Below are 56,214 nucleotides of genomic sequence, written 5' to 3' on the forward strand. Positions count from 1 at the left end.
TTTTCATCATGCGTCAGCTCGGCGAAATGATCGTCGACGAGCCGGTCGCCGGCTCCTTCAGCCATTTCGCCGACAAGTACTGGGGCCACGCCGCCGGCTTCATTTCCGGCTGGAACTACTGGGCCATTTACATCCTGGTGAGCATGGCGGAGCTATCGGCCATCGGCATCTACATGCAGTACTGGTGGCCGGGATTGCCGACGTGGATATCGGCGCTCGGATGCTTCGTCATCGTCAATGCGATCAACCTGACGAGCGTGAAGTCCTACGGCGAGACGGAGTTCTGGTTCGCGATCGTGAAGGTGGCGGCGATCGTCGGGATGATCCTGTTCGGCGGCTATCTGCTCGCGTCGGGCAAGGCCGGGCCGGAGGCGAGCGTCACCAACCTGTGGCGGCTCGGCGGCTTCTTTCCGAACGGCGTGCACGGGCTGGTGATGTCGATGGCCGTGATCATGTTCTCGTTCGGCGGGCTGGAACTCGTCGGCATCACGGCGGCGGAGGCGGAAGATCCGTCGCGCAGCATTCCCCGCGCGACCAATCAGGTCATCTATCGCATTCTGATTTTCTATGTCGGCGCGCTCGGCGTGCTGCTGGCGCTCTATCCGTGGGACAAGGTCGCGACCGGCGGCAGCCCGTTCGTGCTGATCTTCCGCGAGATGAACAGCACGCTCGTCGCCAACGTACTCAACGTGATCGTTCTGACGGCCGCGCTGTCCGTGTACAACAGCGGCGTGTATGCGAACAGCCGCATGCTCTACGGTCTCGCACAACAGGGAAACGCGCCGCGCGCGCTCCTGCGTGTCAGCGGGCGCGGCATTCCGCTCGCGGCGCTGGCCGTGTCGGCGACCGTCACGGCGGCCTGCGTCGTCATCAACTACGTGATTCCGGGACGCGCGTTCGGCCTTCTGATGGGCCTCGCGGTGTCGGCGCTCGTCATCAACTGGGCGATGATCAGCATCATCCACGTGATGTTCCGCCGGCAGAAGCGCGCGAGCAATGAAACGACATCGTTTCCGAGCTTCGGCCATCCGTTCACGAACTACATCGTGCTCGCGTTTCTCGCGGGCATCGTGTGGGTCATGTACGAGATTCCGGACCTGCGCCTGTCCGTCTACCTGATTCCCGTCTGGCTGGCCGTTCTCGGAATCGGCTACTATCTCAAAAAAAGGGGCGCTGACGCGAAGCGCGCCAACCGCCTGCAATCCCGCTGATCTCTCGTCCTGACTCTCGTCCTGATACCGACACCATGTTCGAACATATCGATGCCTACCCCGGCGATCCCATCCTGTCGCTGAACGAAAATTTCCAGAAGGACCCGCGCACCAACAAGGTCAACCTGAGCATCGGCATTTACTTCGACGACGAAGGCCGCTTGCCCGTGATGCAGGCGGTGCGCGAAGCGGAACTGTCGATTCTGAAGGAGCTCGGCCCGAAACCGTATTTGCCGATGGCCGGTTTCGCGCATTATCGCGACGCCGTGCAGTCGCTCGTGTTCGGCAACGACAGCCCGTCGCGCGCGGACGGACGCATCGCGAGCGTGCAGACGCTCGGCGGCTCGGGGGCGCTCAAGGTCGGCGCGGACTTCATCAAGCGCTATTTCCCGCAATCGAAAGTGTGGGTGAGCGACCCGACGTGGGAGAACCATCGCTTCATCTTCGAGCGCGCCGGCTTCGAGGTGAACACGTACCCTTATTACGACGAAGCCACCGGCGGCCTTCGCTTCGACGCGATGCTCGAAGCCATCGACAAATTGCCCGCGAAAAGCGTCGTTCTGCTGCACGCGTGCTGCCATAACCCGACTGGCGTCGATCTCGATCAGTCGCAATGGCTGAAGATCATCGATGTGCTGCAAAAGCGCGATCTGCTGCCATTCGTCGATATGGCATACCAGGGCTTCGGCGCAGGTCTGGACGACGACGCGTTCGCCGTGCGCGAACTCGCGCGCCGTGGCGTGCCGGCGTTCATCGCGAATTCGTTCTCGAAGAATTTCTCGCTGTACGGCGAGCGTTGCGGCGGTCTGCACGTGATCAGCGACGATGCCGCCGAAGCCGACCGCGTGCTCGGCCAGTTGACGAGCGCGGTGCGCGCGAACTACAGCAATCCGCCGACGCACGGCGCGAAGATCGTCACGCATGTGCTGAATACGCCTGAGCTTAAGCGCTCGTGGGAACAGGAACTCGCGTCGATGTGCCAGCGCATCGCGCGCATGCGCCAGGCGATCCACGACGGCCTGAAGGATCACGTACGCGGCGAAATGCTCACGCGCTACATCAAGCAGCGCGGCATGTTCACGTACACGGGTCTCGTCGCGGATCAGGCGGATCGGCTCAAGGAGGAATTCGGCGTGTATATCCTGCGCTCGGGCCGCATGTGCGTCGCGGGTCTGAACGACAGCAACGTGCAGACCGTCGCCGATGCGATCGGCAAGGTGCTCGCCGCAAAATAATCGTTACAGCGCGGGACAGGACAGCACTTTCTGCGGCGGCAGGCTGCCCGGTCCCGTATCGACCTTCGTGCCGCGCGGCGGCGTCAGGATGAGCCGCGCGCTCGTCGCGCTTTCATTCGCAAGCACGTACAGGTCGCCGCTTCCCTCGGGCTGCCAGTACACGCGATACACCTCGCCGTCCTTGTAGACATGCAGCGCGCCGTGCCGCACGGCGCCGCCCCGCCAGAAATTCACGCTTTCTCCTTCCCGCAGCGCAATCATGCCGTCCTGCCCGTTCGTCGCGCTTTCGAGCGTGCCGCAGACGGCATCGTCGGCGTGCGCGTGCGTGCACGCGACGAGCGCCGCGAGCGCGCTCGCGCGAATCGTGTTGGATGCGCGTTTCATCATCGATCGACTCCTCGTCTGGAAATGGCGCGTGCGCCGTCCCGCGCTCGTCGCAAGATATGCGCCGACGTTCCTCCGCGCGTGTGCTACTTTGAATGAAGACAGGCTTCGATCATGGAGGGTCTCATGACTGTGATCGCACCGGACGAAAGAACGGAATTCCTCTCGATTCTCGCGCGCCATCGGCTCGATGAAAGCGATTTTCTCGTGCAGGAAGGCGGCGCGTCCGACATCGTGGACGATGTTTATCCGTTGCAGGGCGTCGTCACCATCACTCGACGTTCCACGCTCAAGGAACGCGAATATCGCATCGGACACGGCACGGAATGGACCGCCGCGTTCGAAAAGGATTTGAACAAAGGCGTGTTCGGCTGAACGGGCACGCCGCAGGCAGTTTTTTCACGCACTTTTTTGAAGCGGAGCACGCGATGAGACCGACTGAATTCAAATCGTTCAAAGCGCATGTCGCGATGCTGCTGCGCGATCTGCCGCGCGGCATGACCGCCGATCTCACGGACGTCGCCGTCGCGTACTGGAACGGCACGCAAGTGGTCGGCGCGTATCTGCGCGACAACGGCCGCATCGACGAGGATTTCGATTTCGACGAAAACGCGTGGGGAAACTGGGGCGACGAATTCCTGATGTGGATGGATGCGCCGCGTTTCTCCGAACGCGCCGATCTGAAGGCCGCGTTCGTCTCCGGCGTGATGCCCGCGAATGCGTGCGGCGGACTCTGGCCGCGGTCGCGCTGATCCGCAGGCGCGCACGCGCCTTTTCCAAGGCAAGTCTTCTGTAAGCACGCGTCGCACGCGTCATCTCCCGCCGAACGGCACAGCGTTTGCTCCTACCCACGACGCGACAGCGTCCGAACCACGACCTCGCATCGGCCGTGTTCCGCCATTCATCGTCACGGAGGGTTTCAGCATGGCTGGCAACGGAAGACTTCATCCGCTCACGTTCTTCACGGCCGTCGTGTTCATCGTCATCGGCGCGTTGCTGGCGGCGGGCGGTGCGTATCTCGTCACGCTGAAAGGATCGTGGTACTACGCGATCGCGGGCGGGGCCATCGTTCTGACCGGGCTTTTGCTGCTGATACGGCGGCGCTCCGCGCTGCTGCTCTTCGCGCTCGTGCTGTTCGGATCGACGGTCTGGGCCGTGTTCGAAGTGCATTTCGACTTCTGGCAACTGATGCCGCGTCTTTGGATCTGGCTGCTGCTCGGGATCTGGCTGCTGATTCCGTTCGTGCATCGCGGCGCGCTCTTCGGTCCGCCTTCGACCGCGCGCGCGGCGCGTACGCCACTCGCCGCCGCGATCGTGCTCGCGCTTTTGCTCGGCATCGGCACGTATTTCATCGATCCGCACGACCGGCCGGGACGCATCGACGTGAATGTCGCCGCCGACGCGAACCAGGCCGATGCCAACGCCGCGACCGGCCGCGCGCCGGGTGACTGGATCGACTACGGCGGCTCGCCGCTCGCGCAGCGTTACGCGCCGCTCGCGCAGATCACGCCGGAAAACGCGCATCAGTTGAAAGTGGCGTGGACGTATCGCACCGGCGACATGCCCGGCCCCGACGATCCGACCGAAACCACCGACGAGAACACGCCGCTCAAGGTCGGCGACACGATCTTCCTGTGTACGCCGCACAGCAAGGTGATCGCGCTCGACGCGGCGAGCGGCAAGGAAAAGTGGCGCTTCGATCCGCAGATTCAGAGTCCGATCGGCTTCAAGCATTGGGAGCATATGACTTGCCGCGGCGTCGCCTATTACGATACGGCGATGCATCCGATGCCCGCCGAAGCCGCGACGGCTTCCGCGCCGGCCGAGGCGAGCGCGCCGGCCGCGTCATCGGACACCGAGGCGCAGGCCGCTTCCGGGCCCGTGGCCGCATCGGAGCCCGCCGCGCCGGTGCAGACGCCCGCGCAAACCACGGCGCTCGCCGAATGCCCGCGCCGTCTCTTCCTTCCGACCGCCGACGCCCGCCTGATCGCGCTCGACGCGGAAACCGGCAAACCGTGCGCGAGTTTCGGCAAGGGCGGAGCGATCGATCTGCGCGCCAACATCGGCCCGTTCACGCCGGGCGGCTATTACTCGACGTCGCCGCCGGCCGTGTTCCGCAACCTCGTGATCGTCGGTGGCCACGTGACCGACAACGAATCGAACAACGAGCCGTCCGGCGTGATCCGCGCGTTCGACGTCAACGACGGTCATCTCGTCTGGAACTGGGATCCGGGCAATCCGGACGCCACCGAGCCGATCGCGGCGGGCGGCACCTACGTGCGCAACTCGCCGAACATGTGGTCGATGTTCAGCGTCGATGAGAAGCGCGGCATGATCTATCTGCCGATGGGCAATCAGACGCCCGATCAGTGGGGCGGCGAGCGCACGCCGCAGGCCGAGAAGTACGCGGCGGGCCTCGTCGCGCTCGATGCCGCGACGGGCAAGGCGCGCTGGAACTACCAGTTCACGCATCACGATCTTTGGGACATGGATGTCGGCGGGCAACCGACGCTCGTCGACCTGCAAACGGCGCAGGGCATGCAGCCGGCGGTGATCGCATCGACGAAGCAGGGCAGCATCTACGTGCTGAATCGCGAAACCGGGCAGCCGATCGTGCCGATCAGCGAAGTCGCGGTGCCGCAGGGCGCGGCGAAGGGCGACCACAGCGCACCGACGCAGGCGGTCTCCGCGCTCAACTTCAATCCGCCGCACGTGAAGGAAGCGGACATGTGGGGCACGACGCCGTTCGATCAGCTCTGGTGCCGCATCAAGTTCAGGAGTCTGCGCTACGACGGGCCGTTCACGCCGCCATCGGAGCAGGGAACGCTCGTGTTTCCGGGCAATTTCGGCGTGTTCGACTGGGGCGGAATTTCGGTCGATCCGGTGCGGCAGATTCTCATCGCGAATCCGGATTACATGGCGTTCACGTCGAAACTGATTCCGCGCGAGAAGCTCCAGGAAGGCGCGACAAGCACGAGCGAGACGAGCGGCATCAAGCAGGCGCGCGGCACGCCGTTTGCCTATGAGATCAGTGCGTTTCTATCGCCGCTCGGGATTCCGTGTCAGGCGCCGCCGTGGGGCTATATGGCGGGCGTCGATCTGCGCACGAACAAGATCGCGTGGATGCACAAGAACGGCACGATCATCGACAGCGCGCCGCTGCCGATTCCGATGCCGCTCGGTGTGCCGAGCCTCGGCGGGACGATCGTGACGGCGGGCGGTGTCGCGTTCCTGACGGGCACGCTCGACCGGTACGTCCGCGCGTACGACGTGCGCGACGGGAAGAAGCTGTGGGAAGCGCGTCTGCCGGCAGGCGGTCAGGCGACGCCGATGAGCTATGCCGATGCGAGCGGCAAGCAGTATCTGCTCGTGACGGCGGGCGGTCACGGTTCGCTCGGCACAAAGGCAGGCGACTACGTGATCGCCTACACGCTGCAATGAGCGATGAAGAAGGCGCGGGAATATTCTCCCGCGCCTGCGCGTTACGAACGACGGTAGGCTTCGGCCATCAGCGCGCTGACCTTGGCGCGTGCGACGAGCGCATCGCGCGTGGCGGCGCGGAGCTTGGCGGCGATGAAGGAAACGAGGGCGATCGGGGTAGCGGCGATGATTCCCATGGTGGACTCCGTACTAGGGGTAACTATCTAGGTAATAACCCTAGGTTAGCACATTGTGACTCATTGCAACAAATTCTTTGCGTGTGAAGTGGATCGCCGTGGCGTTGTGTCTCACCGTAGAGGAGCATGCAGATGAATACGCGGTTCCTGACTTTGGCCGCCGCAGTCGGCGTCGCGCTCGCTGTAGCGATCGTCGGCGCGTGCAGCGGCAGCGGTTCCAGCGGCGATACCACGGCTGCGGCAACCGGCGGCAGCGCGCCTGCTGCGGCGTCGAGTCCGTCGGGCGCGTCCAGTCCGTCGGGCGCGTCGGCGCCTGCTGCCGCGTCTCCGATGGACGTCGCCACCTGGCACAACGACATCGCCCGCACTGGACAACAACTCGCGGAAACCGTCCTCACGCCCGCGAACGTCAATTCGGCCAGCTTCGGCAAGCTCGCGACCTTCCCCGTCGACGGCGCCGTCGATGCCCAGCCGCTCTTTCTCGCGGGCGTCCCGATTGCGGGCGGTACGCACAACGTCGTGTATGTCGCGACGGAGAACGGGAGCGTCTACGCGTTCGATCCCGATAGCGGCGCGACGCTATGGAAAGTCTCGACGCTCGGCAACGGCGAGTCGCCCAGCGACGACCACAAGTGCACGCAGATCACGCCGACCATCGGCGTCACGGCGACGCCGGTCATCGACCGTTCGCGCGGACCGAATGGCGCAATGTATGTCGTGGGCATGTCGAAGGACGGGTCGGGCGGCTATCACCAGCGCATCCACGCGCTCGACGTCACGACAGGCGCCGAACTCTTCAACGGCCCGACCGAAATTCGCGCGACCTATCCGGGCAACGGCGCGGGCAGCCAGAACGGCACGCTCACGTTCGATCCGGGCCAGTACGCCGAGCGCGCGTCGTTGCTCCTGCTCAACGGCGTCGTGTACACCTCGTGGACCTCGCACTGCGATTTCATGCCGTACACCGGCTGGGTCATGGGCTACGATGCGAACACGCTGCAACAGGCGAGCGTGCTGAACGTCACGCCGAACGGCCAGATGGGCTCGATCTGGATGAGCGGCGCGGGCCTGGCATCGGACGGCGAAGCGATTTTTTTCCTCGACGCGAACGGCACCTTCGACCCGACGCAAAACGCACAGGAAATGCCGATCAACGGCAATTTCGGCAATGGCTTTTTGAGGCTGAACACGTCGCCGCTCAGGGTGCAGGACTATTTCGAGCCCTCGAACACGGTGCAGGAATCGAATCAGGACGAGGACCTAGGCTCGGGCGGCGCGATGGTTCTGCCCGATTTCGCCGATGCGAGCGGCACGGTCCGCCATCTCGCGATCGGCGCGGGCAAGAACGCGACCATATACGTCGTGAACCGTCTTTCGATGGGCAAATTCGATTCGAACGCGGATCACATCTATCAGGAACTCGTCGGCCAGATTCGCGGGCCGATGTTCGGCGCACCCGCGTATTTCAACAACTCGGTCTATTTCGGCGCGGTCGGCGACAGCATCAGGGCTTTCTCGGTGACGAACGCCGTGCTTTCGGGAACGCCGACGAGCCAGACATCGAATGCGTTCGCCTTTCCGGGCGCGACGCCGAGCATTTCCGCGAACGGCACGGCCAACGGCATCCTGTGGGCTGCGCAGAACGGCACGACGGGCGCCCTGCGCGCGTACGACGCGACCAATCTCGGCCGACAGCTCTACAGCAGCAACGATGCGGGCGCGCGTGACCAGTTCGGTCAGGGCAACAAGTTCATCACGCCGATGATCGCGAACGGCAAGGTGTATGTCGGCACGAGAAACGCTGTCGCCGTGTTCGGGTTATTGCCGAAATAAGGAGAGATCGCGCGCCGGAATCACGATGCGTTATATTCTTGTCGATATAACGAATTGCATCGGGTTACAGGGCATCATGGCGACTCCATCTATCGACGCACCGGGCCGCGAACTGGCCGACGGCGGCTACGGCGCGACCATCATCACCGTGAAGGCGGCGCGCGACCACGAGCGCGCCGAATCGATACGCGATCTCGTCGATGCGCATCGCCGTTTGCAGGGCAGCGTGCTGCGTTTTCTTTCGCTTTTCGACGACGCACGCACGAACGCTGTCCTTGACGCGCGTGAGCCGCTCGAAGTGCTCGTCGGCTTGCTGGAGAAAAAGGCGCGCGCGGCAGGATTCTCGCGCATGCGCGAGTTGTGCGCGGCGGCGCAAGAGGCGCGGATCGCGGCGCGGCAGCGTGAATGGCTCTTCTTCGATTCGTTCGGCACGGATGTGCCCGCACTGCGCGCCGCGGCGAGCGCGCTGGAGCGGCTCGACGCGACGCTCGTCGGATTGTGCGTGGAGCATGTCCTGCGCGCGAACGCGTTGCCGGGCGCGAAGACGCGAATCCGGCGCGGCTAGACCGGGGGATTCACTCTCTGCGGCACGGCGTCGAGTTGCCGGAACACGCTGAGCCAGTCTTCGAGATGCCAGGTTTTCGACACGAGTCCGTCGCGCAGTTCGTGAAACGAATGAATCGCGAAGCGGATCGGCTTCTCGGTCGCGGCGATGCCCAGCAACGGCCCGGATTGCGTGCCGCTCACTTCGGCGCGCACGCCGACGCGATCGTCCTGCACCAGCATGTCGAGAATCTCGATGTGCATGTCGGGCAGCGCGTTGGCGAGATCTTCGAAGATGGGGATCATCTGATCCGGACCGGGCTTCTGTCCGGGCGGCTCGGGAATGTATTGCCAGTCGGGCGTGACGGCTTGCCGCAAGAGCGCGACATCCTTCGTGGAAAACGCGCGATAGAGACGCTCGACCGTTTCGCGCGCGGCCGATTGAGTCAGGTGAGCTGCCGGCATGGTGCCTCCTTCACGGTGCTGTCTGCACGAGGTGGGAACGGCGGCATTGCCCGCTCACTGTACCTCAACGCATCTCATAAACGCAGGAACGGTCGTTAAGCCGTGTTAAGCTTTCGTTTCTTCGCTGGGGAGTAGCCGGCCTTTCCGCAATGGAAAGGCGCTCATGTCAACACGCTCGGTCGTTCGGACCGTGGCATGAGCAACCATCACAGGTTGGCAAGACCATCGACAGAATTCGCGACCGGTCGGGCGCGCGTTCTGTCGTTCCATCTTGCCCGACCAGAGCGCTACCCGATGAATCTCGCTTCCACAATATTCCTTGCCTTCGCCATGTCCACCGACGCATTCGCCGCCGCGGTCGGCAAGGGCGCAACCCTGCACAAGCCGCGCATCGCGGAAGCGTTGAAGACCGGCGTGATCTTCGGCGTGATCGAGGCGCTGACGCCGCTCGTCGGCTGGGCGCTCGGCAAGGCGGCCGCGCAATACGTGACGGCCTGGGATCACTGGATCGCGTTCGGCCTGCTGTTCGTGCTCGGCGCGCGCATGATCCGCGAAGGCTTCAGCGAAGCGCCCCACGACGAGGAAAAGCCCAACTCGCATTCGTTCTGGGTGCTCGCGCTCACCGGTTTTGCGACGAGCATCGACGCGATGGCGGTCGGCGCGGGCCTCGCGTTCATCGATGTCGATATCTTCTCGACCGCCGCGACCATCGGCTTCGCGACCATGCTGATGGTGACGATCGGCGTGATGGTCGGGCGGCTCGTCGGCGCGACGATCGGCAAGCGGGCGGAAATCGTCGGCGGGCTGATTCTGATCGGCGTCGGCAGCGTCATTCTGGCCGAGCATCTCGGCTACTTGAGCTGAGCCTGCGCGCCTTGTCGCCGCGCGGCGTGAAGACGGCAAGCGCGGCGGCGACGATGAAAAGCGCGGGCACATCGCCCGCCAGATGACCGAGATGTCCCGCGCCGCCGAACGATTGCACGGCCATGATCGCGCCATGCACGACGCTCGACCAGACCGTGAACCAGATGAGGCTCAGATGCCGCATCGGCGCGCGCGACGCGATCAGCAGGAACACGCCGAGCGTCGCATAGATGCCGACGATCATCAGCGCGTATTCGGAGCGGTCTACGTGGCCACTTTCCCACGCCCATCCTGAAGGCCAGAGCAGCATCAGCGGAAAGACGCCGAACAACGCGATCAGCCCGACGATGACGAGCACGATGCGCAGACAGGCGAGACGGCGGGCGTCGTTCATGGCGAAATCCTCGGCGGCGCGAACATGAGCGCACGATACCGCGAAGCGCGCCCGGACGGCGTTGCGGTCGGCAGGCGTATCCACCAAAAAACGGCGTAAATAAAATAACAACGACTGCCATTTGGCCGATACGATTTATCTATTCACTGCCTTCGAACTTTTGTCCAGCACGTCATGCCACGTCCGATTTCCGCGCGCATTCATCTCGACGCCGTTCGTCAGAACCTCCAACTCGTCAAACGCCTGGCGCCGTCGTCGCGCGTGTGGTCCGTGATCAAGGCGAATGCCTACGGTCACGGCATCGAGCGCATCTATCCGGCGCTCGCGGAAGCGGACGGCATCGCGCTGCTCGACCTCGACGAAGCCGTGCGTGTGCGCGAACTCGGCTGGGGAAAGCCGATCCTGCTGCTCGAAGGCATTTTCGAGCCTGCGGACGTCGAGACGGCGGATCGTCATCGCCTCACGGTGACAGTGCATTGCGACGAGCAACTCGCGTTGCTGAAAACGTCGCGGCCGTGCGAGCGCTTCGACATCCAGTTGAAGATGAACTCGGGCATGAACCGGCTCGGCTTTCGGCCCGGCGAGTTCGAGGCTGCGTGGGAACGTGCGTCGGGCATCGCGGCGGTCGGCTCGATCGGCCTGATGAGCCACTTCGCTAACGCCGACGATGGCGCGATCGACTGGCAAACCGACGAATTCGATGCCGCCACGCGCAATCTTCCCGGCACGCGCTCGCTGTCGAATTCGGCGGCGGTGCTGTGGCATCCGCGCGCGCATCGCGATTGGGTGCGGCCCGGCACGATCCTCTACGGCGCATCGCCGACGGGCCGCGCGCGCGACATTGAAAGCTTTCCGTTGCACGCGGCGATGACGCTCGAAAGCCGCATCATCGGCGTGCAGACGCTCGCGCCGAACGAGACGATCGGCTATGGCCGCACTTTCACGGCCGACCGCGCGATGCGAATCGGCGTGGTGGCATGCGGCTACGCGGACGGCTATCCGCGTCACGCGCCGACCGGTACGCCCGTGATGATCGACGGCGTGCGCACGCGCATCGTCGGACGCGTGTCGATGGACATGCTCACCGTCGATCTGACGCCGTGCCCGGCGGCGGGCATCGGATCGTCGGTGGAGCTGTGGGGCGAACACGTCAGGGTGGACGAAGTGGCCGAGCCGTCCGGCACGATCGGCTACGAGCTGATATGCGCGCTCGCGCGGCGCGTGCCGGTAAGCATCGACGCCGGCGTGACGAACGAGCCTGAAGCACATTCCGCTTGACCCTCACGTAGCGTAAGGTTTTAGCCTCTTTCGTGCGCACTGAACGGAGGCTCGCATGCTGTTGAAAACAGGAGAACTGGCGAAGAAGAGCGGACTGACCGTCCGCACGCTGCATCACTACGACGCCATTGGCCTGCTCACGCCTTCAGCGCGCGCCGATAACGGCTACCGCCTGTACAACCGCGACGACATCGCCCGGCTTCACCGGATCCAGGCGTTGCGCGGTTTCGGCCTTTCGCTTGCCGACATCGGCGCTTATCTCTCCCAGCCCGATACGCCTCTTGCCGAACTCATCGCGCGGCAGATCGTCATGCTCGATCATCAGATCGAGAAGGCGGCGCGTTTGCGCGACCGCCTGGGAAATCTGCGCGGCATGCTGATCGACGGCAAGGAGCCCGAGCTGGCCGACTGGCTCAATACGCTGGAGTTGATGACGATGTTCGACCGCTACTTTTCGCCCGAAGAGCTCGATCGCCTGCCTATGTACCGCAACACGCACACGCAGTCATCCGAATGGACGGCGCTCATCGCCGATGCGCGCGCGCTGATGGACGCGGGCGTGCCGGCCGACGACACGCGTGCCCGCTCGCTCGCCGACCGCTGGATGACGCTGCTAGCGCGCGATACGAACGACGATCCGCGCCTGCTTTCGAAGCTCAACCGCATGCACGACAACGAACCGTCGATGCAGGCGAGCATCGGCATATCGCCCGAATTGCGGGACTATGTGATCCGCGCTTTCTCGGCGACGAAGATCGCGATCTACGAGCGCTATCTGTCCTCGGCGGAGTTCCGCTTCCTGCGCGAGAACTACGGCAGGCACGCGATGGCGTGGCCGGAGTTGATGGCCGATGTCCGCGATGCGATCGATGAGGGCACGACGCCCGATTCGCCGCGTGCGCAGGATCTGGCGCGACGCTGGATGGCGCTCTTTCGCAGCTACGCGGGCGACGATCGCGCGACGCACGCGAAGATCCGGCATGCGTTGCAAAACGAGCCGGAGCTGACCAGGGGATCGTGGACGAACGAGGCGTTGCTCGACTTCATGCGCGACGCAATGAGGCGTCTCGAAAGCACCGAGTAATGCCTCAATACCGCGCCCAGACGATGCCGAGTATCGTCGCTTCGTCGTCGAACACTTCGAGCGTGTCGGTCAGCGCCTGAACCGGTCCGGCGTGGTTGACGAAGAGCGCATAGGCGAGGCGCCGCCCGCTCTTCGCGTCCATGTAACCCGCCATGTTCATCGCGACCATCTGGCCGTTGGTCACGGTCGCGCCGCTTTTCACCCTGATGTGCTCCTTGCCGACGACATCCCGGCCGATGGCCGCGAGCGAGCCGTCGATGCCCAGAATCGACAACGCGTCGCGATACACCGGATAGATCGGCAGGCGGCTCATCACAGTGAGCAGCGTCGCCGTCGTGCGCGCGCTCGCGCGGCTGTCGGGCGAGCCGCTGCCGTTCGTCGGAAAGTCGAAGCCCGCGCCGTCGATCCCGAGCGTGCCCGTCAGATACCGGCGCTCGGTGACGAGCGCGGCATCGACCGTGCGCGCGCCTTGCGCGAGACCTTGATACATCAGGCTCAGATTGGCGCCGGTGTTCAGGCTTACCTTGAGGATCAGCTTGGCGATTTCGGAGTAGGGCAGCGAGGTGAAGCTCGCCACCTGCGTCGCGCTCGAATAGCTTTGCGCCGATGGCAGCCTGCTTCTGTCGTTCGGCTGAACGGCGGGTGCCGAGACGCTGACGCCCGCGCGCGTCAATGCGTCGATGAAGGCGGTGCGCGCGAACGACGGCGGATCTTCCACACGCAGGTTGCTCACATACAGATTGTTGCCGACGAGCGGCGACGTGTAGCCCATCGGGATCGTCGCGGGCGTGGCGAGGCTCGCCGCGCCCGAGATCGTGCCGTGACAGCCGGGCGCGGCGAGACAACTGAGCGGTCCATCGTCGAGCGCATCGCCCGAGGTGACGATGTCCGCCGCGCTATTGGCCGCCGTCGTGAGCGTCGCGCCCTGCATGGTCATCGCGCTCGTGCGCGGGCGCCAGTCGAGCTGGCCGGGCTGCCCGGCCGATGTCGGCGCGAGCGTCACGTCGATCACGTTTTCGTTCACGAGAATCGGCGAGATGAGCACATTGCCGTTGGGCACGCGAAACGCATCGAAGAGCCTGTCATCGACGATGACATCGCCGCTGACCGACGTGATGCCCGCCGCCATGACCTGTTGCGCAAGCTGGTTGATGGCCGTCAGCGGATCTTCCGGCGTCAGGATCGCGCCGTCGAAGGCGCGCGCCTCGTTGTGATCGAAGTCGGTGAAATCGATGGTGCCGTCCGGTTTCTGCCGTCCGCCGAAGGTCAGATCGCCGGACGCCTTCAGGATGAGATCGCCCGTGAGCTTGCCCGATGCGTCGAGCGTGCCGTTGCGATAGACCGGCGTTTCGAAGCGATGATCCGCGCCGATGATATTGAGCGCGCTGCCCACCGAGTAGAGCTTGCGCACGGAGCCGGTGAACGAGAGCGTGTCGGGTTGCAGCGCGGCGAGCGTTTCGCCGGTGGTGGCGTCCATCACGACCATCGACCATTGCGAGTTCGCGCTGGTGTAGCGCGGCTTCTTCATCACCTGATCGATGGGATCGTCCGACGAACCGCCGCCGCAACTCGCGGCGAGAAGGCTGGATGCGATCAACAACGGGACAGCCAGGATTCGCGCGCGCATGGTCTTGTTCCCTTCGTTATTTACCGAGAATCAGCATAGGACGCGCGCATTGGGAATACAAAGCGAAAGCGTCGGCTCAACGCCTCGACTGGCCGATCACGCCGGCGAGAATCTGAATTCCCTCGCGGATCTTATCGACCGGCACGCTCGCATAACCGAGAATCAGACCGGCGGGCCGGGTCCGCGCATCGACGGTCGGCGCGGCATAAAGCTGCGATACCGGATAGACGCCCACGCCCTTCGCATGCGCGGCGGCGACGAGCGCGGCCTCATCCTTCGAATCGAGAAACGGCAGCCACAGCGTGACATGCAGCCCGGCGGCGGTGCCGGTCACCTGCGCGCTTGGCGGCAGAAGATGCGCGATGGCATCGAGCAACGCCGCGCGACGCCGTTCGTATTCGCGTCGAACGCGCCGCACGTGACGTTCATACGCGCCGCCCTCGATCAGCGATGCGAGCACGCGCTGATCGATGACTGCCGAATGCCGGTCGCTCAGCCTCTTGGCCTGACGAAACACGGGCACGAGATCGTGCGGCAGGATCATGTAGCCGAGCCGGAGATGCGGCGAAAGCGCCTTGGAGAATGTGCCGATGTAGATCACGCGGCCATTCGAATCGATCGATTGCAACGCATCGATCGGGCGCTGGCCGTAACGGAACTCGCCGTCGTAATCGTCCTCGATGATCCAGGCATCGTGCCGTTGCGCCCATTCGAGCAATTCGAGCCGGCGTCCGACCGGCAACACGCCGCCCAGCGGAAACTGATGCGAGGGCGTCACGTAAGCGAGCCGCGCGCGGCCATCGGCGGGAAGACGGCGCGTGTCGAGACCATGTTCGTCGACGGCAACGGGCAGCGGCACGCCGCCCGACGCTTCGAAGCAATGGCGCGCGATCAGATAGCCGGGCTCTTCGAACGCGAACGTATCGCCGGGATCGAGCAGGACGCGCGCGCATAGATCGAGCGCCTGCTGCGTGCCGTTCACCACGACGATCTGCTCGCTGTCGCAGACGAGTCCGCGCGCCCGGCCCAGATACGCCTGCAACGCGCGCCGCAGCGAAGCATCGCCTTCGGGCGCGACGTAGTAAAGGCTCTCCGGCTGATGCAGCAGTTCGGCCTGATACGCCCGCTTCCAGATCAGCGAAGGAAAGTCGCGCGAGGACACCGCGCCGTAGAGGAAGTTGACGCTGCCCTGCTTCGTCTGATGAAGGACGGGCAGGGGCAGTGTCGAAACGCGCTGACCGTATGCGGACAACGCGGGCGCGCTGCGGGCAACGCGCGCCGGACCGGGCGGCGCGAGCGGCACCGGCGGCGCGGCGACACGCGCGACGCGCCCCGCCGATGTGACGAGGAAGCCTTCGGCGGCGAGCTGTTCGTAGGCAGCGGTGACGGTTGTGCGCGAGACGCCCAGATCGGCGGCCAGCGCGCGCGTCGATGGCGCGGATGCGCCCGCGGGCAGCGTGCCGTCGGCGATCTGGGCGCGCAGCAGATCGTAGATGCGTTGCCCCGTGCCGGCTCTGTTCAACTGGACCATGAAAAACAACCGAAACTGGATCTTCTTATTGTGCCTGTTTCGAGCGATAGTGACGAAGTTCCATCACCTTTGCCGAGCATTCACGATGTATATCCCGCCGCACTTCGCAGAGACTCGTCCCGAAGAACTTCATCGGATCATTCGCGCGCATGCGCTCGGAATACTCGTCACGCATGACGACGCCGGTCTGGACGCCAATCACATTCCGTTCGAATTCGATCCCGACCGAGGCACGCACGGACTGCTCACGGCGCACGTCGCGCGCGCCAACGATATCTGGCAGCGGTGCCCGACCGGCACGCCGGTCATGGTGATTTTTCGCGGCGCCGAGGGTTATATCTCGCCGAACTGGTATCCGAGCAAACATGAGGCGCATCGGCAGGTGCCGACCTGGAACTACGAAGTCGTGCACGCGCATGGCGTGCTCACCGTGCGCGACGACGAGCCGTTCGTGCGCGGACTGGTCGCGCGTCTGACGCGCAGGCATGAGGCGAACGAGCCGAAGCCGTGGAAGATGGGCGACTCCGAGCCCGAGTTCATCGACGGCATGCTGCGCAACATCGTGGGCATCGAGATTGCCGTGACATCGATCGTGGGCAAATCGAAGCTGAGCCAGAACAAGGAGACGCGCGATCGCATCAACGCCGCCGATACTTTGCAGGCGCGCGGAAATGAAGAACTGGCTCAGGCGATGTCGCGGGCCGGGTGACGATCGCGCTTTAGCAAACGCTCGTCACCACCGCGCCGCCGACGTTCCCGGTTGCTCCGAATCGCGCGCATAGCCCGCAGGCGTGCGCGTCAGTTGCGCGCTCGGCCGCACGGCCATCAATTCGCCGAAGCCGGATTCATACCGCCCGACATACGGCGCGAAATCCGGCTTCGCCGTCTTCAGTCCATCCTCGACGCGCCCCAGTCCGCGCAGCCAATGCCCCGTCTGCGCGAGCGATATCTGAACATGCCAGCTTCCGCCTTCGCGCTGCTGTTTCCATAGCGCGGCGGCCGCGCCGAACGCCATCAGAAAGCCGCTCGCCATGTCGAGCATCTGCATCGGCAACGGACGAGGCTTGCTTTCGCCCGCCGCTTCGCCCTCGGCTGCGTTGAATCCCATCGCGGTCTGGACGAGCGAATCGAAGCCGCGCCGTTCGGCCCACGGACCGTCGGTGCCATAAGCTGTCAGCGACGTATAAACGATCCCCGGCCTGCGCTCCGCCACCTCTTGCGGCCCGAAACCCAGCGACGCGATCCCGCCCGGCCGATACCCCTGCGCGAACACATGCGCATCGTCGATCAGACGCCAGAGCGTGTCGCGATCCGAAGGCGAGCGAAGATCGAGCAACGCCGAGCGTTTGCCCCGGCTCGTATCCGCGATAGCAGGAATATTCGGCAGATGCGGTCCATTCACGAGCATCACGTCCGCGCCGAACGCGGCTAGCGCCCGACCGCCGACCGGCCCGGCGAGAATGCGCGTGAAATCGAGCACGCGAAGGCCGTCGAGCGGACGCGCATCGGCGGACAAGGGCGGCAATGCGAGCGGCGGCGCATCGCCGATGCGTGTGATCGTCATCAACGGCTGCGCGGCGATGGCTTGCGCTTGCGGCGTCGCATCCCATTCATCGAACGTGCGCAGCATCGTGACAACGAGTCCGCGCTCCGCCGCCGCGTTTTCGAAATCGCGACCGCGCCACGCGAGCAACGCGCGCTCGGCATCCTCGCGCGTCGCCGTTTGCGGATCGAGCCCGAGCAGACGCAGCGCGCCATCCTGATGATGCTCGAAGTTCGCATGGATGCGCACGTAGCCATCGGCGCATCGATAGAGCCCGGAGAAGCGTCCCCACGTCTCCGGCTCCTTGCCATCGACGGTGAACGCTCCGGTGCATTCGACAGCCGCATGCGTCATGTCGACCGACACGCGCTGCCGCTCAACGCCACGCAGCGCGCCGAGCTCGCAAGCCGCGAGCGCCGCCGCGCCGATGGTCGCCTGCGCCGCCGTGCCGATCGCAAAGCTGGAAGGAAAAACCGGATCGCGACCCGGAAGGTCGATGAAAGAAAGCGCATCGTCGGGCAAGCCGGCGATGCGCCATAGGTCGTGCAGCGTATCGAGGGAGGAAGTCATGGTCGGTCGGCGCCCGTGCTTCGTGTGGAGCACCCATTATCGCGCCAACCGCATTCAATGGCGCCGCGTCGCCAGCTCCGCGCCCTGACGCAGCGCTTCGAGCATGCTGCCTTCATCGGCGATGCCCTTGCCCGCGATATCGAACGCCGTACCGTGATCGACCGAGGTGCGGATCACGTCGAGCCCGACCGTCACGTTCACGCCGGCTTCGAGGCCGAGCACCTTCACGGGACCGTGCCCCTGATCGTGATACATCGCGACGACGAGATCGAAGTCGCCACGTCCCGCGCGATAGAAGAGCGTATCGGCGGGCAGCGGGCCGGTCACATCGAGCCCGCGTTCCTGCAGGATTTTCACGGCCGGAATGATCTTTTCCTCTTCCTCGCCATAACCGAACAGCCCGTTCTCGCCCGCATGCGGATTGATCCCGCACACGCCGATGCGCGGCTTTTCGATGCCCGCTCTCACGAGCGTCGCGTTGCCGCGTTCGATCGTGCGCTGCACGAGACCCGGCTCGATCTTGCGGATCGCATCGATGATGCCGATGTGCGTCGTCACGTGGATCACGCGCAGTTGCGGCGCGACGAGCATCATCGACACTTCGTCGACGCCCGTCAGATGCGCGAGCATCTCCGTGTGGCCGGGAAACTTGTGCCCGCCCGCGTGCAGCGCTTCCTTGTTGAGCGGCGCGGTGCAGATCGCGTCGATCTGATGCGCCTGCGCGAGTTCGACCGCGCGCGCGATGTACTGATACGCCGCATCGCCCGCGACGGCGGACAATTCGCCGAAGGGCAGATCGTCGGGAATCAGGCCAAGATCGATGCAATCGATCACGCCCGGCTCATAACGCGCTTCGGTCGCATCCGCGATGCGCCGCACTTTCGCCTTGCCGCCGACGAGTTCGTTGGCGCGCTCGAGACGGCGCGCATCGCCGATCACGAGCGGACGGCACTGCTGATAAACGGCATCGTGCGCGAGGCTCTTGACGACGACTTCCGGGCCTACGCCGCTCGCGTCGCCCATCGTGATGCCGATAACGGGGAGAGTGTTGTTCATGATCTTTCGTCTGGTGATGTCGTGTGCTGGCGCGCGATGGGAATATCCGCGCCGCGCAAATGAAGGTAAGCGCCGAGCAATGCGTGCTCGCTGCCGAACGCGCCCGCTTTCGTGACGATCGATGGGCCTTTGCCGCCCGATGGCCGGCCGAGCGCGACACCCGCTTCGATTTCGCGCACGAGTTCGAGGCTGCCGACGTTCGCGGCGGCGAGGATCGCGCGGGCGGTTTCGCCGCCGGTCGCGATCAGTCCGCCGAGCGCGTCGAAGTGAGGCGCGACGAGCGCCGCGAGCGCGTTCGACAGCAGCGCGCCTTCCGCGGGATCGAAAGCGTCGTCGCGGCCGATGCGCACGATCGCGTCTTGCCTGTCGCGCACCGAATCGCCGATCCGTTCATGCCACGCGAGCCATTGCGGATGACGCGCGCCGTCGCGCAACACGGCGGGCGGCACGATCATTTCGCGCACGCCGGCTTCGGCGCGCAGCAGCGCGCATTGACGCTCGGAAATCGCGGAGAGGCTGCCGACGAGCGCGAGGATCGGGCCTTGCGCCGGGTCGATCAAGCTTGCCGGCTGCGGCGAAGTATCGGCATCGAAGAGATCGGGCAACGCGGCCAGTTCGCGCGCGAGTCCGCCCGAACCGACCCAGAAAAACGGTGCGTCGATCGATGCGGTCACGCGTGCGAGCGCGGCGAGATCGTCGCCGGTTTCGGCATCGACGATGATCGCGTCGATGCCATGCGCCGATGCCGCCGCCGACGCGACCATCGCGGCGACATCCTGCGGCGCGGCGCGAAACGCATCGAGCGACACGTGCGCAACGCGCAGGCCCACCATGTCGAGCATCCCGCGCAGTCCCGCGTTCTGCCCGGCGTTTTCCAGTTGCCACGTTTCGGTGTCTTCGAGCGGCACGCCGCGCACGAACACGCGGCCATCGCGCACCGTGCGGCCCGTCGCGGGGAACGCGGGCGTGACGATCGCCGGTCCGGCGATGCGCGTCAGCGCCGCGACTTCGGCGGTCCAGTTGCCGCGCAAGGTCGAATCGATCTTCTTGTAGAGACGCCGGCCCGGCGCGCGCAGCGTCTGCCATGCGCTCGCCGTGCGCTTCGCGGCGTCGGCGGGCGTGAGGCGGCGCGTGTCGGTGTCGGCGGCGATGACCGTCGCGTTCGCGTGCGATGCATCCGCGTCGAGCGAGACGACGGTTTGCAGGCCGGCCGCCGCGAAGGGGATCGCGCAATCGGCCGCGCCCGACAGATCGTCGGCGACGATCAGCAAGCTCTTCATTGCGTGGCCTCGCGTGTCTTCGACGACGAACGCGCATCGAGCCGCGCGTTCACGCGTTTTGCGATCGAGGCGGTAAGGATCGGCGACACGATCGCCGTCACGACCACGCATGCCGCGACGAGCAGCGTCGCGGACTTGGCCGCGTCGGCATAAACCGGATTGGCCGCCGCGATCAGCGCCGGAACGGCGGCCGCGTTACCCGCCGTGTTCGCCGCCGCCGCGCCCGCCACGCCCGTGCCGCCCGTCAGACGATCCGCGAAGTACAGCGGAATGCCCGTCACGACGACGACCGCGAAGCCCAGACCGATGCCGAGCAGACCGGCTTGCCAGACCTTGTGCAGATCGAGGCTCGCGCCGAGCGCCAGCGCGAAGAACGGAATCATCACCGGCACGGCGCGGCCGAGAAACTCGCGCATCTCGCGATCGAGATTGCCGAGCAGCATGCCGACCGCGAGCGGCAGAATGCTGCCGACGAGCGTCGGCCACGGAAACGCCGAGAGGCCCGCGACGCCGAGCGTGACCATCGTCAGGAACGGGCCGGATTCGAGCGACATGATCGTGTATGCGCCGACGTCTTCCGAGCGGCCGTACTGGCCCATCAGCGCCATGTAGAGGCCGCCGTTGGTGTCGTTCATCGCGGCGACGACAGCCAGCGTCGAGATGCCCGCGAACAGGCCCGACGTGACCGGCTGCTCGCCGAGGAAATGCCCGAGCACGATGCCCGCGACGATCGCCGTGCCGACCTTCGTCGCGAACAGCGCGCCGCCTTTCTTGAGCAGATAGGGCGTCGCCTTCACGTCGATGCTTGCGCCCATGCAGACATAGAACACCGCGAGAATCGGCAGCGATCCGGTGAAGAGCGCGTTCGTGAACGAACCGAAGAACTTCGGCATGTTCGGCGCGAACGTCGCGATCAGCGAGCCGATAAGAAGCGGAACGATCATCATGCCGCCGGGCACGCGCTCGACGGCGCGCTTGATATGAATCTGAGCCATACATGCCTCCAGAGTGGTTTCTGCCCGGTTCGATCATAAAGTGATTGAACCGGGCAATTCGGAGTGTAGCCCTCCGGTCCGTTTTGCGCAAACCGGTCGTCGTGCGTGTTTATCCTGATCGAATCGATCAAATCGATCGCGATACGCTCGAGTACCCGCAAGCATCGGACGGACCCGGCCGGTTCGCTACACTGTGCGTCGCCGTCAGAACCGAAAAGAACTCAGGAAACAGGATGAAAGTCGAGAAACGCCGCGAAGCCATGCTCAGGGCCGTGCTCTCCGGCATGAACGATGTCGCCGCGCTGTGCGATCACTTCGGCATGTCGGAGGCGACGGTGCGCCGCGACCTGCGCGCGCTCGCCGACGAGCGGCGCATCGTGCGCACGTATGGCGGCGCGGCATCGGTGGGCATGCACGAGCCGGAAGAATCGCTCGATACGCGGCGCGAGAGTTTTCGCGAGCAAAAGGAAGCGATCGCGCGCGCGGCGGCGCGTCATGTGCAGGACGGCGACACGATCTTCCTCGACGGCGGCACGACCAACGCGGCGCTCGCTCGCGCGCTCGCCGGCCGCTCGGAAGTGCATGTCGTGACGAACAATCTGCTCGCGGTCAATGTGCTCGCGTCGGCGGACGTGCGCGTGACGCTGATCGGCGGCGACGTGCGGCCATCGAGCATGAGCACGCTCGGGCCCATCGCGCAGGTGGCGCTCACGCGCGTGACGTTCGACAAGGCGTTTCTCGGCGCGGACGGCGTCGTCGCAGGACGCGGACTGTGCGAAGCGACGGCGGAGCAGGCGTTCCTGAAGGAGTGCATCGCGGGCCAGGCGGCGAGCGTGTTCGTGCTGGTCACGTCGAACAAGCTCGAACGCGCGAACCAGCAGCACTGGACGCCGCTGGAGCGCGACTGGACGCTCGTCACCGATGCATTGGCCGAAGCGCCGGTGCTCGCGCGCTTCGAGGAGCGGGGGAATGTGACGGTGGAATGCGCCGAGCTTACGTCGAAAGAATCGTGACCAGCGCGACGGCGGAATCACCCGCGAGCTGACCGCCGTTGTTCTCCGCGAGCGCGACCTTCGCGCCCGGACGTTGCCGCGAGCCGGCGCGGCCGCGCAATTGCTCCGTGAGTTCGACGATCTGCGCGACGCCCGTTGCGCCGACCGGATGCCCGCGCGACAGCAAGCCGCCGCTCGGATTCACCGAAATCCTTCCGCCGATGCCCGTATCGCCGGAACGGATCAGCTTCGGCGCATCGCCGGGTGCGCACAGACCGAGGTTCTCGTAATGGATGAGTTCGGCGGGCGCGGAGGCATCGTGCAATTCGACGACGTTCACGTCTTCCGGTCCGATGCCCGCTTCCTCATACGCTGCGCGTGCCGCGCGCACCGCGACGAGTTCGCCGGAGCCATCCGCTTTCGCCGACACGATCGAGCTCGCGCGAATGTACACCGGGCGAATGTCGTGCTTCGCCGCGAATTCCTCGGAGCAGATGAACACGGCCGCGCCGCCATCGCCGATCGACGAGCACATGAAGAGCGTCAGCGGATCGCTGACCATGCGGCTCGTCAGCACTTCCTCGACGCTCGTTTCCTTGCGGAACTGCGCATGCGGATTCAGCGAGCCCGCATGACGGCTCTTCACGACGACGCGCGCGAAGTCGCTCGCCTCGGCGCCGGTCTTTTCCATCCACTTGCGCGCTTTCGCGGCGTACAGGTCCATGAAGAGCGAGCCGGTTCCGGTCGTCACGCCTTCGGGCAGCGGCTCTTCGAGATCGACGGCCTTTGCGAACGCGCCGAACGAAACCGCCTTGTCTTCGTGCGACAGCTTTTCGACGCCGACGACGAGCGCCGTCTCCGCCTGCCCCGACGCCACCGACAGCCACGCGAGATTCAGCGCCGAGCTGCCCGACGCGCAGGCGTTCTCGACGTTGAACATCGGTTTGCCGTCGAGCCCGGTGTTACGCAGCGACGACTGCGCGCGAATCATTTCCTGTCCCGTGACGACGCCCGCCGCCGCGTTGCCGAAGAACACGCGGTCGACATCGTTCACGCCGATGTGCGCGTCCTTCAACGCGAGCGACACTGCTTCTTCCGCGAGCGACTTCAGATTGCGTTCGAGAAACTTGCCGAAGGGCGTCATGCCGACGCCGCCGATCACTACTTTGCGCATGGTTGTCTCCATTGCATTAGATAAAAGAAAGCCTTAATCCAGCGTTTTGCCGCGCGTTTCCGGCATGCGCGCATAGACGATGCAGCTCGCCGCGCACACGGCGGCCACGTAGATCCAGAGGTATTGCGAGAGACCGGCGCTGTTCATCGCGGTGACGATGGTGGGCAGCGTGCCGCCGAAGAGCGCGGCGGAGACCGCGTAAGGCAGCGCGACGCCCGTTGCCCGGACATGCGCGGGGAACTGCTCGGCCATCACGGTCGCGCAGGTCGCGGCGAATCCGGACGACAGCAACATGCCGATGGTGACGATGACCGTCGCGCTCCAGTAGTCATTGGTGAGAAAGTGCAGCGCGGGATACGCGAAGAGCGAGGAGCCTGCGGCGAACGCGATCAGCACCGGCTTGCGGCCGATGCGGTCCGACAACATGCCGAGCAGCGGAATCGCGACGAGCGACACGACGATCGAGACGACGCTCGCGCTGAACGCATCGCGCAGCGGCAGGCCGCGCATGTGGGCGAGCGTCGGGAACATCACGAGCCAGAGATAGACGCAGAGATTGCCCGCCATCGCGATGCCGATCACGCGCAACGCGGCGCGCCGATGCTCGCGCAGGATCGTCGCGACCGGATGACGCGTGTGCTGACGCGACGAGACGTTCTTCTTGAACGCATCGGTTTCGGAAACGGCCAGGCGAAACCACAGCGCGACGAAGCCCATCAGTCCGGCGATCGTGAACGCGATGCGCCAGCCCCACGCGGCCATCGCGGGCGCATCGATCATCGATGTGAGCAGCGCACCGATCGACGCTGCCACGAGCACGCCGCCGTTCACCGCGAAGTGTTGCCACGATCCCGCGAAACCGCGCCGCGCCGGCGATGCGGATTCCATCAGGAAGGTCGATGCGGAGCCGAACTCGCCGCCGGCCGCGAAACCCTGCACGAGCCGCGCGGCGACGAGCACGAGCGGCGCCGCGATGCCGATGGACGCATAGCCGGGACACGCCGCGATGACGAGCGAGCTGCCCGCCATCAGCGCAACCGACAGCGCGAGGCCGTTCTTGCGGCCGTGACGGTCGGCATACGCGCCGAGCAGCGCGCCGCCGATGGGCCGCATCACGAAGCCGACCGCGAACACGGCGAAGGCCGCGAGCAGCGCGATGCTCGCGTTGTTCGCCGGAAAGAACTGCCGCGAGAACAGCGACGCGAACGTCGCGTAGATGATCCAGTCCGTGAACTCGACGATGGTGCCGAGCGTCGCCGCGACGATCGCTTTTCGCTGTGCGCCGGTGAGCGGCGTTGCGGCCGGCTCGGCTACGTTGGGAAGCGTGGTGTCCATGATGCGTCTCCGTGTGTGTTTGTGATGGACGCATCGTAGGTTTGGCTTTTCGCGCGCTCAAACGACATTTTTTGCGTGCTCGATTGACTTCTTATCAATCGAAAACGCGCGCACGAAAACTCAATCGACGGCGCAAAAAATGTCGTTTGAGGCGCGGCGTGGAGCGGCCTAGCATCGGGGCATTCGTTCAAGGAGACAGCAATGAATGCTTCATCACAGGAAGTCGCGATCGTCACGGGCGGCGCGAAGGGCATCGGCTTCGGTATCGCTCAGACGCTGGCACGCGACGGCAAGCGCATCGCGCTCTTCGATCTCGATCGCGCCGCGCTCGACGAAGCCGCGACGACGCTCGCCGCATCCGGCGCGGAGGTGATCGCGCTGCCCGTCGATGTGACGAAGAGCGAGTCGGTGAATCGTTCGGTCGATGCGGTGATCGAGCGTTACGGGCGCATCGACGTGCTCGTGAACAATGCGGGCATCGTGCGCGACAAGCGCATCACGCGCATGAGCGACGACGACTGGGACGCGGTCATCGACGTGAATCTCAAGTCGCAATTCCTGTGCTGCCGCGCGGTGTTGGCGCACATGAGCGCGGCGAAGCACGGGCGCATCGTGAACATCTCGTCGCGTGCGTGGCTCGGCGGCGTGGGGCAGGCGAACTATTCGGCGGCGAAGGGCGGCGTGGTGAGTCTCACGCGCAGTCTCGCGCTCGAATGGGCGAAGGACGGCATCACGGTGAATGCGGTCGCGCCGGGCATCGTCGATACGCCGCTCTTTCAGGCTTTCGACGCGGCGTTGCAAGAGAAGCTGAAGAAGTCGGTGCCGGTGCAGCGTATTGGCACGCCGGAGGATATCGCGGAGGCGGTGCGCTTTTTCGCGCGGCGCGAGGCGTCGTACATCACCGGGCAGACGCTCTATGTGTGCGGCGGGCGCTCGCTGTCGTCGCCGAGCGTCTGAGCGAAGGGAGGACATCATGACCATTCGCTACACCGTCTCCGATCACGTCGCCGTCGTGACGCTTGACCGGCCCGAAGCGCTCAACGCGCTCGATATCGACACGCTCGCCGAACTGCGCGCGCGTCTTGCCGATGCCCGCGACGACGATGATGTTCGCGTGATCGTCATCACCGGCGCGGGCGCGAAGTCGTTCTGCGTGGGCGCGGATTTGAAGCGCACGCTGCCGCCGTCGACATCGTTCGGATCGTCGTTCGTGAAGTCGATCGATCGCGCGGGCGCCGAGGGCATCTATGTGCGGCTGATGGAGCTTGGCTCGTTGCGTATCTTCAAGCCGATCATCGGCGCGATCAACGGTTATTGCCTGGGCGGCGGGCTGGAGCTCGCGTTGCAGTGCGATTTGCGGATCGCGTCGCGGAGTGCGGTGTTCGGATTACCCGAGGCGGTCGTCGCGAGCATTCCTGCCGTGTGCGGCATTCAGGCGTTGCAGCGCGCGGTGCCGTCGGCTATCGCGATGAAGATGCTTTTTACCGGGGGCAAGGTTGATGCGGAGTATGCGTATCGCGTTGGATTGATATCGGATATCTGTGAGCCTGAGGCCTTGATGGACGATGCGCTGGAACTCGCGCGCACGATCGCTTCGAATGGACCGCTCGCTGTGCAGATGATCAAGAAGGTCATCGAGACTAGTGCGAATGTGCCTTTAGCGCAGGCGCTTGAGTTTACTGAACTCGCCTGGGGCGCGATGAGGGAGTCGGAAGATCGTGTGGAAGGGCGCAAGGCGTTTGCCGAGAAGCGTAAGCCTCGGTATAGGGGGCGGTAGTTTGTCTTTTTGCGGGGGCTTTCGTGGAATCCCGATTTCGCGGTGGTCTATTAGCACTGCCCCTCCCCGGGGCGGGGGTCACTTTCTTTGCTGCTGCAAAGAAAGTAACCAAAGAAAGCAGCTCGTTTAAGCCCGCGGTCACACGCAGTTTGGCCATGCTTGCCAGCCGTCGGTGGCACTCGCCTAAGTGTCGCCCTCACAGGCCCAATCGGGCTTGGCTCGCGCACGGTCTGCCGCCCGAGACGTTTCAGGGCGCTGGTTCAGCACGAAAGAGTTTCGGCACAGCGCTACGCGCTGCCGTTGGGTATACAAGGGAAACCATCGAATCACGTGTGCGGTGAGATGGCGGCGTTAGCAAGAAGGTCCGCGCCAACCCGATTGACCGGTCGGCCGCGAAGAGGGCCGGAGCCATTTGGTGCTGAACCAGTGACGCAAGTGGCGCGATGTGACGGACCGTGCGCGGTCCAAGCTCTTGTCTGCTTGTGAGGGCACTCGCTATAGCCGGGCCATTAGGCCAATCGCCTGTGCCGCGGCCGGTGTGAAGTGCTTAGGCTGGGGATAGCTGTTTCTTTGGTTACTTTCTTTGCAGCAGCAAAGAAAGTGACCCCCGCCCCGGGGAGGGGCAGAGCCAATAGACCGACATGAAATCAGGATTCCATAGAAGCCCGACCGAACGACCGACCTAATCCGTCAGGAAGAAGCTTCCCCCGTAGAAAGCAACCAAGTACGAAACGCCGCAAACTCAGGACTAGAAAGATGCGCAGGCGGATAGATGAGGTAGTAAGTAAAAGCCCCAAGATCAAGCACGAAAGAAAAAGGCATAACGAGCGAGCCCGCGCTCAACTGATCCGCAACGAGCACACGTTGCGCCATCGCGATGCCATGCCCTTGCGTCGCCGCGAAATACGCGAGGATCGAGCTTTCGTAACTGAGCCCGCCGAGCGGATTCACGCCATGAACGCCAGCGGCATCGAGCCACTTCGCCCAGTCTTCGCGGCGCGCGAGCGAATGCAGCAACGGAACGTGGCGAAGAGAACCAGGCGTCGCATCGTTGAGATCGGGATGCGCGCTCAGAAACGAAGGGCTGCACACCGGCACGAGTTCATTCGGCACAAGCCGGTCGAACCCGAGATCGGACGAAGGCGCGTGCGACAGACGAATCGCGGCATCGACGTCCTCGGTGTTGAAGTCGACCGGTTGCAGCGATGTGGTCAGGCTCACTTCGATATCCGGATGGTCGCGATGGAACGTCGAGAGACGCGGCAGCAGCCAGTTCATCGAGAAGGTCGTGTAAGCGCGGATCTTCAGCGTACGCCGCTTCCTCGCCTCGGTGAGATTGACGGTCGCCGTGCGCAAGGTGTCGAAGCTGCGGATCACGTCGGCGAGATAGCGCGAGCCCATCGGCGTCAACGTGATCGCGCGATGTCCGCGCTCGAAGAGCAGCACGCCGAGCTGGTCTTCCAGAAGCTTGATCTGGCGGCTGACGGCGGCAGGCGTGACGTTCAGCTCGTCGGCGGCGAGCTGGATGCTGAGCAGCCGCCCGCAGACTTCGAAGGCGCGCAGTGCATTGAGTGACGGAAGGGTTCGCATCGAACGATGTTAGCAACGCGGGCGCAGACGCGCCAGCCGTGGAGATACGGAGAAGGAGACGATGATGCTGGAAGATTTGCGGGTACTGGCTTGCGGCGGGCGCGATGCGGTGAAGCTGTGCGCGACGCTGCTCGAACGGGCAGGCGCTTCGGTCGATTTCGAAGCGGCGAATTCGGTGGATTACGACGTGATCGTCGTATCGTCGGATGTCGATCGTGCGGCTGACTGGAAAGCATCGGACATGCATATCGTGTGCGATATCACCGCGACAGGCCCGCAAGACTCGCGCGCCGGCACGCCGTGGACCGACGCGCAAATCCAGGCGATGAGCGGCCTCATGGACACGACAGGTTTCGCGCACGGCGCGCCCGCGCGCATCGGCATCGCGCTGGCGGAGATATCGGCGGCGCTTTATGCGGCGGCGGCCATCGCGTCGGCGGTGCGCGTGAAGCGCCTGCGCGGCATCGTGCAGAACATCGATGTCACGCTGATGGGCTGCGCCGCGAGCGCGCTCACGACCTTCCTTCCCGCCGCGTTCGCTGGGCGCAGCGCGGCACGCGTGGGCAATCGTCATCCGGCGTGCGCGCCGTGGAACGCATATCGCACGCGAGACGGCTGGATTCTCATCTGCACGAGCACCGAGGAGCAATGGCGCAAGCTGCGGCAGGAAGCACGCGTGCCCGCGCTCGACGATGCGCGCTTCACGACACTCGCCGATCGCGTCAATCATGTCGATGAACTCGACGCGCTCATCGAAACCTGGACGACGACGCTCGCCACGGAAGACTGCACGCGCATTTGCGAGCGCATCGGCGTGGCGGCGGGTCCGATCGTCGGCATCGCGGATCTGCACGACGAGGCGAATTTCCGCATGCGTCATGCGCAGGCCGCGCGCTCGATCGAAGCGAACGGCATCGATGGAGAAACCTATCGGCAGGTCTCGATCTTCGAAACGTCTGCGTTGAGCGACACGCCCGCCGTCGCGAAGCCGGACACACGCACGCGCGACGGCAACACCGCGCCGCTCGCGGGCGTCAGGGTGATCGAGATCGGCCAGTACACGACGGCGCCGCTCGTCGGCAAGCATCTCGCGGCGCTCGGCGCCGAGGTCGTGAAAATCGAGCCGCCCGACGGCGAGGTCGCGCGTTCGTGGACGCCGGGGCAGGGCGGCACCAGCTATTTCTTCGCGCTCAACAACACCGACAAGCAGACGACCGCGCTCGATCTCAAGCACGAAGCCGATCGCGCCCATCTGCGCACGCTGCTCGAAGACGCCGACGTGCTCGTCGAGAACCTGCGTCCCGGCGCGCTCGCGAAGCTCGGCTTCACGCGCGAGACGCTCGGCGCAATCAATCCACGCCTCGTCTATTGCTCGATATCGGGCTTCGGCATCGCGTCGGCGTATCCGTCGCGGCCGGCATTCGACACCGTCATTCAGGCGATGGGCGGCCTCATGGACCTCACGAAGAGCGATGGCGCGCCGGTGAAAATCGGCGCATCGGCCGCGGACATTCTCGGCGGACAGGCCGCGCTTTTCGCGATCGTCGCGCGGCTGGCCATGCCGTCGGAGGACGCGGGCACCTTCATCGAAATTTCGATGCAGGACGTCGCCGCGTGGTGCGCGTTGTTCGCGGCGGGCAAGGGCGCGTCGCGCGGACAGACGCTCGCCTGTCTCGACGGCCATATCTGGACCGAAGCCGACATCACCGACGCCGAGCGCGCGCGCTGCATCACGCAGCCGAAAATCGCGGCGGCTCGCAGCATCGCGCAAGCCGTGCCGGTGATGCGCGTGGACGAGCTGCTCGAAGACAGCGACTTCCTCGCCGATGTCCTCTCCGCCGCCCGCGACGCGAACGGCGCGTTCTGGCCGGTGCTGAAGGTGCCTTATCGACTCGCGAAGACGCCCGCGCGGGTGCGTGCGGTTCCCGGCGCGCCCGAAATCGTCAGACGCGCGCCGCCAGCGCCAGCACGCGCTCCAGTTCCGGAAGATCGACCGGTTTGACGAGATGCGCGTCGAAACCGGCGGCGCGCGTGCGGGCGATGTCTTCGTCGGAACCGAGGCCGGTCATCGCCGCGACGATCACGCGATTTCCGTCGTCACGCATACGGCGGATCACGTCGAAGCCCGTCATGCCGGGCATCGACAGATCGAGCAGAACGACCTGCGGGCGATGCGCTTCGAATGAATCGAGCGCGCCCGGTCCGTCGTAGGCGGCGCGCGCGTGGTGGCCGAGCATATCGACGAGCAGCGTCATGCTGTCGGCGGAATCGCGGTTGTCATCGACGACGAGCACGTCGAGCTGACGGCTCGCCACGGCGGTCGGTGTTCCGCCGGCCGGCGCGCCGTTCGCGGGCGGCTCGGCGAGCGGCAGCCAGAGCGAAAACGCGCTGCCTCGTCCCGCGCCGCCGCTCTTCGCCTCGACATGCCCGCCGTGCAGTTCCGCGATCGCGCGCACGAGCGTGAGGCCGATGCCGAGCCCGCCTTCGTCCGGATGCGCGCCCGGCGGATGCTCCTGCACGAAGAGATCGAACACGGTGCCGAGCGCTTCGGAGGAAATGCCGCGGCCCTCGTCGGTCACGCGCACCAGCACCGAGCCGCCGCGCGGGCCGACTTCGAGCGTGATCGTCGAGTTCGGCGGGCTGAACTTCGACGCGTTGTTGAGCAGGTTGTTGAGCGCCTGCACGAGCCGCGTCGGATCGCCGTTGACGAACAGCCGCTGGCCGTTTGACTTCACGTCGATGCGTTGCCCGCGCTCGTCGCAGAGCGGCTGGCTCGCCTCGACGCTCAGATGCACGACATCGGCGATATCGACGGTCGCGGTCGTCAGCCGAATCTTGCCCGAGCTGACGCGCCCGGCTTCGAGCAGATCGTCGACGAGCCTCGTCAGATGCGCGAGCTGACGATCGACGATCTGGCGGCTGCGCGTCACCTCGGCATCGTCGCACGCCTTGAGTTTGAGAATGCTCACCGCGTTGCGGATGGGCGCGAGCGGATTGCGCAGTTCGTGGCCGAGCAGCGCGAGAAACTCGTTCATGCGCCGGCTCGATGCTTCCAGTTCTTCGAGCCGCCGCCGCGCGGTCATGTCGCGCGTGATCTTGACGAAGCTCTGCTCGCCGCCGTTGCCGCCGGGCAGCGCGCTCAGCATGACGTGCGCCCAGAACTCGGAGCCGTCCTTGCGCACGTGCCAGTCTTCGTGTTCGACGCGGCCGCGTCGGGCGGCGAGCGCGAGGTCGTCGCCGGGACGGTCGCGGCCGTGTTCGTCGGACGTGTAGAAGAGCGCGAAGTGCCGGCCGATCGCTTCGGCCGCCGTGAAGCCGTAGATCGCGCGCGCGCCGTCGTTCCACGAGCGCACGTAGCCGTTCTGGTCGACCATGCAGATCGCATAGTCGCTCACCGAGTCGATCAGCAGGCGCAGGCGCTCGTTCGCCTCGGTCGCGACGTGCCGGTCGGTGACGTCGTGCACGAAGCACGCGAACTGGCGCTGGCCTTCGTACCAGACTTCGCTGATCGTCAGCTCGGCGGCGAACTCGCTGCCGTCGCGGCGCAGCGCGGGCAGCTCGAAACGCCGGTTGATCATGCGCGCCTCGCCCGTCGCGAGATAGCGCGTGAGACCAGCGCGATGCGCGTCGCGAAAGCGCTCGGGCATGATATGCGACGCGAGTTCGCGGCCCGCCACTTCTTCGCGCTTCCAGCCGAAGAGCAGCACGGCGGCCTCGTTCCAGTCGACGACCATGCCCGCCTCGTCCATCGACACGAACGCGACATGCGCGTTGTCGAGCACGGTCTGACGGCGGCGCATGGCGTCGGCGAGCTTTTTCTCGTACTCGATGCGCAGCGACGACTCGACGGAGAGATCCGCCGACACGCTGGCGTTTTCCTTCAAGAGCTTGCGGTTTTCCTGCGCGATGTCCTCGCGCGCGATGGTCTCCGCGATGCACGCGCAAAACGCGTCGAGAATGCTGATATCGGCTTGCCCGAAATGATCGACTTCGCCGGAAATGAGCTTCAGCACCGCGACCGAGCGGCCTTCGTAGACGACGGGCGCGACGACCATCGACACGGCGCCGACCGCCTCGCACGCGGCGCGGTCGACGCGATGGTCGGTCGCCGAATTGCGGCAGATGAGCGCCTGCTGGCGCGTGATGCAAAGTCCCGACAGGCTGCCGGCAGTAGGCAGCCGCACGCCGATGTGCGCCGCCGCCGCGCCGCTCGCCGCGCGATAGACGAGCGCTTCGCCCTCGATCCACTCCACCACGGCGGACCCGACGCCCGCGACTTCTCTCAGCGTGTCGGTGACTTTTTGCAGATAGGCGGGCAGCGGAAGCCGCGCATGGGCGAGGCTCGCAAATGTGGCGAACCATCGCTGGAAATGCGCCAGACGCTCATGTTCCGCCTTGATAATATTTTCCGGGCTCGACGCCTCGTGTTGAGTCCGCATAGGCCATTTCCAATCGATGGATCGCGACGATGAATCGCGGAGGCATCGGGGTTTGCAAGACGGATAATCGCGTCAATTGAAGCATAAATATAGCGGCAATCGTTTGCCATTTCGGGGATTTTTGAAGGTGGATTTTGCCGGATGCGCGGACAGGGCCGCCGCTGTTGGTTGTGCGGCGTGTGCGGTCAATATCGCCGATCGCGTACGGATTAATATCGTGAGTATGAATTTCGCGTATCGCGCCGGGCTTCGGTAACTTCGGCTTCGTTTTATCGAGCCCGGCATTTTCAATTCGCTTTAACGTCGAGTCATTGCGTGATCCATTCGCGCGCGGCATCGGCGGCAAAATCGCGATATGCGCGCGGCGGTCGGCCGAGCAGCGAAGTCAGGCGTGCGATTTCCTGCGACGAAGCCACAGCGCCGTCCTGCTGATAGCGCTGCATCATGAGACGCATGTCGTAGGCGAGCCATTCCGGGCCCGCGCCTTTCATGCGCGCTTCGAGCGCATCGAGATCGTCGCCGCCGTAGCGGATCTCGCGTTGCAGCGCGTCGCGCCAGATTGCCGTGATGCTGTCGGCCGTCAGCGCATCGGGGCCGGCGAGTTCGTAGGTTTCGCGCGGCAAGGGCGCGTCGCTGCGTTCACGGCGCAGCAGTTCGCGCGCGGCGGCATCGCCGATATCGCGCACATCCACCATCGAAATGCCTTTGGCGCCGATCGGCATGCCATACACGCCGTGATGCAGCAGCGCATCCTTCAGGCGGATGTCGTTCTGCATGAAGTACGCGGGGCGCAGGATCGTCGCGGGCAGATCGCAATCCTCGATCATGCGCTCGACCGTGTGCTTGCTGGTGAAGTGCGGCACGTCCGTGTAGACATCCCCCTTGAACACCGACAGATACACGATGCCCTTCACGCCCGCCTCGCGCGCGATGCTCATCGCTTGCAGCGCCTGAGTCAGTTCGTCGGCGGCGTTGGGCGCGAGCAGAAAAAGCGTGTCGATGTCCTTCATCGCTTCGCGCAATGTGCCGATTTCGCTCAGATCGCCCTTGACCGGCGTCACGCCCGCCGCAAAGTTCGCGCGCTCCGGCGAGCGCGTCAGCGCGCGCACGTTCGCGCCGCTGTCCTTCAGATGGTCGAGAACCTGTGTGCCGATCACGCCGGTGCTGCCCGTCACGAGAATAGTCATGTCGATCTCCTTGGATACGTTGAGTACAGCACCTACGATAGACGTTCCGCCTCCGAGCCGAAAGACCATGATTCGAGACGCTTCGTCTCGCTGATGGAACGAAAAATGGACCTCACCGCACTCGCCGATTTCAACGCCGTCGCGCTCCACGGCGGTTTCGGGCCCGCCGCGCGCAACACGGGCCGCCCGAAAGCCACGCTCTCGCGGCGCGTCGCGGAGCTGGAGCAAAGTCTCGGCGTGCGGCTCATCGAGCGCGGCTCGCGCATGCTGCGGGTGACCGAGGAAGGCCGCGCGCTGCACGAACGCACGCGCGGCCTGCTCGCCGACATCGACGACGCTGCCGAAGCGATCCGCTCGCGCGCGCCCGTGCCGCGCGGACGCCTGCGCGTGAGTGCGCCGATCGTGTTCGCGCACGTCGTGTTGCCGCGCATCGCGTCGCGTTTCGCGTCGGCGTATCCGCAGGTCGAGCTGGAGATCGTCTCCGAAGATCGTGTCGCGGATCCGGTGCAGGACGGCTACGACCTCGTCATCCGCATCAATCCCGATGCCGACGAGCTTCTTGTGGGACGCCGCATCGCGAGCGACCGGCGCGTGCTGGTCGCGGCGCGCGGCTTCACGATCGATGAAAGCGCATCTTCCTTGCCTGCCGTCGTGCTCGCGCGTGCGGACAGCGCGGCATGGCGGATTCAGGGCGACCACGGCCGCGAGCGCACGTTCACGCCCGAACCGGTGCTGCGTCTGTCGTCGTTGCTGATGGCACGCGAGGCGGTGCTCGAAGGCGCGGGCGCGGCGTTGTTGCCGGGCTTGCTGGTCGAGCCGGAGATCGCCTCGGGACGGCTCGTCGCGCTCGGTCTGGATGCGGGACCGCCCGTCGAAATCTGGGCGCTCTACAGTTCGCGGCGTTTGCTGAGCGCGAAAGTGCGCGCCTTTCTCGACATGCTGCAAAGCGCGGCGTGAGTGGTCATATGTCGATGTGCGCTTCGACGATCTCTCTGACCTGCTCCAGCGCGTGCCTCAACGTTTCCGCATCCACCGATCCCAGCGCCAGCCGCAACGCGTGCGGCACCTGTATCGCCGTACAGAACGGCTCGGCCAGCGACACCGAAATGCGCTCTTCCATCAACACCGCCGCGATGCGGTCCGCGCGTACTTCCCCGGGCATCGGCAGCCACACGAAATACGACGCAGGATGCGCGACGCGCTTCAAACGTCCCAACGCGCTCGCCGCGATGACCTGTCGCGCCGACGCATCCGCACGCTTTTCCGCTTCGAGCCTGTCGACCGTGCCATCTTCGAGCCAGCCGCACGCGATCGCCGTCATCACGCCGGGCGTGTTCCACGTCGTCACTCTGATCGCGCGCTCGATCTTCGGCACCCATTCGAGCGGCGCGACCACATAGCCGACACGCAGACCCGTCGCCACGTTCTTCGAAAATCCCGAGACGTACACCGTGAGTTCGGGCGCGATCGCAGCAAGCGGCGGCGGAGCGTCGTCGGCGAGAAAGGCGTAGGCGGCATCTTCGATGATGAAGAAGCCGTGCCTGCGCGCAAGCGATGCCAGTTGCCTGCGCCGCGTCGCCGTCATCACCCAGCCGAGCGGATTGTGCAGCGTCGGCATCGTGTAGATGGCGCGCACGCGTCGCCGTTTGCATAGCGCATCGAGCGCGTCGGGGTCGGGGCCCGCGCCCGACGCCGGCAGCGGCGCGAGTTCGAGCCGATGCGCCTCGGCCAGCAGCTTGAATCCGGGATAGGTAAGGCTATCGACGGCGACCACATCGCCGGGCTTGAGCAGCGCCATCACGGTCGTGGCGAGACCGTGTTGCGCGCCATCGACGAGCATGACGCGATCCGCGTCCACATCGAGGTCACGGCGCGCGAGATGACGCGAGACCGTCGCCCGGTCGCGCGCGCGTCCGCCGTGCGGCTGGTAACGCAACAGCGCTTCGAGATCGCCCGCCGATGACAACTGCCGCAACGCATTGCGCAGCAGCTCTGCCTGACCGGCCAGCGCGGGATAGTTGAAGTTCAGATCGACCGTGTCCGCGGCGATGGCGACCTGATCGATGCCGAGCTCACGCGAGAGCGTCGTCTCCTTCACGAAGGTGCCGCGTCCCGTTTCGCCGCTGACGAGACCCATCGCGTTCAACTCGGCATAGACGCGCGTCGCGGTGACGATGCCGAGTCCCTCGCGCGCGGCAAGCTCGCGATGCGTCGGCAGGCGTGTGCCTGCTTTCAGACGACCGGACCGAATGTCCTCGACGAATCGGTCGACGATCTGTTTGTAGCGCGGCGGTTTCGGCATGTATTCATGACAATTTTTTGATTGTATTCATTCTGGGCCGTAGCATGGGCACATGCAACCCATGCACTGAAGGAGCACAACATGCATATCGCCATTCTCACCTTCGAGGGCTTCAACGAACTGGATTCGCTGATCGCGCTCGGCATTCTCAATCGCGTGAAAAAGCCGGACTGGAAGGTGTCGATCGCGTCGCCATCGGAGGAAGTGCGTTCGATGAACGGCGTCGTGCTGAAGGCGCAAGCCACGCTCGACGATGCCGCGAACGCCGATGCCGTGATCGTCGGCAGTGGCAGGCTGACGCGCCAGGTTGTCGCCGATGCGTCGCTGATGGCGCGCATCAGGCTCGATCCCTCGCGCCAGTTGCTCGGCGCGCAGTGCTCGGGCACGCTGATTCTCGCGAAGCTCGGCCTGCTTCAGGACGTTCCCGCCTGCACGGACGTGACGACGAAGCCCTGGGTCGAGGAAGCGGGCGTGCGCACGCTCGATCAACCCTTCGTCGCGAATGGCAACGTTGCGACGGCGGGCGGATGCCTCGCATCCCAGTATCTGGCGGCGTGGGTGATCGCGCGGCTCGAAGGCATCGAGGCGGCGCGCAGTGCGATGCATTACGTCGCGCCTGTCGGCGAAAAAGATGTCTACGTCGAGCGCGCGATGAAAAACATCACGCCTTTTATCGACGCCGCCACGCTCGCTTGATGACCATAAAATCGTGCACTGCAAAGCGCGTCGCGATGCGCGCGACGGGCGCATTCGTGCTGCACCCGCATAAAGAAAAGCCCTCGTATAAAGCATTAAACGCTTCGGGAAAGTCCTTACAGAAACATCAGACGTCTGATGTATATTTCAGGGACTGCCATCCCAGAGACCTTCATGCGCCTGAGCGTCGAGCGATCGATGAGCGACAAGATTCAGGAGTCGCTTCTCACCATGATCCGCGAGCGCAAGCTCAAGCCCGGCGATCAGATTCCCACTGAAATAGAGCTTTGCGAGCTGCTCGGCGTCGGCCGTTCCAGCCTGCGCGAAGCCGTCGCGCAGATGATCTCGCATGGCTTGTTGTCGCGTCAGCAAGGCAAGGGCACCTTCATCAGACAAATTTCGCTGAAGCTGCACGGCGGGCTCGATGATCTGATGTCGGTGACGGACATGATTCGCAGCGTGGGCGCGGTGCCGTCGACGAGCCGTATTCAGCTGGAGACCGTCGCGGCTTCGGAGAGTCTCGCGGAAAAGCTCGCCATCGCGCGTGGCGATCCGTGCGTGAGAATCGAGCGCGTGCGGCGCGCGGACGACGCCATCGCTGCGTATTGCATCGACACGATTCCGAAGCACGTGTTCGATGCCGCCGAGGGCGAGCTTGGCGAGTCGCTCTTCGGCATGTTCGCGCGCACGGGGCGGCGGCTGTCGCATACGCATACGTCGATACAGCCGACCATTCTCACGCCGCGCGATCTGCCGGAACTGGGCGACGGCTTTGGCCTCTTTCTGCTGCTGGACGAAGTGGATTTCGATCAGAGCGGCGAGCCGCTTTGCTATAGCAACGACTACTACAACACGAGCATCTTCAAGTTCGATCTGGTGCGCAAGCGTCGCTGAACATCGGAGGAGACATACCGATGGAGTTTGAAGCTTTCACCGCGCAGGAGCTCGCCGCCTATCTCGGCGACGTGCCCGATGTGCGCGCGCTGCTGGGCGATCCCGACGATCTCGACGTCGTCGAAGTCGGGGACGGCAATCTGAACTACGTGTACTTCGTGACGAATGCGAAGGCGCCCGGGCGCAGCGTCGTCGTCAAGCAGGCGCCGCCGTTTCTGCGGCTCGTCGGCAAGACGTGGCCGCTTTCGTGTCAGCGCATGGAGCACGAAGTCGCTGCGTTGCGGCGTTTCGGCGCGTTGTGTCCGCGGCATGTGCCGAAGGTTTATCACGCGGACAGCAAGCGCTTTCTCGTGGTGATGCAGCACCTCGCGTCGCATCGCATCCTGCGGCAAGGTCTGATGGATGGCGCGATGTATCCGCGTCTCGCGGATCATCTTTCGACCTATCTCGCGCACACGCTTTTCTACGGCTCCGATCTCTTTCTCGCGCCCGATATCAAGAAGCACGCGGCCAGCGCGGGGGTCAACTGGGAGCTGTGCAAGATCACCGAGGACCTCGTGTTCACGTTTCCGTTCGAGGATCATCCGTCGAACGTCTATAGTCCCGCGTTGCCCAAAGCCGCGATCGAAAGGCTGAGAACGCACGAGCCATTGCGCATCGCGGCGGCTGACATGAAGTGGGCCTTCATGAACCACGCCGAGACACTGCTGCACGGCGACCTGCATACCGGCTCGATCATGGTCAACGAAGACGAGACCTTCGTGATCGATCCCGAGTTCGCGTTCTATGGACCGATGGGCTTCGATGTCGGCGCGGTGATCGCGAATCTGCTGCTCGCGTTCTTCTCGCGCGACTGGCACGGACGTATCGACGGGCGCGATCCCGTCGCGTATCAGGAATGGCTGCTCGAACAGATGGTGCGCATCTGGAACGGCTTCAGCGCGCAATTCGTCGAGCTATGGCGCGACAACGAGAGCCGCAGCAAGCGGCGTTTCATCGGCGCGGACGCGGAAAGCCGCGCGCTCACGGCGTATCGCGCGCACTTCATGCGGCATCTCTTGGCCGATACGCTCGGCTTCGCGGGCTGCAAGATGATTCGACGCATAGTCGGCATGGCGAAGGTCGCGGAGATCACGCGCATTCCGGATGCGCAAGTGCGGGCGAATATCGAAGTGCGCTGTCTGGGTTGCGCGGAAACGCTGCTCGTCGAGCGCGCCACGCTCAGCGATATCGAACAGGTGGCGAAGCTCGCGCGCGAGATTCAGCGCGACATCGCGACGATGTGACAGGAGACCTCATGGCTTCGCAGCCCTTGTTCACGACGCTTCCGCCGACGATCGAATGGCGCGACGGCGATCTGTTGCTGCTCGATCAGACGCGCTTGCCGCATGAGATCGTGGTGGAGAACGTCGCCGATGAGAAAGCGGTATGGCGCGCCATTCGCGAGTTGCGCGTGCGTGGCGCGCCGGCGATCGGCGTCGCGGCGGCGTATGGGCTTTGCATCGCGATGCGCGGATCGACCGCGCTGCCCGTCGCGCTGTTTCGCGCGGAGCTGGAACGTCACGCGAACTGGCTCGAAACGGCGCGGCCTACGGCGGTCAACCTGAGCTGGGGCGTGCGGCGCATGCTGCGTCATTCACGCGATGTCGATACGAACGATGCCGCAACGCTCTACCAAGCGCTCGTCGAAGAAGCGAAGCGGATACACAAAGAAGATCGGGCGCTGTGCGAAGGCATCGGCGAGCATGGCATGCCGCTCATCCGCGAAGGATGCGGCGTGCTCACGCATTGCAATGCGGGCGCGCTCGCGACGACCGGCATCGGCACCGCCACCGCGCCGATCTATGCGGCGCATCGCGCGGGCATCGCGTTCAAGGTCTATGCCGATGAAACGCGTCCGCTTCTGCAGGGCGCGCGTCTCACGGCGTTCGAATTGCAGCAGGCGGGCGTCGATGTCACGCTCATCATGGACAGCGCCGCCGCGTCGATCATGTCGCAAGGGCTCGTGGATTTGGTCATCGTCGGGACGGACCGCGTCGCCGCGAATGGCGACTTCGCCAACAAGATCGGCACGCTGGGGCTCGCCATCGCCGCGCATCATTACGGCATTCCGTTCTATGTCGCCTGTCCTTCATCGACGCTCGATCCAGAGACGCCGAGCGGTTCGCGCATCGAAATCGAGGAGCGCGATGCCGAGGAAGTCACGCATCTGGCAGGCCAACGCATCGCGCCCGATGCAATCAAGGCGCGCAACCCCGCGTTCGATGTCACGCCGCATGCGCTCGTCAGCGGCTTCGTCACGGAGCGCGGCATCGTGCATGCGCCGTTCGAACGCTCGCTCAGAACGCTGTTTGCGGCAGAGGGGAACGCCGCATGATCGCGGCCGATGAAAGCGCGCTGCGCCGCGCGATCGTCGCGACGTCGCTGGAGATGGAGCGGCTCGGCATCAATCAGGGCACGTCGGGCAACGTGAGCGCGCGATATCGCGAAGGCTTGCTGATCACGCCGAGCGGCGTGAGCGCGCGCGAACTCGACGAGAAGCAGATCGTGTGGCTGCCGCTCGACATCGCCGACGATGCCGAGCTTCTGCGCATGGAACGGCCGTCGTCGGAATGGCGCATTCATCGCGACATCCTGCGCGCACGCGACGATATCAACGCCGTCGTGCATACGCATTCGATCGCGGCGACCGCGCTCGCCATTCATGGACGCGATATTCCCGCGCTGCATTACATGGTCGCGGCGGCGGGCGGCAAGTCGATACGCTGCGCGCCGTATGCGGTCTTCGGCAGCCAGCAGTTGTCCGATCATGCGCTCGACGCGCTCGACGATCGCCGCGCGTGTCTGCTCGCGCATCACGGCGTGATCGCGCTCGGCGCTAACCTCGCGCGCGCCGTGTGGCTCGCGCATGAAGTGGAGGTGCTGGCGAAGCAGTATTTGCTGGCGTTGCAGATCGGCGCGCCGCCTCTGCTTTCCGATGAACAGATGGATGAAGTGCTGGAGAAGTTCAAGACTTACGGCAGGCGCAACACGGAGGATCGCTGAAACGCGTGGGCGGGAAGCGAAGCCTCATCGAAGCGAAAAATCGCATTGAACAACTCGTACAACGGAGACAGCCATGGCCTGGAGTTCGGCAAGATTCGACAGTTGGGGAACGTTCGGCAAATCGAGCGGCGCCGTATTGCTATGCGCGGCGGCCGCGTTGAGCGGATGCTCGAAGAGCGACAACTCGTCGTCGACGAGCAGCACGAGTTCGGCGGCGAGCGCGAGCGCACCGGCAAGCGCGCCGGCGAGCGCGCCGGCCGCAACTGCCGCGGGCGGCAAGCCCAAGATCGGCTTCTCGATCGCGACATTGAACAACGCGTTCTTCGTCGGACTGAAGGCGGGCGTCGAGCGCGGCTCGAAGGATCAGGGCTTCGATCTCGTGCAGACCAACGCGAACGGCGATGCGCAACAGCAAGTCAACGATGCGATCAACCTGCTGAGCCAGGGCGTCACCGCGCTCGTGCTCAATCCGATCGATTCGAAGGCAATCATTCCCGCAGTCGAAAAAGCCAACTCGATGAACATTCCGGTCTTCACGCTGGATCGCGGATCGGATGGCGGCAAGGTCACGTCGTTCGTCGCGTCGGATAACGTCGCGCTCGGGCAGACGGGCGCGAAGTGGATCGCCGAGCAACTGAAGAAGCGCTATGGCGAGGAGAAGGGCAACGTCGTCGATCTGATCGGTCTTGTCGGCACGACGGCCGCGACGGACCGCGAAAAGGGCTTCAGCGAAGAGATCGCGAAGTACCCGAACATCAAGGTGGTCGCGCGTCAGGAAGGCGCGTTCGATCAGGAGAAGTCGCTCAACGCGATGACGAGCATCCTGCAGAAATATCCGCAGATCGATGCGGTCTTCGGCGCGAACGACGACAACACCGTGGGCGCGGAAAAGGCCATCGACAACGCGGGCCGTTACAAGCCGCTCGGCGACAAGGAGCATATTCTCGTGATCGGCGCCGACGGTACCGCGCAGGCGCTCTCCGCGATCCGCGCGGGCAAGCAGGACGCGACGATCTCGCAGAACCCGATCCAGATGGCGGCGAAGTCGCTGCAGTTCATCGCGGACTACAACGCGAAGAAGGACGTGCCCGCGAACTACGCATGGCCGACGATGCTCATCGACAAATCGAACATCGATTCGGATGAGGTGAAGAAGTACGGCCTGTGGTCCGAGGAAGTGAAGCAGTAAGGGCAACCGGCGGCCGCGCGTTCCAGCGACGCGCGGCCCGCATACGGAATGCACACGGAATGCACGACATGAACGTGGAAACCGAAGCGCCGTTGTTGCGCATGCAGGGCATCGTGAAGAGCTTTCCCGGCGTGAAGGCGCTGCGCGGCGTGAGTCTCGACCTGCACGCGGGACATGTGGTGGCGATCGTCGGCGAGAACGGCGCGGGCAAGTCGTCGCTCGTGAAGGTGCTGTCGGGCGCGTATGAACCCGACGAAGGCACGATCGACATCGACGGCATGCCGCTCGCGCGCGGCACCCATGCGGCGATCGATGCGGGCGTGGCCGTCATCTATCAGGAGCTTTCGCTCATCAACGACATGACGGTCGCGGAGAACCTGTTCCTCGGCCGCATGCCTTCGCGCAACGGCTTCGTGAGAATGCGCGACGCCAACACGATGGCGCGCGAGGCACTGGCGCGCGTCGGCCTCGACAACGTGCCGCCGTGGATGCGGCTCGGCGATCTGCCGTTGAACAAGCGGCAACTCGTGGAAGTGGCGAAGGCGATCGCGCGCGATGCGCGCATTCTCGTGATGGACGAACCGACCGCCGCGCTGCAAAGCCATGACATCGCCAATCTGTACGCGGTGGTGCGGCGGCTGCGCGCGGAAGGCATGGGCATCATCTTCATCTCGCATCATCTGGAAGAAGTGTTCGAGCTGGCGGATTCCGCTGTCGTGATGCGCGATGGCGCGACCGTCGGCGCGCGCCCGATGTCGGAATGGACCGAGGCGGATCTCGTGCAGGCGATGGTCGCGCGCAATCTCGAATCGTTCTATCCGTGGGAGCCGCGCGACTATGGTCCGGTCGTGCTCGAAGTGCGCAACCTCGCGAGCGCGCCGCTCTTGCGCAATGCGAGCTTTTCGGTGCGCGCGGGCGAGATAGTGGGCATTGCGGGCATCGCGGGCGCGGGGCGCACGGAATTGCTGAAGACGATCTTCGGCGCGCTGCCGGTGACGAATGGCGAGCTTCTCGTGAAGGGCCGGAAGATCGCCAATCATTCGCCGACGCAGGGCGTGCGTCACGGGCTCGTTTATACGTCCGAAGATCGCAAGCTCGAAGGGCTCGTGCTGGAAGCGAACATCGAAGAGAACATTGCGTTGTCGAGCCTGAAGGCGCTGGCGAGCGGCGGCTTCGTGAGCCGCGCGAAAAAGCGCAAGCTGGCGCAGGATGCGAGTGCGCGCTTCGGCGTGCGTGCGTCGTCGGTGTTGCAGATCACGGGGACGCTTTCGGGCGGCAATCAACAGAAGGTCATCTTAGGCCGCGCGACCGCGACGAGTCCGGTCGTCATCATGCTCGATGAACCGACGCGCGGCATCGATGTGGGCGCGAAGTCGGAAATCTACGCGCACATGGTGACGATGGCCCGTGCGGGCGCGGCCGTCGTGATGGTGAGTTCGGAGCTGCCGGAGTTGCTCGGCATGTCGGATCGCGTGCTGGTGATGTATCGCGGCAGCATCGTGACCGAGATCGCGCGCGACAAGGCGGATTCGGAAACGGTCATTCAGTGGGCAACGACAGGAGCAGGCGCATGACCTCCACGGCAGCCGATCGTTCGGATACGGAGGCGCTGTCGCGCCGCGTGATCCGTCAATTGAGGAGCGGCATCGGGCCTTTGTTCGCGGCGCTCGTCATCATCTGTATTGCGTTGTCGATCGCATCGCCCGAGTTTCTCACCACGAGCACGCTCACGAACATCATGGTGCAGGTGTCCGTGGTGGGCATTGCGGCGGTGGGCGGCACGTTCGTCATCATCACATCGGGCATCGACTTGTCGGTCGGCTCGCTCGTCGCGCTCACCGGCATGGTGGCGGCGACCGTGATGGCAGGGTCGAGTCCGGGCGCGGTCGGGTTGGGCGTGGCGGGGCTAGGCGTCGCGCTCGCGGTGGGCGCGTTCGCGGGCGCGCTCAACGGGCTCGTGATTTCGTGGCTCAGGCTCGTGCCCTTCATCGTCACGCTGGCTGCGATGGCGATGGCGCGCGGCCTCACGCTCGCCATTTCCGATGGCCGCACGAAGTTCGATTTTCCCAACGCGTTCACGATGTTCGGTGCGAAGACCGTCGCGGGTCTGCCGATGCCGATGATCGTCATGTTGGTCGTGTTCGTCGCCGGGCATGTGTTGTTGCGCAAGACGACGTTCGGGCATCAGGTGTTTGCCGTCGGCGGGAATCAGGAAGCGGCGCGGCTTGCTGGCATTCCTGTGAGGCGTGTGGTGTTTTTTACTTACATGCTTGCGGGCGTTACGGCGGCGATCGCCGGGATCGTGCTCGCCGGGCGGCTGAATTCTGCTTTGCCTTCGGCGGCTAATGGGCTCGAGTTGCAGGTTATCGCGGCTATTGTTATTGGGGGGACTTCGCTGGCGGGGGGGCGTGGGTCGATTGTCGGTACGTTCATTGGCGTGGTGCTGATTGGCGTCATCAACGTCGGTCTTTCGCTGCTCGGCGTGAACCCCTTCTGGACTCAGTTTATTCAAGGTGGCGTCATCTTCGCCGCAGTGTTGCTCGATGCGCTTAGTCAGCGGAGGAAGGTTTGAACTCTTTCTTCGCCGGATCCCGGTTTCGTGTTGGTTTATTAGCACTGCCCCTCCCCGGGGCGGGGGTCACTTTCTTTGCTGCTGCAAAGAAAGTAACCAAAGAAAGCAGCTCGTTCAGGCCCGCGGTCACACGCACGTTGGCCATGCTTGCCAGCCCGCGGTGGCACTCGCCTAAGTGTCGCCCTCATAGGCCCAATCGGGCTTGGCTCGCGCACGGTCTGCCGCCCGAGAAGTTTCAGCGCGCTGGTGCAGCACGAAAGAGCATCGGCACAGCGCTGCGCGCTGCCGTTGGGTATGCGAGGGAAGCCATCGAAAAAGATGGAAGCATCAGCAAGGAAGCACATGCAAACCCGATTGACCCATCGGCCGCGAAGCGGGCCGGAGCTATTTGGTGCTGAACCAGTGAAGCGAGTGGTGCGATGTGACGGACCGTGCGCGGTCCAAGTCCTTGTCTGCTTGTGGGGGCACTCGCTACTGCCGGGCCATTAGGCCAATTGTCTGTGCCGCGGCCGGTGTGAAGTGCTTAGGCTGGGGAGAGCTGTTTCTTTGGTTACTTTCTTTGCAGCAGCAAAGAAAGTGACCCCCGCCCCGGGGAGGGGCAGAGCGAATAGACCGACACGAAAGCAGGATTCCACGCAAACGCAAGCGAACCGCCAACCCCAAAAGGAGCCGCAAGAACACCATGAAGAAAATCATCAACCACCCAGAATCCTTCGTCGATGAGATCATCGAATCGCTCCTCCTCGCGCATCCGCAATGGATCAAACCCGCGACTGAGGACCACCGAGCGCTGGTCCGCGCCGACGCTCCAAAACCGGGCCGCGTAGGCATCATCACCGGTGGTGGTTCGGGCCACATGCCCGGCTTCCTCGGCTACGTAGGCGAGGGCCTATGCGGCGGCGTAGCGGTCGGCAACGTATTCTCGTCGCCATCGTCGGAGCAGATCTACGAAGCGACGAAAGCCGTAAACGGCGGCTCCGGCGTGCTCTACGTCTATGGCAACTACGGCGGCGACGTGCTCAACTTCGACCTCGCAGCGGACCTCGCGGAAGCCGAGGGTATCGACATAAAAACGGTAGTGCTCACCGACGATGTCGCCTCCGCACCGAAAGACCGCGCGGACGACCGGCGCGGCGTCGCAGGCATGGTGTTCGCCTTCAAATGCGCGGGCGCAGCCGCCGAACGCGGCGATTCGCTCGACGATGTCGCGCGCATCTGCGCCAAGGCCAACGCGAACTGCCGCACGATGGGCGTCGGCCTCTCGCCCACGATCCTGCCCGCCGCCGGCAAGCCCACGTTCACGCTGCCCGAAGGCGAGATGGAGATCGGGATCGGCATTCACGGCGAGCCGGGCACGCATCGCGGCAAGCTCGAATCCGCCGATGCCATCGCGGAACGTCTCACCGGACAAATCATCGGCGATCTCGCCGCGCCTAAAGGTTCGCGCGTCGCGCTGCTCGTCAACGGCCTGGGCGCGACGCCGCTCGAAGAGCTCTATCTGCTGTATCGACGTTCAGCAAAGCTCATCGCCGACGAAGGGCTGAAGATCGCGCGCTCGTATGTCGGCGAATACGTGACGAGTCTCGAAATGGCAGGCGCATCGATCACGGTCATGCTGCTCGACGACGAGCTCGAAGCGCTGCTCGAAGCGCCCGCGCACTCGCCGTTCTTCCGCGACGGCACCGAGTCCTGAAAGGAGCATGCGATGAGCGTAACCAGCAAGGAACTGCGGGACATCCTCACGCGCGCGCTCGGCGCGCTTCCTGCACATGCCGACGAACTGCGCGATCTCGACGCGGCGCTCGGCGATGGCGATCTCGGGATCACGGTGCAGTCGGGATCGGCGGCGGTCGTGAAGGCATTGGGCGCGTTGCCCGAAGAAGCGACGCTCAACGAAATCATGCTGGCCGCCGCCAAGGCATTTTCGACGGCGAATCCATCGACGTTCGCGGCGCTCGTCGGCGGTGGCATGCTTGCCGCCGCGAAGACGGTGAAGGACAAGGACGCGATCGGGCGCGACGAAGCGCTCGCGATCGGCCAGGCGGTGGCGGCGCGCATCATCGAGCGCGGCAAGAGTCAGGTCGGCGACAAGACCGTGCTCGATGCGCTCGTGCCGAGTCTCGATGTGCTGGCCGCATCGCAAGGCAGCGCGACGGACACGCTCGACGCGATGATCGCGAAAGCCAGCGAGCAAGTCAGCGCGACGGCCACGCTGCAATCGAAAAAGGGCCGCGCCGCGTGGGTGCAGGAGCGCAGCATCGGGCACGGGGACCCCGGCGCGACCGCTTACGTCAGGTTTCTCGAAGCGTTGAGAAGCGCGCTTGCGGCATGAATGCGGAGGCGTTCACGCGCGCTTCTTTTGCGGGACAACCTCGCGCTCGCGTCTGCCCGATTGAACGACCTTCAGCTTCTTGCGCGTGAGGGCGAGCGCTTCCGCCTTCGTGGCGACACACGGCCCCGAGCCGAGCAAGGGCTGACGCGCCGTCTCGCGCAACGCGAGCACGGACACCACGCCGATCACCGATGCCGCCATCAGGTAATACGCGGGCATCATCAGATTGCCGGTCGCATCGACGAGCCATGCCGTGACGAGCGGCGTCGTGCCGCCGAACAGGGACACCGACACATTGAAGCCGATCGCGAGCGCACCGTAACGAATGCGCGTCGGAAAGAGGGCGGGCAGCGCTGAAGGCATCACGCCCGTGAAGGTGGAAAGCAACGCCCCGAGTATCAGCAGGCCGAGGAACACCGGCAGCAGCGCGCCCGTGCGCACCAGCAGAAGCGCGGGAATCGACAGCGCGAAAAGCCCGATGCAGCCGACGAGCATCACCGGCTTGCGGCCGATCAGGTCGGAGAGATGGCCCGCGAAGAGCGTCATCGGGATCATCAGCACCATCACGAGCAGCACGAGAAAGAGGCCATGCGTTTCGTCGAAATGCAGTGTCGCCGACAGAAAGCTCGGCAGGTACGACAGCGCCATATAGTCGGTGACGTTGAAGATCAGCACGAGCCCGACGCATTGCATCATCGGCCTGAACTGCTGCGAGAGAAGCTCGGTGAAGCGCTGCTTGGGACGCGAGCGTTCATGCGCCTCGCGTGTCTCGGCTTCCTTCTTGAACGCCGGCGTTTCTTCGAGCTTCATGCGGATATAGAGGCCCACGAGACCCAGCGGGCCCGCGATCATGAACGGCACGCGCCAGCCCCATGACAACAGCGCGTCGTGCGAAAGCGTTGCCGTCAGCAGCGCAACCGTGCCCGCGCCGAGGATATAGCCCGCGAGCGTGCCGACTTCGAGAAAGCTGCCGTAGAAGCCGCGCCGCGCATCGGTCGAGAATTCGGCGATGAAGGTCGCCGCGCCGCCGTACTCGCCGCCTGTCGAGAAGCCCTGCACGAGACGCGCGACGAGCAGGAGCACGGGCGCGAGAATGCCTATCGAGTGATAGCTCGGAATCAGGCCGATACAGAACGTGCCGGCGGCCATCATGATCATCGTCATGGCGAGCACGCGCTGGCGGCCGATGCGGTCACCGAGCGGGCCGAACACCATGCCGCCGATCGGGCGCACGAGGAACGCCGCGGCAAACGTGCCGAAGGTCGCGATCAATTGCGCGGAAGGACTGCTCGACGGAAAAAATACTTTGCCCAGCACGACGGCGATATAGCTATAGACGCCGAAGTCGAACCATTCCATCGCATTGCCGAGCGCCATCGCGCCCACGGCACGTTTGAGCAGCGCGTGATCGACGACGGTGATATCGCCCAGCGTGAGATGCGGTGACGATTTGCTGCGGGCATTGCGCTCGTGCGAAAGGCTCAATTGTCTCACTCCTGATTTTCCAAGGCGAACACGAAGGACTGCGGTGTGGTCGCGCAGAAGGCCGCCGATGAGGCACGCGGCCCTCGGCATGATGTTTCCAGAGTGTGCGGATCGGGGCGCGCGCATGCCTTCGCTCACGCGTCCGGAACACGGCAGAAAACGACACACGCGCGTTCGTGCTGTCGGATTGCGTCGCACAGGCGTGGCGCCAAGCGTTGGCCGTCATCCGACATGCGTGCGCTTCGACGGCTATCGAGCGTCCGGCGGAACGCCTTTATTTACGGGCCTTTGAGCGGGTTGGAGCGATGCGTCCATCGTCATTGGCACAGGCCATGCAATGGAACAGGCGGGCGCGATGCTTTCGGCATGATGATTCGATTCCGGGAACCGTGTTGATCGATCGCGCCTCTTTTTATCGACACATTCACGGGGATCGCCATGAGAGCGAAGACCATCAGCATTCTTCTCGCTGCGAGCGCGGCGCTGTCGGCCATGCCCGCGTTCGCGGACGATTCCGGCAAGGTCACGCCGGTATCTCACGGCACGACAGCCGTTCATGTGACGCACGCGAAGAACGGCACGCACGATATGCACGATATGCCGGATGCCGCCACCAGCGCGGTCGGTGGCGGCGATGCGTACAAGACGCAGTCGGGCAAGCGCGAAGAGCGCGACAGCATCGATGCGTGGTTTCGCGGAGGCTGATCAGTCGAGCGTGATGCCGTCGAAGCGATGTCCGCCGAGCGGGCTGATCAGATAGCCGTGCACACGCTTCGAGATCGGCTGGAAGATGTTGGCGTGCGCGAGCGGCGTGTACGGCACCTGATCCTTGAAGACCACTTGCGCTTCTTCATAGAGCTTCGTGCGCGCGTTCTGATCGGTGATGAGGCGCGCTTTCGCGAGAAGATCGTCGAACTGCTTGTTGCACCACTTCGCCATGTTGCTTCCGTGGACCGCATCGCAACCGAGAGTCGTGCCGAGCCAGTTGTCGGGATCGCCGTTATCGCCGAGCCAGCCGTAAAGAATCGCGTCGTGCTCGCCGTTCGTCTTCGCGCGCTTGTTGTACTCGGCCCATTCGTACGTGACGATATTCGCCTTCACGCCGATCTTCGCCCAGTCCGATTGAATCAGTTGCGCCATCAGACGCGCGTTCGGGTTATAGCCGCGCTGCACGGGCATCGCCCATAGCGTGATGGTGAAGCCGTTCGGAAAGCCTGCTTCCTTCAGCAGTTCCTTCGCCATCGCAGGATCGCGCGGCGCGTCCTTCAACGCCTTGTTATAGGACCATTGCGATGGTGGCATCGGGTTCGTCGCCATCGTGGCCGCGCCTTCGTAGACGGTCTTGATGATCGCCTGCTTGTCGATGGCCATGTCGAGCGCGCGGCGCACGTTCACGTTGTCGAGCGGCTTGTGCGTCGTGTTGTAGCCCACGTACGCGACATTGAAGCCGACACCCGACAGCACCGTGAGCTTCGGGTCCTGCTTCGAAGCGCCGATATCGGCGGGGCGCGGAAACGACGTCACCTGGCATTCTCCGCTCGAAAGCTTTTGCTGGCGCACGGCGGCATCCGGCGTAATCGAGAAGACGAGTTTGTCGATATGCACGTCCTTCCGGTTCCAGTATGTCGGATTCGCGTCGTAGCGGATCGTCGCATCCTTCTGATAGTCGCGGAATACGAACGCGCCCGTGCCCACGGGCTTCTGATTGAGGTCCTCGGGCTTGTTCTGCTTCAGCAATTGCGCGGCATATTCCGCCGATACGATCGACGCGAATTCCATCGCGATGTTGCGCACGAATACGACATCCGCCGTTTTGAGCGTGAAGCGCACGGTGTAGTCGTCGAGCTTCTCCACGGACGCGATGTTCTTGTCATAGCCGAGATCGGTCAGATACGGAAAGCTGACCGGATGCGCCTTCTGAAACGGATCGTTCGGATCGATCATGCGCTTGAACGTAAACACGACATCGTCCGCGTTGAAGTCGCGCGTGGGCTTGAACCACGATGTCGATTGAAATTTCACGCCGTGCCGGAGATGAAACGTGAAGCTCTTCGCATCCGGCGCTTCGTCCCACTTCTCCGCAAGACCGGGCACGAGATCGAGCGTGCCGCGTTTGAATTCGACGAGCTGGTCATAGACGGCGTGAGCGCCCGCATCGAAGTCGGTGCTGGTGGTGTACTGCGCGGAATCGAAGCCGGCGGGACTGCCTTCGGAACAGAACACGAGCGTCTTGCTCGCGGCGGACGCGGTTTGCGCGGTGATTGCAAGCGCGGCGGAAAGAGAAACAACAAGGAAACGTCGTGAAAGAAGCATTTTTCTTGTTCGCTCGGAAGAGTGGGCGAGCCGCCTCGCGGCGGGCATGCCCCGTACTCTACCAAGCAAACGTCTTTCCTTCCCGCTACATCGAGCGCAACGCGAAGCGTTTGAGCTTGCCCGTTTCGGTGCGCGGCAACGCAGTGAGAAAGGCCACGACGCGCGGATATTTATAAGGCGCGACAGTGCGCTTCACGAAGTCCTGCAATGCGGCGACGAGCGCATCGTCGCCCGTAAAGCCTGGATTGAGCACGACGAATGCCTTCACCACTTGCCCGCGCGTTTCATCGGGCACGCCGATCACGCCGCATTCCGCAACCGCTTCGTGCTGCATCAGCACGCTTTCCACTTCAGGGCCGGAAATGTTGTAGCCCGCCGATACGATCATGTCGTCGGCGCGCGCCTGATAGAACACGTAACCGTCTTCATCGATCATGACGGAATCGCCGGGCAGATTCCAGCCGTCGCGCACGAACTTCGACTGACGTTCGTCGGCGAGATAGCGGCAGCCCGTCGGGCCGCGCACCGCGAGCTTGCCGAGCGTATTGGGCGGCACGGGCTGCATTGCATCGTCGACGGCCTGCACGACGTAGCCCGGCACCGCGCGTCCGATCGCGTGCTCGCGCACGTCCGCGCCCGCCGACGAAATGAAGATATGGATCATCTCCGTGCCGCCGATACCGTCGGTCATCTCGATGCCGCTCGCTTCGCGCCATAGCGTGCGTGTCGAATCGGGCAGGGCTTCGCCCGCGGACACGGTCTTCTTCAGGCTCTTCACGTCGAAGCCCGCGATGAGCGGCGCCATCTGCCGGTAGAACGTCGGCGCGGTGAACATGATCGTCGCGCGATAACGTTCGACGGTTCGCAGCAGCGTTTCCGGCGTGAGCTTTTCGAGCAATACCGTCGATGCGCCCACGCGCAGCGGAAAGCAGAGCAGGCCGCCGAGCCCGAACGTGAACGCGAGCGGCGGCGTGCCGCAGAACACATCGTCCGATGTGGGTTCAAGGATGTGTCGCGGGAAGAGATCGCACATCGCAAGCACATCGCGATGGAAGTGCATGCAGCCCTTCGGCGCGCCCGTGGTGCCGCTCGTGAACGCGATGAGGCACACGTCGTCGGCGGCGGTATCGCAGGCATCGAATTGATCGGGCATCGCCGCCGCGAGCGATTCGAGCGAACCGGGCGCGTCGTCGTGAAACATGAGAACCCGCGCGAGTCCTTCGCAATGGAACTCGTCGCCCTTCGTCTCGCAGCGCTTCAGTTCTTCGGTCAGGCGCACATCGCATAACGCCGCCGAAATATGCGCCTTGTCGATGATCTGCTTCAGTTCCTTCGCGCGCAGCAGCGGCATGGTCGGCACGACGACGAGACCCGCCTTCAGCGCCGCGAAGAACGCGACCGCCATCTGCAAGGTATTCGGCCCGCGCAGCAGCACGCGGTTGCCCGGACGCAAGCCCATTTCATCGACGAGCACATGCGCGCTGCGATTCACGAGCACGCGCAACTCGCGATAAGTCGTCGCATGCGGTTCGCCGTTTCGCTCCGACCAGATCGCGGGACGATCGCCGTAGCCGCGTTCGATTGCGCGATCCAGCAACTCGGTCGCGCAATTGAAGCGGGCGGGATAGGCGACATCCGCGTTGTCGAGCATGAACACCGGCCATTGTTCCTGCGGCGGCAGATGATCGCGCGCGAATGTATCGACGTGTGCTGACCGTTCCATCGTGCTCTCCGCTTAGTCGGGGATGACAGCCGTGGCTTCGATTTCCACCAGCGCGTCGTCTTCGATGAGCGCGACGACCTGCACCGCGCTCATCGCGATGTCGTAATCGCCGATCAGCTCGCGAAACGCCGCGCCGATTTCCTTCGCCGCCGCGAGATAGGCGCGCTTGTCGGTCACATACCACGTCATGCGCACGAGATGCGCGGGCTGGCCGCCCGCTTCGCGCAGAATGGCCACGACGTTGCGCAGCGCCTGCACGGCCTGCGCGCCGAACTCGCGGCTGACGAAGCGCGCCTCTTCGTCCCAGCCGATCTGCCCGGCGATATACACCTGCGTGCCGCGCACCGCGACGCCGTTCGCGTAGCCGCGCGGCTTGATCCAGCCCGAAGGCAGAAGGGTCTTTTTCATGAGCGTGTCTCCTCGTTCAATGCGCGGCTCGTGCCCGGCGCGAAATGTTCGATGGCGCGGGCGATATCGCCGGGAATGTCGATCGAGCGGCCATCGTCGAGCGATGTCGTGACCAGAACCTGCTTCGCGCGAAAGCGCACTTCGCCCTCGCAATGGCAGACGATATCGATACGAATCGAGCGCTGCCCGACGGAATCGACGGCAAGCGCGAGCGTCACCGTCTCACCCATGCGGCTCGGCCGCGCGAACTCGCAATTGAGCTTGACGATGGGCAGACCGACGCGGCGCGCGGAGATCATCCGTGCGTAGTCGATGCCGAGTGCATCGTTGAACCAGTCCTCGACGAGCGCGTTTGTCATCACGAGGTACTGCGGAAAATAGACGATGCCCGCCGGATCGCAATGCGCGAAGCGGATGCGCATCGGCATGTCGAAGGTGCGTGTCATCGTTGACGTTCTCCGTGCGCTTTCAGCAAGTCTCGTCCGACGATCAGTTGCTGCACTTCCGTCGCGCCTTCATAGATGCGCAACGCGCGAATCTCGCGATACAGCGATTCGACCGCCATGCCGCGTTTCACGCCGAGGCCGCCCCATAACTGCACGGCGGCGTCGATCACCTGTTGCGCGCCTTCGCTCGCGTGCCACTTCGCCATCGCCGCTTCGCGCGTGACGCTTTCGCCCTGATCGCGCAACCACGCGGCGCGATAGACGAGCAGCGCGCTCGTATCGATGGTCAGCGCCATCTGCGCGAGCTTGGCCTGCGTCAGTTGAAAATCGCCGAGCGTCTGGCCGAACATCTTGCGCGACGCGGCGCGGTCGAGGCCTTCCTGCATCGCGCGGCGTGCAAAGCCCAGCGACGCGGCCGCGACGGACGTGCGGAAGATATCGAGCGTGCGCATCGCGATCTTGAAGCCTTCGGCCGGCGCGCCGAGCATCTGGCTGCGCGGCACGCGCGCGTTATCGAAATGCAGGCGCGCGAGCGGATGCGGCGCGATCACGTCGATGCGTTCCGCGATCTGCAATCCCGGCGTATCGGCATCGACGATAAACGCGCTGATGCCGCGAGCGCCCGGCGCTTCGCCGGTGCGCGCGAACACGACATAGAAATCCGCGATGCCGCCGTTCGAGATCCAGGTCTTGTCGCCGTTCAGCACGTAACTGTCGCCATCGGCGCGCGCATCGAGCGACATCGCCGCGACATCGGAACCCGCTTCCGGCTCGGACAATGCAAACGCAGCCAGTGCCGTGCCGTTCGCGACGCGCGGCAGATAGCGCGCCTTCTGTTCGTCGGTGCCCGCGAGCGAGATCGCGCCGGAGCCGAGCCCCTGCATCGCGAAGGCGAAGTCCGCGAGGCCGTCGTGCTTCGCGAGCGTTTCGCGCAGCAGGCACACGGCGCGCGTATCGATCGTGTCGTTCGATGCGCCGTATTGCGTCCCGCCGATGCAATGCCTGAGCCAGCCCGCGTCCCCCAGCATGCGCACGAGGCGCTTGCAGGCCGCGTCGGTATCGGCGTGATCGACGTGCTTCAGATGCGCGTTTGCCCATGCATCGAGATTGCGCGCGAGTTTGCGATGGCGTTCATCGAAGAAGGGCCACGCGAGCGCGCCGTGCAGATCGGCGTTCATTCAGTCTCCTTCGAACACGGGCCGCGTCTTCGCAGCGAAGGCCCGGTAAGCGCGTTCGAAATCGCGCGTGCTCATGCAGATGGCCTGCGCCTGCGCTTCCGATTCGATCGCTTCGTCGATGCTCATGCTCCATTCCTGATGCAGCATCTTCTTCGTGATGCCATGCGCGAAGGTCGGGCCCGCGACGAGTTCGGACGCGAGCTTCGCGGCTTCGTCGAGCAGGGTTTCGGGCGTGCAGAGCCGGTTGTAGAAGCCCCATTGATAGCCTTCGTCGCCGCTCGCGGAACGGCCCGTGAAGAGCAGTTCGGACGCGCGTCCCTGGCCGATGATGCGCGGCAGGATCGAGCACGCGCCCATGTCGCAGCCCGCGAGGCCGACGCGCGCGAACAGGAACGCGAGCTTGCTGCGCGCGGTGCCAAGACGCATGTCGGACGACATCGCGAGGATCGCGCCCGCGCCCGCGCAGACGCCATCGACGGCGGCGACGACCGGCTGCGGGCAATGACGCATCGCCTTGACAAGATCGCCGGTCATACGCGTGAAGAGCAACAGCTCGGGCATCGGCAAATCGATGAGCGGCGCGATGATTTCATGCACGTCGCCGCCGGAACAGAAGTTATCGCCCGCACCGTGAATCACGACGGCTTTCACATCGGTCGCATAGGCGAGCCGGCGAAACAGGTCGCGCAACTCCGCATACGATTCGAACGTCAGCGGGTTCTTGCGCTCGGGGCGGTTCAGCATGATGGTCGCGACGCCGTTGGTCACGGACCAGCCGAAGTGCGTCGCGCGATAGTCCGCGAGCGTGGTGCGGTTGCCGGCGAGAAGCGCGTCGGCGGCGGATGAGGTCATCGCTGTCTCCTTCAGTCCTTGAGCGTATTCATCAGATGCTGCTTGAGCTTGCCGAGCCGCTGATGCGTCTGCGATTTCTCGTTCAGTTCGAGGCCGCCGAACATTTCGACGACCCATTGCTCGTGCGCGGTCGCCATCTTGTCGAATGCGGTGCGGCCTTGCGGCGTGAGACGCACGCTGGTCGAGCGGCGATCGTTCGGATCGGTATAGCGCGAGACGAGCCCTTCCTTTTCGAGCTGATCCGTGATGCCTGTCACGTTGCCGCCGGTGACCATCATGCGGCGCGATAGCTCGGTCATCTTCAGCCCTTCCGGATGACGTTCGAGCTGCGCCATCAGATCGAAACGCGGCAAGGTCGTATCGAACTCCGTGCGCAGGCGTTTGCGCAATTCGGCTTGCACGAGGTTCGTGGTCGTGAGCATGCGCAGCCACAGGCGCAGTCCCATGTGGCTGTCGGCGCCCGTGCTCATTTCCAGATCGACGACATTGTCCGCCGGCTTCTCGATGCCCTTGCGCGGCGTTTTCTGCTCCGTCGCGGCGGTCGCTTTCTTGTTGCGTGCGGCGTGGGTCACGTGACTTCTCCACCTGATACGGAAATGGACTGACCGTTCATCGCGTCGGAACCGGGTGCGCACAGCCATAGCACGGCGTTGGCGACTTCTTCCGGCTGCACGAAGCGGCGTTGCGGGTTGTGGCGCACGAGCGCATCGCGTGCGTCCTGTTCGCTGCGCGAGGTCTTCGACATGATCTGATCGAGCGATGCGCGCAGCAGTTC

General features: G+C 64.5%; 53 protein-coding genes and 1 riboswitch (2 of these 54 running past the window's edge). Of the genes, 27 read left to right on the plus strand and 26 right to left on the minus strand.

The genetic code is table 11. From position 1 onward, the window contains the following. Positions 1-1,211: the 3' portion of an amino acid permease gene (locus tag ACEN42_RS30615; RefSeq protein WP_371883409.1), read on the plus strand. It extends 190 nt beyond the left edge of the window; the window shows 1,211 of its 1,401 coding nt (coding positions 191-1,401); its start codon lies off the left edge, out of view; its stop codon occupies positions 1,209-1,211. A 35-nt stretch (positions 1,212-1,246) separates the two neighbouring features. Beyond that, positions 1,247-2,446 carry an amino acid aminotransferase gene (locus ACEN42_RS30620; protein ID WP_187608430.1) on the plus strand — a complete coding sequence of 400 codons (1,200 nt, stop codon included), beginning with the start codon at positions 1,247-1,249 and terminating at the stop codon, positions 2,444-2,446. Between the two features lie 3 nt (positions 2,447-2,449). On the opposite strand, the gene ACEN42_RS30625 is transcribed toward ACEN42_RS30620, so the two are convergent. Further along, positions 2,450-2,833, minus strand: a complete 384-nt coding sequence (locus tag ACEN42_RS30625; RefSeq protein WP_371883410.1) for a hypothetical protein — start codon at positions 2,831-2,833, stop codon at positions 2,450-2,452. A gap of 123 nt (positions 2,834-2,956) precedes the next feature. On the opposite strand from ACEN42_RS30625, the gene ACEN42_RS30630 reads away from it, so the two are divergent. From ACEN42_RS30630 to ACEN42_RS30640, 3 genes are all read left to right on the plus strand, one after another. After that, positions 2,957-3,205 (plus strand): hypothetical protein, encoded by a 249-nt coding sequence (locus tag ACEN42_RS30630; protein WP_371883411.1) that lies wholly within the window; start codon positions 2,957-2,959, stop codon positions 3,203-3,205. A gap of 53 nt (positions 3,206-3,258) precedes the next feature. Continuing rightward, the gene (locus tag ACEN42_RS30635) at positions 3,259-3,582 is read left to right on the plus strand and encodes a hypothetical protein (RefSeq protein WP_371883412.1); all 324 of its coding nucleotides are present in this window, start codon (positions 3,259-3,261) and stop codon (positions 3,580-3,582) included. Positions 3,583-3,754: 172 nt separating this feature from the next. Beyond that, positions 3,755-6,271, plus strand: a complete 2,517-nt coding sequence (locus tag ACEN42_RS30640; protein WP_371883413.1) for a membrane-bound PQQ-dependent dehydrogenase, glucose/quinate/shikimate family — start codon at positions 3,755-3,757, stop codon at positions 6,269-6,271. A gap of 41 nt (positions 6,272-6,312) precedes the next feature. On the opposite strand, the gene ACEN42_RS30645 is transcribed toward ACEN42_RS30640, so the two are convergent. Continuing rightward, positions 6,313-6,447: a hypothetical protein gene (locus ACEN42_RS30645; protein ID WP_255504097.1), complete on the minus strand. Its 135-nt coding sequence runs from the start codon at positions 6,445-6,447 to the stop codon at positions 6,313-6,315. A gap of 132 nt (positions 6,448-6,579) precedes the next feature. Between ACEN42_RS30645 and ACEN42_RS30650 the strand changes: the two genes are divergently transcribed. Then, entirely contained in the window at positions 6,580-8,280 is a 1,701-nt protein-coding gene (locus ACEN42_RS30650) for a PQQ-binding-like beta-propeller repeat protein (RefSeq protein ID WP_371883414.1), read from the plus strand. Between the two features lie 76 nt (positions 8,281-8,356). Continuing rightward, the gene (locus tag ACEN42_RS30655; protein ID WP_371883415.1) at positions 8,357-8,845 is read left to right on the plus strand and encodes a hypothetical protein; all 489 of its coding nucleotides are present in this window, start codon (positions 8,357-8,359) and stop codon (positions 8,843-8,845) included. Here the strand turns inward: ACEN42_RS30655 and ACEN42_RS30660 are convergent. After that, a complete protein-coding gene (locus ACEN42_RS30660; RefSeq protein WP_371883416.1) occupies positions 8,842-9,288 on the minus strand; it encodes an ester cyclase in 447 nt (148 codons plus the stop codon). The two genes, ACEN42_RS30655 and ACEN42_RS30660, sit on opposite strands and share 4 nt — an antisense overlap. A gap of 114 nt (positions 9,289-9,402) precedes the next feature. After that, a riboswitch (yybP-ykoY riboswitch) is annotated at positions 9,403-9,573 on the plus strand. Between the two features lie 9 nt (positions 9,574-9,582). On the opposite strand from ACEN42_RS30660, the gene mntP reads away from it, so the two are divergent. Next, positions 9,583-10,152 (plus strand): manganese efflux pump MntP, encoded by a 570-nt coding sequence (mntP, locus tag ACEN42_RS30665; RefSeq protein WP_187608424.1) that lies wholly within the window; start codon positions 9,583-9,585, stop codon positions 10,150-10,152. On the opposite strand, the gene ACEN42_RS30670 is transcribed toward mntP, so the two are convergent. After that, complete coding sequence (locus ACEN42_RS30670; RefSeq protein WP_371883417.1) at positions 10,118-10,546, minus strand: DUF6632 domain-containing protein; 429 nt, start codon at positions 10,544-10,546, stop codon at positions 10,118-10,120. The two genes, mntP and ACEN42_RS30670, sit on opposite strands and share 35 nt — an antisense overlap. A 174-nt stretch (positions 10,547-10,720) precedes the next feature. Here ACEN42_RS30670 and alr point away from each other — a divergent pair, with 174 nt between their 5' ends. Both alr and ACEN42_RS30680 read left to right on the plus strand, forming a co-directional pair. Beyond that, complete coding sequence (alr, locus tag ACEN42_RS30675) at positions 10,721-11,824, plus strand: alanine racemase (protein ID WP_371883418.1); 1,104 nt, start codon at positions 10,721-10,723, stop codon at positions 11,822-11,824. 55 nt (positions 11,825-11,879) lie between these two features. Further along, a complete protein-coding gene (locus tag ACEN42_RS30680; protein ID WP_371883419.1) occupies positions 11,880-12,908 on the plus strand; it encodes a MerR family transcriptional regulator in 1,029 nt (342 codons plus the stop codon). 4 nt (positions 12,909-12,912) lie between these two features. On the opposite strand, the gene ACEN42_RS30685 is transcribed toward ACEN42_RS30680, so the two are convergent. Together ACEN42_RS30685 and ACEN42_RS30690 are read right to left on the minus strand one after the other, a co-directional pair. Continuing rightward, positions 12,913-14,535, minus strand: coding sequence for a D-alanyl-D-alanine carboxypeptidase/D-alanyl-D-alanine-endopeptidase (locus ACEN42_RS30685; protein WP_371883420.1), 1,623 nt, complete (start codon positions 14,533-14,535; stop codon positions 12,913-12,915). 76 nt (positions 14,536-14,611) lie between these two features. Continuing rightward, the gene (locus tag ACEN42_RS30690) at positions 14,612-16,066 is read right to left on the minus strand and encodes a PLP-dependent aminotransferase family protein (RefSeq protein ID WP_371883421.1); all 1,455 of its coding nucleotides are present in this window, start codon (positions 16,064-16,066) and stop codon (positions 14,612-14,614) included. Between the two features lie 85 nt (positions 16,067-16,151). On the opposite strand from ACEN42_RS30690, the gene ACEN42_RS30695 reads away from it, so the two are divergent. After that, positions 16,152-16,775 carry an FMN-binding negative transcriptional regulator gene (locus tag ACEN42_RS30695; RefSeq protein WP_371883422.1) on the plus strand — a complete coding sequence of 208 codons (624 nt, stop codon included), beginning with the start codon at positions 16,152-16,154 and terminating at the stop codon, positions 16,773-16,775. A gap of 24 nt (positions 16,776-16,799) precedes the next feature. On the opposite strand, the gene ACEN42_RS30700 is transcribed toward ACEN42_RS30695, so the two are convergent. From ACEN42_RS30700 to ACEN42_RS30715, 4 genes are read right to left on the minus strand one after another with little or no spacing between them, the layout of a single operon-like run. Further along, positions 16,800-18,179, minus strand: coding sequence for a CoA transferase (locus ACEN42_RS30700; RefSeq protein WP_371883423.1), 1,380 nt, complete (start codon positions 18,177-18,179; stop codon positions 16,800-16,802). 54 nt (positions 18,180-18,233) lie between these two features. Beyond that, the gene (gene pdxA, locus ACEN42_RS30705) at positions 18,234-19,235 is read right to left on the minus strand and encodes a 4-hydroxythreonine-4-phosphate dehydrogenase PdxA (protein WP_371883424.1); all 1,002 of its coding nucleotides are present in this window, start codon (positions 19,233-19,235) and stop codon (positions 18,234-18,236) included. Further along, positions 19,232-20,515, minus strand: a complete 1,284-nt coding sequence (locus ACEN42_RS30710) for a four-carbon acid sugar kinase family protein (protein WP_371883425.1) — start codon at positions 20,513-20,515, stop codon at positions 19,232-19,234. The genes pdxA and ACEN42_RS30710 overlap by 4 nt, the downstream gene beginning before the upstream one ends. After that, the gene (locus ACEN42_RS30715; protein WP_238289812.1) at positions 20,512-21,510 is read right to left on the minus strand and encodes a 2-keto-3-deoxygluconate permease; all 999 of its coding nucleotides are present in this window, start codon (positions 21,508-21,510) and stop codon (positions 20,512-20,514) included. The genes ACEN42_RS30710 and ACEN42_RS30715 overlap by 4 nt, the downstream gene beginning before the upstream one ends. A 233-nt stretch (positions 21,511-21,743) precedes the next feature. Between ACEN42_RS30715 and ACEN42_RS30720 the strand changes: the two genes are divergently transcribed. Beyond that, a complete protein-coding gene (locus ACEN42_RS30720; RefSeq protein ID WP_238289814.1) occupies positions 21,744-22,523 on the plus strand; it encodes a DeoR/GlpR family DNA-binding transcription regulator in 780 nt (259 codons plus the stop codon). Here the strand turns inward: ACEN42_RS30720 and ACEN42_RS30725 are convergent. Next, the gene (locus ACEN42_RS30725) at positions 22,504-23,676 is read right to left on the minus strand and encodes a thiolase family protein (RefSeq protein WP_371883426.1); all 1,173 of its coding nucleotides are present in this window, start codon (positions 23,674-23,676) and stop codon (positions 22,504-22,506) included. The genes ACEN42_RS30720 and ACEN42_RS30725 overlap by 20 nt on opposite strands. Positions 23,677-23,709: 33 nt before the next feature. Then, positions 23,710-25,011: an MFS transporter gene (locus ACEN42_RS30730; protein WP_371883427.1), complete on the minus strand. Its 1,302-nt coding sequence runs from the start codon at positions 25,009-25,011 to the stop codon at positions 23,710-23,712. A 201-nt stretch (positions 25,012-25,212) separates the two neighbouring features. On the opposite strand from ACEN42_RS30730, the gene ACEN42_RS30735 reads away from it, so the two are divergent. Together ACEN42_RS30735 and ACEN42_RS30740 are read left to right on the plus strand one after the other, a co-directional pair. Further along, positions 25,213-25,968: an SDR family NAD(P)-dependent oxidoreductase gene (locus ACEN42_RS30735; protein ID WP_371883428.1), complete on the plus strand. Its 756-nt coding sequence runs from the start codon at positions 25,213-25,215 to the stop codon at positions 25,966-25,968. A gap of 16 nt (positions 25,969-25,984) precedes the next feature. Continuing rightward, positions 25,985-26,788 (plus strand): enoyl-CoA hydratase/isomerase family protein, encoded by an 804-nt coding sequence (locus tag ACEN42_RS30740; RefSeq protein WP_371883429.1) that lies wholly within the window; start codon positions 25,985-25,987, stop codon positions 26,786-26,788. 690 nt (positions 26,789-27,478) lie between these two features. On the opposite strand, the gene ACEN42_RS30745 is transcribed toward ACEN42_RS30740, so the two are convergent. Then, the gene (locus tag ACEN42_RS30745) at positions 27,479-28,378 is read right to left on the minus strand and encodes a LysR substrate-binding domain-containing protein (protein ID WP_238210651.1); all 900 of its coding nucleotides are present in this window, start codon (positions 28,376-28,378) and stop codon (positions 27,479-27,481) included. 61 nt (positions 28,379-28,439) lie between these two features. Between ACEN42_RS30745 and ACEN42_RS30750 the strand changes: the two genes are divergently transcribed. Then, on the plus strand, positions 28,440-30,380 hold the full coding sequence (locus tag ACEN42_RS30750) for a CoA transferase (protein WP_371883430.1): 1,941 nt from the start codon (positions 28,440-28,442) through the stop codon (positions 30,378-30,380). Here the strand turns inward: ACEN42_RS30750 and ACEN42_RS30755 are convergent. From ACEN42_RS30755 to ACEN42_RS30765, 3 genes are read right to left on the minus strand one after another with little or no spacing between them, the layout of a single operon-like run. Further along, positions 30,322-32,817 (minus strand): PAS domain S-box protein, encoded by a 2,496-nt coding sequence (locus ACEN42_RS30755; RefSeq protein WP_371883431.1) that lies wholly within the window; start codon positions 32,815-32,817, stop codon positions 30,322-30,324. The genes ACEN42_RS30750 and ACEN42_RS30755 overlap by 59 nt on opposite strands. Then, the gene (locus ACEN42_RS30760) at positions 32,762-33,154 is read right to left on the minus strand and encodes a hypothetical protein (RefSeq protein ID WP_371883432.1); all 393 of its coding nucleotides are present in this window, start codon (positions 33,152-33,154) and stop codon (positions 32,762-32,764) included. The genes ACEN42_RS30755 and ACEN42_RS30760 overlap by 56 nt, the downstream gene beginning before the upstream one ends. Next, positions 33,126-34,004 carry an SDR family oxidoreductase gene (locus ACEN42_RS30765; protein WP_371883433.1) on the minus strand — a complete coding sequence of 293 codons (879 nt, stop codon included), beginning with the start codon at positions 34,002-34,004 and terminating at the stop codon, positions 33,126-33,128. The genes ACEN42_RS30760 and ACEN42_RS30765 overlap by 29 nt, the downstream gene beginning before the upstream one ends. Before the next feature lie 105 nt (positions 34,005-34,109). Here ACEN42_RS30765 and ACEN42_RS30770 point away from each other — a divergent pair, with 105 nt between their 5' ends. Then, on the plus strand, positions 34,110-34,961 hold the full coding sequence (locus tag ACEN42_RS30770; RefSeq protein WP_371883434.1) for a LysR family transcriptional regulator: 852 nt from the start codon (positions 34,110-34,112) through the stop codon (positions 34,959-34,961). A 4-nt stretch (positions 34,962-34,965) separates the two neighbouring features. Here the strand turns inward: ACEN42_RS30770 and ACEN42_RS30775 are convergent, their stop codons facing one another. Next, on the minus strand, positions 34,966-36,306 hold the full coding sequence (locus tag ACEN42_RS30775) for a PLP-dependent aminotransferase family protein (protein WP_371883435.1): 1,341 nt from the start codon (positions 36,304-36,306) through the stop codon (positions 34,966-34,968). 81 nt (positions 36,307-36,387) lie between these two features. On the opposite strand from ACEN42_RS30775, the gene ACEN42_RS30780 reads away from it, so the two are divergent. From ACEN42_RS30780 to ACEN42_RS30825, 10 genes are all read left to right on the plus strand, one after another. Continuing rightward, complete coding sequence (locus ACEN42_RS30780) at positions 36,388-37,002, plus strand: DJ-1/PfpI family protein (RefSeq protein WP_371883436.1); 615 nt, start codon at positions 36,388-36,390, stop codon at positions 37,000-37,002. Positions 37,003-37,200: 198 nt separating this feature from the next. Then, positions 37,201-37,896 (plus strand): GntR family transcriptional regulator, encoded by a 696-nt coding sequence (locus ACEN42_RS30785; RefSeq protein ID WP_371883437.1) that lies wholly within the window; start codon positions 37,201-37,203, stop codon positions 37,894-37,896. Positions 37,897-37,916: 20 nt separating this feature from the next. Continuing rightward, positions 37,917-39,182: an S-methyl-5-thioribose kinase gene (gene mtnK, locus ACEN42_RS30790; protein WP_371883438.1), complete on the plus strand. Its 1,266-nt coding sequence runs from the start codon at positions 37,917-37,919 to the stop codon at positions 39,180-39,182. An 11-nt stretch (positions 39,183-39,193) separates the two neighbouring features. Beyond that, positions 39,194-40,273: an S-methyl-5-thioribose-1-phosphate isomerase gene (mtnA, locus tag ACEN42_RS30795; RefSeq protein WP_371883439.1), complete on the plus strand. Its 1,080-nt coding sequence runs from the start codon at positions 39,194-39,196 to the stop codon at positions 40,271-40,273. Beyond that, positions 40,270-40,941, plus strand: coding sequence for an L-fuculose-phosphate aldolase (locus ACEN42_RS30800; RefSeq protein WP_371883440.1), 672 nt, complete (start codon positions 40,270-40,272; stop codon positions 40,939-40,941). Before mtnA ends, ACEN42_RS30800 begins: the two co-directional genes overlap by 4 nt. 73 nt (positions 40,942-41,014) lie before the next feature. After that, complete coding sequence (locus ACEN42_RS30805; protein WP_187608397.1) at positions 41,015-42,130, plus strand: sugar ABC transporter substrate-binding protein; 1,116 nt, start codon at positions 41,015-41,017, stop codon at positions 42,128-42,130. Positions 42,131-42,189: 59 nt separating this feature from the next. After that, on the plus strand, positions 42,190-43,704 hold the full coding sequence (locus ACEN42_RS30810) for a sugar ABC transporter ATP-binding protein (protein ID WP_371883441.1): 1,515 nt from the start codon (positions 42,190-42,192) through the stop codon (positions 43,702-43,704). Next, positions 43,701-44,702 carry an ABC transporter permease gene (locus ACEN42_RS30815; RefSeq protein WP_238289932.1) on the plus strand — a complete coding sequence of 334 codons (1,002 nt, stop codon included), beginning with the start codon at positions 43,701-43,703 and terminating at the stop codon, positions 44,700-44,702. The genes ACEN42_RS30810 and ACEN42_RS30815 overlap by 4 nt, the downstream gene beginning before the upstream one ends. A 682-nt stretch (positions 44,703-45,384) precedes the next feature. Further along, complete coding sequence (locus ACEN42_RS30820) at positions 45,385-46,395, plus strand: dihydroxyacetone kinase subunit DhaK (RefSeq protein WP_371883442.1); 1,011 nt, start codon at positions 45,385-45,387, stop codon at positions 46,393-46,395. Positions 46,396-46,407: 12 nt separating this feature from the next. Beyond that, entirely contained in the window at positions 46,408-47,034 is a 627-nt protein-coding gene (locus ACEN42_RS30825) for a DAK2 domain-containing protein (protein WP_371883443.1), read from the plus strand. Between the two features lie 12 nt (positions 47,035-47,046). Here the strand turns inward: ACEN42_RS30825 and proP are convergent, their stop codons facing one another. Further along, positions 47,047-48,519, minus strand: coding sequence for a glycine betaine/L-proline transporter ProP (proP, locus tag ACEN42_RS30830; RefSeq protein WP_371883444.1), 1,473 nt, complete (start codon positions 48,517-48,519; stop codon positions 47,047-47,049). 438 nt (positions 48,520-48,957) lie between these two features. Between proP and ACEN42_RS30835 the strand changes: the two genes are divergently transcribed. Further along, positions 48,958-49,224: a hypothetical protein gene (locus tag ACEN42_RS30835; RefSeq protein ID WP_238289948.1), complete on the plus strand. Its 267-nt coding sequence runs from the start codon at positions 48,958-48,960 to the stop codon at positions 49,222-49,224. Here ACEN42_RS30835 and ACEN42_RS30840 read toward each other — a convergent pair whose 3' ends face one another. From ACEN42_RS30840 to ACEN42_RS30875, 8 genes are all read right to left on the minus strand, one after another. Beyond that, positions 49,225-50,832, minus strand: a complete 1,608-nt coding sequence (locus ACEN42_RS30840; RefSeq protein WP_371883445.1) for an ABC transporter substrate-binding protein — start codon at positions 50,830-50,832, stop codon at positions 49,225-49,227. An 85-nt stretch (positions 50,833-50,917) separates the two neighbouring features. Then, positions 50,918-52,555: an AMP-binding protein gene (locus tag ACEN42_RS30845; RefSeq protein WP_371883446.1), complete on the minus strand. Its 1,638-nt coding sequence runs from the start codon at positions 52,553-52,555 to the stop codon at positions 50,918-50,920. Positions 52,556-52,567: 12 nt separating this feature from the next. Next, positions 52,568-52,963, minus strand: coding sequence for a RidA family protein (locus tag ACEN42_RS30850; protein WP_187608389.1), 396 nt, complete (start codon positions 52,961-52,963; stop codon positions 52,568-52,570). Continuing rightward, positions 52,960-53,409: an acyl-CoA thioesterase gene (locus tag ACEN42_RS30855; RefSeq protein WP_371883447.1), complete on the minus strand. Its 450-nt coding sequence runs from the start codon at positions 53,407-53,409 to the stop codon at positions 52,960-52,962. The genes ACEN42_RS30850 and ACEN42_RS30855 overlap by 4 nt, the downstream gene beginning before the upstream one ends. Then, positions 53,406-54,587, minus strand: a complete 1,182-nt coding sequence (locus ACEN42_RS30860) for an acyl-CoA dehydrogenase family protein (protein WP_371883448.1) — start codon at positions 54,585-54,587, stop codon at positions 53,406-53,408. The genes ACEN42_RS30855 and ACEN42_RS30860 overlap by 4 nt, the downstream gene beginning before the upstream one ends. Continuing rightward, a complete protein-coding gene (locus tag ACEN42_RS30865) occupies positions 54,588-55,439 on the minus strand; it encodes an enoyl-CoA hydratase family protein (RefSeq protein ID WP_371883449.1) in 852 nt (283 codons plus the stop codon). It abuts the gene before it with no gap. Positions 55,440-55,450: 11 nt separating this feature from the next. Next, positions 55,451-56,011 carry a MarR family winged helix-turn-helix transcriptional regulator gene (locus ACEN42_RS30870; protein ID WP_187608385.1) on the minus strand — a complete coding sequence of 187 codons (561 nt, stop codon included), beginning with the start codon at positions 56,009-56,011 and terminating at the stop codon, positions 55,451-55,453. Beyond that, a protein-coding gene (locus tag ACEN42_RS30875; protein ID WP_238289987.1) for an SDR family NAD(P)-dependent oxidoreductase crosses the window boundary here: on the minus strand, positions 56,008-56,214 show its final stretch. The gene runs 555 nt beyond the window's last position; only the last 207 of its 762 coding nucleotides appear in the window; the start codon falls outside the window, past its right edge; the stop codon is at positions 56,008-56,010. The genes ACEN42_RS30870 and ACEN42_RS30875 overlap by 4 nt, the downstream gene beginning before the upstream one ends.

Origin of the sequence: Caballeronia sp. S22 (assembly GCF_964261745.1) — a bacterium.
Lineage (GTDB): Bacteria > Pseudomonadota > Gammaproteobacteria > Burkholderiales > Burkholderiaceae > Caballeronia > Caballeronia jiangsuensis.

Excerpts from the sequence above, each read along its gene's own strand:
- ACEN42_RS30865 (WP_371883449.1), bottom strand. The coding sequence starts at position 55,439 with ATGACCTCATCCGCCGCCGACGCGCTTCTCGCCGGCAACCGCACCACG.
- ACEN42_RS30700 (WP_371883423.1), bottom strand. The coding sequence starts at position 18,179 with ATGACTTCCTCCCTCGATACGCTGCACGACCTATGGCGCATCGCCGGC.
- mtnA (WP_371883439.1), top strand. The coding sequence starts at position 39,194 with ATGGCTTCGCAGCCCTTGTTCACGACGCTTCCGCCGACGATCGAATGG.
- ACEN42_RS30730 (WP_371883427.1), bottom strand. The coding sequence starts at position 25,011 with ATGGACACCACGCTTCCCAACGTAGCCGAGCCGGCCGCAACGCCGCTC.
- ACEN42_RS30760 (WP_371883432.1), bottom strand. The coding sequence starts at position 33,154 with ATGCCGCGCGCGAATGGATCACGCAATGACTCGACGTTAAAGCGAATT.
- pdxA (WP_371883424.1), bottom strand. The coding sequence starts at position 19,235 with ATGAACAACACTCTCCCCGTTATCGGCATCACGATGGGCGACGCGAGC.
- ACEN42_RS30780 (WP_371883436.1), top strand. The coding sequence starts at position 36,388 with ATGCATATCGCCATTCTCACCTTCGAGGGCTTCAACGAACTGGATTCG.
- ACEN42_RS30850 (WP_187608389.1), bottom strand. The coding sequence starts at position 52,963 with ATGAAAAAGACCCTTCTGCCTTCGGGCTGGATCAAGCCGCGCGGCTAC.
- ACEN42_RS30710 (WP_371883425.1), bottom strand. The coding sequence starts at position 20,515 with ATGAAGAGCTTGCTGATCGTCGCCGACGATCTGTCGGGCGCGGCCGAT.
- ACEN42_RS30800 (WP_371883440.1), top strand. The coding sequence starts at position 40,270 with ATGATCGCGGCCGATGAAAGCGCGCTGCGCCGCGCGATCGTCGCGACG.
- ACEN42_RS30635 (WP_371883412.1), top strand. The coding sequence starts at position 3,259 with ATGAGACCGACTGAATTCAAATCGTTCAAAGCGCATGTCGCGATGCTG.
- ACEN42_RS30840 (WP_371883445.1), bottom strand. The coding sequence starts at position 50,832 with ATGCTTCTTTCACGACGTTTCCTTGTTGTTTCTCTTTCCGCCGCGCTT.
- ACEN42_RS30725 (WP_371883426.1), bottom strand. The coding sequence starts at position 23,676 with ATGCGCAAAGTAGTGATCGGCGGCGTCGGCATGACGCCCTTCGGCAAG.
- ACEN42_RS30745 (WP_238210651.1), bottom strand. The coding sequence starts at position 28,378 with ATGCGAACCCTTCCGTCACTCAATGCACTGCGCGCCTTCGAAGTCTGC.
- ACEN42_RS30660 (WP_371883416.1), bottom strand. The coding sequence starts at position 9,288 with ATGCCGGCAGCTCACCTGACTCAATCGGCCGCGCGCGAAACGGTCGAG.
- ACEN42_RS30835 (WP_238289948.1), top strand. The coding sequence starts at position 48,958 with ATGAGAGCGAAGACCATCAGCATTCTTCTCGCTGCGAGCGCGGCGCTG.
- ACEN42_RS30690 (WP_371883421.1), bottom strand. The coding sequence starts at position 16,066 with ATGGTCCAGTTGAACAGAGCCGGCACGGGGCAACGCATCTACGATCTG.
- ACEN42_RS30695 (WP_371883422.1), top strand. The coding sequence starts at position 16,152 with ATGTATATCCCGCCGCACTTCGCAGAGACTCGTCCCGAAGAACTTCAT.
- ACEN42_RS30720 (WP_238289814.1), top strand. The coding sequence starts at position 21,744 with ATGAAAGTCGAGAAACGCCGCGAAGCCATGCTCAGGGCCGTGCTCTCC.
- ACEN42_RS30735 (WP_371883428.1), top strand. The coding sequence starts at position 25,213 with ATGAATGCTTCATCACAGGAAGTCGCGATCGTCACGGGCGGCGCGAAG.
- ACEN42_RS30855 (WP_371883447.1), bottom strand. The coding sequence starts at position 53,409 with ATGACACGCACCTTCGACATGCCGATGCGCATCCGCTTCGCGCATTGC.
- ACEN42_RS30785 (WP_371883437.1), top strand. The coding sequence starts at position 37,201 with ATGAGCGACAAGATTCAGGAGTCGCTTCTCACCATGATCCGCGAGCGC.
- ACEN42_RS30770 (WP_371883434.1), top strand. The coding sequence starts at position 34,110 with ATGGACCTCACCGCACTCGCCGATTTCAACGCCGTCGCGCTCCACGGC.
- ACEN42_RS30655 (WP_371883415.1), top strand. The coding sequence starts at position 8,357 with ATGGCGACTCCATCTATCGACGCACCGGGCCGCGAACTGGCCGACGGC.
- ACEN42_RS30620 (WP_187608430.1), top strand. The coding sequence starts at position 1,247 with ATGTTCGAACATATCGATGCCTACCCCGGCGATCCCATCCTGTCGCTG.
- ACEN42_RS30860 (WP_371883448.1), bottom strand. The coding sequence starts at position 54,587 with ATGAACGCCGATCTGCACGGCGCGCTCGCGTGGCCCTTCTTCGATGAA.
- ACEN42_RS30775 (WP_371883435.1), bottom strand. The coding sequence starts at position 36,306 with ATGCCGAAACCGCCGCGCTACAAACAGATCGTCGACCGATTCGTCGAG.
- ACEN42_RS30750 (WP_371883430.1), top strand. The coding sequence starts at position 28,440 with ATGATGCTGGAAGATTTGCGGGTACTGGCTTGCGGCGGGCGCGATGCG.
- ACEN42_RS30650 (WP_371883414.1), top strand. The coding sequence starts at position 6,580 with ATGAATACGCGGTTCCTGACTTTGGCCGCCGCAGTCGGCGTCGCGCTC.
- alr (WP_371883418.1), top strand. The coding sequence starts at position 10,721 with ATGCCACGTCCGATTTCCGCGCGCATTCATCTCGACGCCGTTCGTCAG.
- ACEN42_RS30845 (WP_371883446.1), bottom strand. The coding sequence starts at position 52,555 with ATGGAACGGTCAGCACACGTCGATACATTCGCGCGCGATCATCTGCCG.
- mntP (WP_187608424.1), top strand. The coding sequence starts at position 9,583 with ATGAATCTCGCTTCCACAATATTCCTTGCCTTCGCCATGTCCACCGAC.
- ACEN42_RS30740 (WP_371883429.1), top strand. The coding sequence starts at position 25,985 with ATGACCATTCGCTACACCGTCTCCGATCACGTCGCCGTCGTGACGCTT.
- mtnK (WP_371883438.1), top strand. The coding sequence starts at position 37,917 with ATGGAGTTTGAAGCTTTCACCGCGCAGGAGCTCGCCGCCTATCTCGGC.
- ACEN42_RS30670 (WP_371883417.1), bottom strand. The coding sequence starts at position 10,546 with ATGAACGACGCCCGCCGTCTCGCCTGTCTGCGCATCGTGCTCGTCATC.
- ACEN42_RS30825 (WP_371883443.1), top strand. The coding sequence starts at position 46,408 with ATGAGCGTAACCAGCAAGGAACTGCGGGACATCCTCACGCGCGCGCTC.
- ACEN42_RS30755 (WP_371883431.1), bottom strand. The coding sequence starts at position 32,817 with ATGCGGACTCAACACGAGGCGTCGAGCCCGGAAAATATTATCAAGGCG.
- ACEN42_RS30640 (WP_371883413.1), top strand. The coding sequence starts at position 3,755 with ATGGCTGGCAACGGAAGACTTCATCCGCTCACGTTCTTCACGGCCGTC.
- ACEN42_RS30630 (WP_371883411.1), top strand. The coding sequence starts at position 2,957 with ATGACTGTGATCGCACCGGACGAAAGAACGGAATTCCTCTCGATTCTC.
- ACEN42_RS30815 (WP_238289932.1), top strand. The coding sequence starts at position 43,701 with ATGACCTCCACGGCAGCCGATCGTTCGGATACGGAGGCGCTGTCGCGC.
- ACEN42_RS30715 (WP_238289812.1), bottom strand. The coding sequence starts at position 21,510 with ATGGCTCAGATTCATATCAAGCGCGCCGTCGAGCGCGTGCCCGGCGGC.
- ACEN42_RS30645 (WP_255504097.1), bottom strand. The coding sequence starts at position 6,447 with ATGGGAATCATCGCCGCTACCCCGATCGCCCTCGTTTCCTTCATCGCC.
- ACEN42_RS30625 (WP_371883410.1), bottom strand. The coding sequence starts at position 2,833 with ATGATGAAACGCGCATCCAACACGATTCGCGCGAGCGCGCTCGCGGCG.
- ACEN42_RS30685 (WP_371883420.1), bottom strand. The coding sequence starts at position 14,535 with ATGCGCGCGCGAATCCTGGCTGTCCCGTTGTTGATCGCATCCAGCCTT.
- ACEN42_RS30805 (WP_187608397.1), top strand. The coding sequence starts at position 41,015 with ATGGCCTGGAGTTCGGCAAGATTCGACAGTTGGGGAACGTTCGGCAAA.
- ACEN42_RS30680 (WP_371883419.1), top strand. The coding sequence starts at position 11,880 with ATGCTGTTGAAAACAGGAGAACTGGCGAAGAAGAGCGGACTGACCGTC.
- ACEN42_RS30765 (WP_371883433.1), bottom strand. The coding sequence starts at position 34,004 with ATGACTATTCTCGTGACGGGCAGCACCGGCGTGATCGGCACACAGGTT.
- ACEN42_RS30810 (WP_371883441.1), top strand. The coding sequence starts at position 42,190 with ATGCACGACATGAACGTGGAAACCGAAGCGCCGTTGTTGCGCATGCAG.
- ACEN42_RS30820 (WP_371883442.1), top strand. The coding sequence starts at position 45,385 with ATGAAGAAAATCATCAACCACCCAGAATCCTTCGTCGATGAGATCATC.